We start from the raw sequence: 57,671 nt of genomic DNA on the forward strand, positions 1-57,671 counted from the left end.
TCCAGTGAATAGGGTCGTGACATCGATGCTGGCCTCCACCCCAGTCAGCATCTTGAATCACAAATCACCCCAGCTGGGAATCCCACCAGATTCACACTTCGGGAAACGTGCTCTAGTTGAGAGTTGGGGCACGTCACTTGGGGAACTTCCGAACATGCCGATCATCATGGGCGGCGTCGTCATCTTGTTGCAGCTGACGGTCATCTTCCATGCGTTGAAGACCGGACGGCCGTACTGGTGGATCTTCATTATCATGGGCTTCCCGGTCATGGGATGCGTGATCTACTTCATTATTGAAGTCCTGCCGGGCAGCCGCTCCGAGCGCAACCTCAAGAAGATCGGCAACGACATCATCAAGGCGGTCAATCCCGACCGCGAGATGAAGCGCAAGGCGGAGGAGCTGGCGATCTGCGGCAGCGTCGAGAACAAGCTGCAGCTGGCCGAGGAGTTGGTCGAGCGCGGCATGTTCGACGAGGCGATCCAGCTCTATCAGAGCGCGCGCGAGGGGCAGTACCTGTACGCGCCCGATCTGCTCTATGGCTTCGCCCGCGCCCGCTTCTTCAACGCCGAGTATCTCGAGGCGCGCAAGCTGCTGGGCGAGCTGCAGGAGCACGCGCCGCGCTACTACGTGCAGGAGGTCGCGCTGATGAAGGCGCGCGCCGCCGCCAAGTTCGGCGACCGCTCGACCGCGCGCGCCGAGATCGAATCGCTGCTGGAGACCTTCGTCGGGCTGGAGGCGCGCTATCGCTATGCCGAGCTGCTCTACGAGGACGGCCAGGCCGCCCGCGCCAAGGCCGAGCTCGAGCGCGTGATCGACCACGCCAAGCGCTTCAAGGTCAGCGCCGAGGAGCGCGTGTGGGCCAAGCTGGCACGGCAGGGCCTCGCCGCGATGAGCAGCGCGGCGTAATAAAGACCCCCTTCTCCAACAAAGAATTCCCCTCTCCTCTCGTGGGAGAAGGGAATTTTCCATCACAACTTCGTCGCCCTCAGCCTTAGCGAATTGGCGATCACGCTGACCGACGAGGCCGCCATCGCCGCCGCCGCGATGATGGGCGAGAGCAGCAGGCCGAAGGCGGGATAGAGTACGCCGGCGGCGATCGGTACGCCGGCGGCGTTGTAGACGAAGGCGAAGAACAGGTTCTGCCGGATGTTGCCCATCACCGCCTTGGACAGGCGCCGCGCCTGCACGATGCCTTGCAGGTCACCGCGCAACAGCGTGATGCCGGCGCTCTCGATCGCGACGTCGGTGCCCGTACCCATGGCGATGCCGACATCCGCCGCCGCCAGCGCCGGCGCGTCATTGACGCCGTCGCCCGCCATTGCCACTGCCTTGCCGGCACGCCGCAGCTCTTCCACGACGGCACCTTTCCGCTCCGGTAGAACCTCCGCCTGCACCTCTTCGATGTTGAGCTTGCGGGCGACTGCTTCCGCCGTCTTGCGGTTGTCGCCGGTCAGCATGACGACGCGGATGCCTTGCTTATGCAGGTCCGCGATCGCCGTGGGCGTTGTCTCCTTCACCGGATCGGCAATCGCAACGATGCCGGCGGCGCGTCCTTCGATGGCGACGAAGATTGCCGTGGCGCCATCCGCGCGCAGGGCATCGGCTTCACTCTCCAGCGCCGAGACGTCCGCGCCCTGCTCCGCCAGAAACCTGGCATTGCCAAGCGCGACGGAATGGCCGTCGACCTTGCCCACCACGCCCTTGCCGGTCGGCGAATCGAAATCGCTGACGGGCGCGAGCGCAATGGAACGCTCCTTCGCTTGCTGCACGATCGCGGCCGCCAGCGGATGCTCGCTTGCAGCCTCCAGGCTCGCGGCCAGGCGCAACACTTCGCCCTCGTCGAAGTCCTGCGCCGGGCGGATCGCCGTGACCTTCGGCTTGCCCAGGGTCAGCGTGCCGGTCTTGTCCACAATGACCGTGTCGATCTTCTCCATGCGCTCGAGCGCCTCGGCATTCTTGATCAGCACGCCGCCGCGCGCGCCGCGTCCGACCCCGACCATGATCGACATCGGCGTCGCCAGCCCCAGCGCGCAGGGGCACGCGATGATGAGCACGCTGACCGCCGCCACCAGGCCGTAGCCCATCGCAGGCGCCGGCCCCCAGATCGACCAGGCCGCGAACGCAACGATCGCGACCAGGATCACCGCCGGCACAAACCAGCCGGAGACCGTGTCGGCGAGACGCTGGATCGGCGCGCGCGAGCGCTGCGCCGCCGCCACCATCTGCACGATCTGCGCCAGCACAGTATCGCGGCCGATCTTCTCCGCGCGCATGATGAAGGCGCCCTGGCCGTTGATGGTGCCGCCGATCACCTTCGCGCCGGCCTCCTTCTGCACCGGCAGCGGCTCGCCGGTGACCATGGATTCATCGACGTTGGAGCGGCCTTCGATCACCGTGCCGTCGAGCGGTACCTTGTCGCCGGGCCGGACCCGCAGCCGCTCGCCGACCTGCACCTGGTCGAGTTCGACCTCCTCCTCCGCGTCGTCATCCTTTATGCGCCGCGCCCTGGTCGGCGCCAGGCTGAGTAAAGCCTTGATAGCGCCCGACGTCTGCGCGCGTGCTTTCAGTTCCAGCACCTGGCCCAGCAGCACCAGCACCGTGATCACCGCTGCGGCTTCGAAATAGACCGCGACCGATCCGTCTGGCGCTCGGAACGCACCCGGAAAGACCTGTGGGACGACAGTAGCGACAACGCTGTAAGCCCAAGCGACGCCGATGCCCATGGCGATCAGCGTGAACATGTTGAGCGCGCGGCCGGTCAAGGATCGCCAGCCCCGGACAAAGAACGGCCAGCCCGCCCACAACACCACCGGCGTCGCGAGCCCGAGCTGGATCCAGTTCGACGTCTGTTGTTCCACGAGATGCTGGAGACCGACCAGATGGCTGCCCATCTCCAGCACCGCCACCGGCAAGGTGAGGATCGCGCCGATCCAGAAGCGGCGGCGCATGTCGATCAGCTCTGCGCTCGGCCCCTCCTCCAGGCTCGCGCGCTCCGGCTCCAGCGCCATGCCGCAGATCGGGCAAGACCCGGGCCCTGCCTGCCGGATCTCCGGATGCATCGGGCAGGTATAGATCGTGCCTTCTGGCATCTGCTCCGCTGGCTTCTGCTTGGCGAGATATTGCGCCGGATCGGCGACGAACTTCTCCCGACACTTGGCCGAGCAGAAGTAGTAGGTCCGGCCTTGATGCGACGCGCGATGCTGCGTCTTGTGCGGATCGACCGTCATGCCGCAGACCGGATCAGTCGCGGTCATTTGTGCGGCCGCGTGGTGCTCATGCCGATGGGAAGCGTGATGATCGTGGGTCGCACGTTCGCTTGGCATGGCTGCCTCCCGGTCGATCGGTCCAGTCCTCGCTTCAAACTTGATGCTTCCCATAATGGGAAGGTCAACACCCCGTCGGGCGGACACGCTCCTGACGCGACAAACAACCGCCGCCGCTTGGGAGTTTCAGGCGCGCATCACGGCCTTGGCGCCGCGCACACGCGCGTTTCGAGTTTGAGGTTGCGCGCACGCTTGAACCACTGGGGGTTCCGAGTGACCACATAGGCCATGTCGCCGATTCCTGTGATCTGATCCTGGCTCGTCACCGCCACCACGAAGCAATCCGGCATCTCGTGCCCGAAGACCTCTTCGACGTCCCGCCCAAAGTGGCGGTAGTGGTTGTGCAGGTCGGGTTTCGGATATCCCCAGTCCTGCGTGTGCTCGACCCTGTAGGGGTCGGGGAACGACAGGAACAGAAACCCGCGGCGGCTCAGCACGCGCGCGAGCTCGCGCAGCGCGGCGCGATAATCCGCAACATGCTCCAGGACGTGATTGCAGATGATCGCGTCATAGCTGCCGTCCGGTCGGTCGATCTGCTGCAGATCGAGACTGTTCCTTTTGCCGAACACGGTCAGCTCAAATCGCTCGAACCATCGCTTGTCGACCGTCGGGTCCTTGCTGAACTGAAGGCACCGCAGAGGGCGGAATCGCCGCGGACCGAGGTCGACAAGGATCGAGCGGAAGGCACGATGGCGCTCCAAGGAATGGCAACGCGCGCAGCGCGGCGGCTTGCCCCTTGCGCTCAGTCGACCCTTGGGCCCGGGCGTGAATTCCCGCCCACCGCAGATGTTGCAGCGCGGCTGCTTGATGCGTTCGATAAGAGTCCTGAGCAGGCTCATTGGATATTCATGCGACGAATCGTCTTCAGCATCCAAGCATCCATTGGAAGCTCAAGGCAATCGAACCAAAAGGGGGGAAGGGCCGCAGAACCAGACCGGCACTCGCCTCTTGGCAAGAGCCCAGAACCCGGCTAAACCAGCGCCGTCTCTGGGGAGTAGCCGCCCTCTTTGAAGAGGGGAATGCGTCAACAGACTTGGCCTCGGGCCTCTCGGCCCAGCCATGGCGCATTCGGCCAGTCTTGAGCGACTGATTGGCGAGACCTTTGACTTGCTTGCGCTTCACCCGCGGGATCGGGCGGCGCGAGAAGTCAATGGGTCATGCGCCCGGTCCCGCCAGACGGCCTCATGGAACCTCTGCTCGTTTCGACCGGTATCGTCGCGATCGCCGAGATCGGCGACAAGACGCAGCTGCTGGCGCTCATCCTCGCTGCGCGCTACCGCAAGCCGCTGCCGATCGGTTTCGGGATCCTGCTCGCGACTCTCGTCAACCACGGCCTTGCCGCCTGGCTTGGCGCGCTGGCGGCAAGCTGGCTTGGCCCGGACGCGCTGCGCTGGATCCTGGGGCTCGGCTTCATCGCGATGGCAGGCTGGTGCCTAGTCGCCGACCGCGTGGAGGATGGACCGAAGGCGACCGCCAAGGCCGGCGCCTTTCTCGCCACCCTGGTCGCCTTCTTCCTGGTCGAGATCGGCGACAAGACCCAGATCGCCACCGTCGCCCTGGCCGCCCGCTTCGATAGTCTCCTGCTGGTTACTGCTGGCACCACGCTCGGCATGATGCTGGTCAACGTGCCCGCCGTGCTGTGCGGCGACGGCATCGCGCGGCTGGCTCCGCTCGAGCTGATCCGCATCCTGGCGGCAGCCTTGTTCGCGCTGCTCGGCACGATGACGTTGCTCCGGCTCGATTTCGGATTGCTTGGGGCTTGACGGGCCGTGCCCTTCCACATCAAAGTCGCAGCCCTCAATCGCCTTCGGGGGCCGGACTTTGCCAACGCGTTGACCGATCTCAGTTGAGTTCGCCACTGGCGTGCGCCGATCGTGCTGATCGGCGCGCCCGCGTCGTCATTGGGCGCAGAGCGGCAGGCTGAGATCGGTTCGGCATCTCTCCGCCGCTTCGGTTGCCTGCAACGCGTCTCATCCGCCGACCGGCAGCCCGCCTACCCCAGTCTGACCGACCGCATCTCATCCCCTTCGCTGTGCAGCCCTTCCTCGAAGGAAGGCTGTCACCTTGCAACAGATCCTCCGCGTCACCTGGCAGGTGGCGCCGCTGCAATGTCCGCTCATCCGGCGCCATTGCAGTCGCTGCAGAACCGCGATGCCGTTCGCCTGCAGCATGAAATTCCGCACCAACGCACAGAAGAAGCGCATCGACGTCTGGCTGATCTACCGCTGCACCGCGTGCGACGAGACCTGGAACCTGCCGGTTCATGAGCGCGTGGCGGTCGGCGACATCCCCGACGCGGAGTTCCACGCGATCGCCTGCAATGACCTCGCGCTTGCGATGCGCCATGCGTTCGACCACGCGCGCCTCGCGCGTCACGGAATCTTGGAGCACGCCGCCGGCGTCGCCGTCCGCAAGTCGCCGCGGGACGGCAGCCCGCGCGATGCGAGCGCCATCGAGATCGCCCTCGCGGTGTCATCGCCGTGCAAGATCAGGCTCGACCGCCTGCTCGCGAGCGAACTCCGCCTCACCCGCAGCCAACTCCGCGCGTTGTACGACAGCGGCGCGCTCCGGCTCTCTCAGGCTATGAAGCCCTTGCGAACGCCGGTCGCTGACGGTCAGTCCATCTCGATAGACCTCAGCGATGGTGTAGTGGGACTCGGCCTGGCGGCGATGATCCGCCGGAATGCATCGGAGTGATTCGACCATCACATCCAATACTTCGTCATTCTCGTGCTTGGCACGAAGATCCACGAGTCTGTTCGCTGTGGCGCAGTCTTGCACAGCAAACGCGTGGATGGTCGTGCCGAGCACGACCATGACGACATGGTGGCGTTCAATGTGAGCGTGGCGCCTAGCTCGCCGGCTCCAGCCGCAGGATGCGGCCGTCATCCTCGTCGGTCAGCAGGTAGAGATAGCCGTCCGGCCCCTGCCGCACGTCGCGGATGCGGTCGCCCATGTCTTCGAGCAGGCGTTCCTCGCGCACGATGCGGTTGCCATCGACCTCCAGCCGCGCGAGCAAGTGGAACTTGAGCGCGCCGACGAACAGGTCGCCCTTCCAGGCTGGGAACTTGTCGCCGGTGTAGAAGGTCATGCCCGATGGTGCAATCGACGGATCCCAGTAATAGACCGGCTGCTCGAGGCCCGGCTTGGATGTGCCCTCGCCGATCTTGCCGCCGGTATATTCGCGGCCGTACGAAATCACCGGCCAGCCGTAGTTCTTGCCCGGCTCGGGGATGTTGATCTCGTCTCCGCCGCGCGCGCCGTGCTCCACGGTCCAGAGCTGACCGGTCTCCGGATGCAGCGTCGCGCCCTGCACGTTGCGATGGCCGAGCGAGTAGATGTCGGGCGAATAAGCACCGTCGCCGACGAACGGATTGTCTTGCGGGATCGAGCCATCGCGATTGATGCGTACCAGCTTGCCGATCTGCGCCTTCATGTCGGGGATGTAGCTGCGCGTATTGCGGTCGCCAAGCGTGACGATCATGGTGCCGTCGGGGAGGAATACCAGGCGCGAGCCGAAATGCTGCCCGGTGCCGAGCTTCGGCTGCTGCCGCCAGATGACCTCCAGCCCATCCAGCCGGTCTTCCGCGAGCTTGCCGCGCGCCACCGCTGTGCCGGCCCCGCCATCGCCGGGTTCGGAATAAGAGAGATAAACCAGCCGGTTGGAGGCGAAGTCTGGATCCAGTGCCACATCGAGCAGGCCGCCCTGCCCGCCGTCATACACCTCGGGCACGCCACCGAGCGGCTCCGACAGCCGACCGTCCGGCGCGACGATGCGCAGCCGCCCTTCCTTTTCGGTCACCAGCATCCGGCCGTCGGGCAGGAAGGCAAGACCCCAGGGCTCCTCCAGGCCGTCGGTCACCGTGACTACGGAGATCGTTCCCGATCTCGATTGATAGCTCTCCGCCGCGAAGCTGCCGGAGGCAGCCATCACTACTGTCAGCGGCATGAAAGCGCCGGCAAGCCAACGCACGACCATCACGACCTCCGCTCTGTCTGATCCTGGACAGATTGGAATCACGGCCATCCTTGGCAAGTCCTGGCGGACCGCACATTCACATGAGATGTGCAGAAGGTTCGCCTGCTCCGGCTCTCACAAGCGGCGGTATAGCTGCCGGCGAATCACACATGACTCGCCCGCGCTCCGTTCATATTCATCCGACGTTCAGGACGATCCTGATTGGATAAGTGCGCTGGAACCCCGCGTCGTGCTGTCTTGGAGGGAAAGACCGCAATGGCCGACTACCGCTGCTATTTTGTGAATAATCTCGACCAAATCCAGGCTGCCAGGATGCTGGAATGCGCGGAGGACGCCGAGGCTATGCTGCAAGCCGGCGAGCTGGCCGAATCACAATCCTTGACCGTTGAGATCTGGAACGGCGCCCGGCTGGTCGGGCGCGTGCCGCAGGCGACGAGCTAGCTGTCGCTCCGCAGCAAGGTCTGCAGCGTCTCCATGAGGGAGCGGATGCGGTCCGCCTCCTCGCGCGTGGTGTCGGCGAGCGACTTCATTTCCTGCGCCACCACCGCGAATCCCGCGCCGTGCTCCGCCGCGCGTGCGGCCTCGATGCGCGCGTTCAGGGCGAGCAGCTTCAACGTGCGCAGTTCGCCCAGGATGTGCTGCACGGCGTCGACGATGTCGTTGCTGGTGCCCGAGATGCGGCTGACCAGCTGCTCCAGCTTGCCTTCCTGTTCCTTCTGCGGCGAGATGTCGATGCACACGCCCTCCAGATACAGCAGCTCCCCCTTGTCGTCGAAGACGCCGGCGCCGCTTTCGTGGATCCAGTTCGGCGTGCCGTCGCGCTTGATCAGGCGGTAGTCGATCTCCCAGTTGGTGCGCTTCTGGATCCCCGCGGCGACCGCCTCGTCGACCAAGGGGACGTCCTTAGGCTCGACGATGGAGGTGAAGGTGCGAGCCCGATTGTTGATGAATTCGGAGACGGCATAGCCGGTCATGGTCTCGATGCCCTCAGTCATGAAGAGCATCGTGTAGCCGGCATCGTTCTGGCAGCGGTAGAAGAAGCCGTTGAGGCGGCTTGCGACGCTTTCAATGACACTCGCCTGCACTGAGTCGTACATACCGGCCACCAATCCCTACGGCCCCCGAATGGTGCGGCATATTCGCCCAAAGACGGTTAACAACCTGCAAATGGATCAGGAACATTTACGCATGGATTTGGTGCACTGATCCGCTCAGCGGTGCTTACGGTGTAGACCGCCCGGTCTTACCGGGTGATGCAAATTCCCGGTCATGGCCGAGGGCCGGGATGCGGGCACGGGCCTTCGCGACCTCGGCGGGATCGCACGCCGAGCCGATGATCCCCTCGCTTTCGCCGCCATCGGCCAGGACACGGCCCCAGGGGTCAATGATCAGGGAATGGCCGAAGCAGTCGGCCCCGCCCGGCAGCGTGCCAAATTGGCACGGCGCGACCACGTAGCAGCCATTCTCGACCGCGCGGGCCCTGTTCAGCACGTGCCAGTGCGCCTCGCCCGTCACCTTGGTGAAGGCGGCCGGCACGCCCAGCACGTCGGCGCCCGCCTGCGCCAGCCGCCGATAGAGCTGCGGGAAGCGCAGATCGTAGCAGATCGACAGCCCCATCCTGCAGAAGCCGGTATCCGCCATCACCGCGCAGTCACCCGGCGCGATGGTGGCCGACTCGCGCAACGGCGCGCCCTGCGTCAGCTCCACATCGAACAGGTGGATCTTGTCATAGCGCGCGGCGACCGAACCGGTCGGATCGAGGAGATAGCCGCGATTGAAGGTGCGCCCATCACCGGCCAGCACACCCAGCGAGCCCAGCAGCAGCCAAGTCCTGCGTTCGCGCGCCAGGTCGCTGAACGCCTGCAGCACCGGATGGCGATTCTCTTCGAAGGCCGCCGGATGCAGCAACCCGCCCTTCAATTCCACGCCGGAGAAATATTCCGGCAGGCAGACGATTTCAGCACCACGCTCGATCGCCGCGCGCGTCAGGCGGCTGACGATCGCGATGTTGCGATCCACCTCCGCCACCGCGGAATTCTGCACGCAGGCAATCGTGTAAGGTCGGGTCATGGCCTGATTCTACGGCAGCGCCACCGGCAACGCTACTGCCCGACCATGCCCAGCGTCAGGTCCGCACCGAGGCTGTAGATTGCCGGCTCCTGGATGTCATCACCATAAGCCCGCTGGAAGGCGCGGGGATTCTTCTGGCGCTGACTCCGAAACACCTGCGGCAGCGTGTCGTAGGCGTAGCGCGCAACTTCCTGCGAGGTCACCACGCCATCCTTCGGGAACAGATCGGCGCCGCCCTTAAGACCTTGCAGCAGCACGTAGGTGAGAAACCCATAGCCGAGTTCGACGCTCTCAGGAGCCAGCTGGTCGCGGCGCGTGGCGGTCAGCACCTGCACGCCGGCACCGCGCAATCCGTTCTCCAGAAAACGGGTCTGGAAGCTGACGACCGCGTTGAACTTGTCGACCGTGACGCCGGAATAGCAGGAATCGACCACCACAAAGATGCGCTGCGCGCCCGCCTGCTCCAAGGCCGCGCGGATCTCCGTCGCCTTCAGCCAGGATTTCGGATCTTCGAAGCTGGCGTCGCTCGGCATGAAAAACCAGTCCTGCTCGTTGCCGAAGCCGTGGCCGGAGAGGAACAACAGAACGGCGTCCTCCGCCTTGGACTCCTTGAGGCTGCCGAGCGCCCGCAGGATCGATGCACCGCCGGCGGCGCCATCGAGCATCTTGTGCACCTCGATCTTGCCGAACGTCGACTTCCCCTGGGTCGCCACGTTGTCGACGACGGCTGCGGCATCGCTGGCGGCGACGCGCAGCTGATCCTGAGGCCCCATGCGCGGGTACTTCGAAACACCGGCGGCGATGATGTGCAAAGTGCCGCGGCCCGGCTGGCCGCTGAAGGTCTCGCGCAGCTCGACCGGCTGGCCTTCATTGTCGTAGACGCCGGTCCCGACCGCCTGGAAGGTGTTCACCCCTGCCACCGGCCAGACATTGTAGCCGACGACGCGGATGTGCCGTCCCTTGGATTCGGCGTCCTTCTGCTCCAGCACGGCGCCGACGCTGACGATCTTGCCGTTGTGATAGAGCCGCACGTCCTTGATGCCGCCGCCCTGGTCCTCGGCAATGACGATCAGCTGATAGGGCTTGCCGGCCGCCTTCTCGCCCGGCACCACCTCGATCTCCACCGTGGGCGGGATCGGGAAGGCGTCCTGCAGATCCTTCGGCACCTCGCGCGGCGCACGTGCGGATTTTTTCAACGCCGCCGCCAACAGGCCCGGATCGAGGAAGGCCTGCCGCATGCTGGAGACGGGGAAGTTCAGCTTCTTCACATCCCAGCTCAAGCCCTTGAGCCCGTCAGCCGTGCCATCGAAGCGCCCCTGCCGATCGACCATCGCCCAGCCGGTCGGCGCGATGAAGATGGAGAGAATCTGCTTGCGGCTCGACACCTCCCACACCAGCAGCTTGCCGTCCGCGGTCGCGGCCATCACGCTGCCGGCGGCGTCATCGACATGCAGGCCGATGATGACTCCTTCGTCCACTTTCAGCTCAGCGATGGTCTTTCCGTTCGCCAGATCGACGACGTCGATCTCGCTCTTGCCGTCCATCGTCGCGGCCATGCGCAGCGATTGGCCAAGAGCGAAGAGTCCGTTGTTCCCGAGATCGACGTCCTCGGCCGTGCTTCCGCCCAGGGAGACAAACGCCACGTGCCCCTTTTGCGTTACTACCGCCGCCTGCTTGCCCTCGGCTGCAACCCGAATGTCGCTCACGGCAGCATCGAGCTTGTCGATCGACTGCGCCGCTCCGCTCCCCAACTGCACGATAGCAACCGTGCCGTCCCGGCCCCCGACCAATACCTTGGCGCCAAACGCGATCGCGGTGATCGGTGCATTCGTGACCTTGCCACTCGCCACCTGCTTGCGCCCGGCAATGTCCCAGATCTCGATCTCACCGTCTCTGGTGCCGGCAACCAGCAGCAGCGAATCCGCGCTGGTGGCGAGCTGCGTGATCGCGCCATCGCCGGTCAGCACCGCGACCGCCGCGCCGGTGCGTGCGTCACGCAGCTCGATCCTGCCCGCGTTGTCGCCGATCGCCAGCAACGTGCCGTCGGCGCTCGGCGCGAACACCACGTCCCTGCCTGCGGGAATCGGCCGGCCCTGGCTGCCGCGCAGCAGGTTCCAGACGCGGATCGTGCCGTCCTCGGCCAGCAGCGCCAGATGATCGCCGCCGGTCGCAACCGTCATGCGCTTGAGACGCACCAGCTTGGTCGAGACCTTCAGCTTGGCCTGGGCATAGATCACGTTCTCGAACAGGGCGGAGCTGATGGCATCGCCCACGCTTTGCGCCCGCGCAGTGGCAATGGACGACACCGCAACAGCCAGAACCAGCAGCAGGGCAATGGCAAATGTCGGCCGAAACGCATGCTGCAATCGCCTCCCCCGAAACGGGGGAGGGGGATTCGCCCCATGCTCTCGCAAGTGCGATCGCTCTACGATCAGCAGGACCCAAGACATGGTTGCGCGTAAGCTCATGGCAGCCTTCGTAACCCGACTCCATCACTCCGGACGGAAGAAGGGCGCAAGATCCAGCCGGACCTCGCGCCCTTTCTATCCTCGTCTCAGAAGCGGAGGCGGAACTCGGCCGCGCCGCCGATCTGATTGGTCTCGTCGTTCAGCAGCTCCGTGCGGACCGAGGCGCCGAGCTGCATGCTGTCGGCGATCCGGCCGCGCACGCCCAGCGTCAGGAACACATAGTCGGTGTCGCCCTGGTCGAGCTCGTCGCCGTCATCGTCGAAGAACTTCTCCGGCCAGACATGCTCGTACTGCACGCCAAGATATGGCACGATCGGGTCCAGGTCGTAGCCGACCTCCGCACTGGCGACCAGCGCGTGGCTGTGCACGTCGTCATCGCCCGGCGCTTCGAAATCCAGCAGTTCGGTGTAGTTGAAACGCCAGCCGACCTTGCCCTTGAGCAGGAAGTCTTCCGCGACGGTCGCGACGGAATTCATCGCCAGCTCGGTCGAGAAGGTCTGGCTGTCACTGTCGGTCTCGCCGCTGAAATCATCCTCGCTCTGGCTGTCCGAGTAAGTGTAGCTGAACAGGCCGCTCGCGAAGAAATTCGGATGGAACACATAGGCGCCGTAGGGCGAGACCGTGAAGGAATCGCTTTCCAGGTCGGTTTCGAAATCGAAATCCGTCAGCTCGAACTTGGTATCGGCCGCGGCATAGGCGCCGGACAGGCCGACGAACACCGATTCGCCGAAGCGATGATCGACGCCGAAGGTCACGTTGACCAGGTCGGTCTGGAACTTGCCGCCGAACTCCTCAACCAGCGAACTATCATCGCTGGTGATGCTGGAATAACTGGTGGTGATCCAGGCGCTGTTGGCCAGCGGCGATTCGGTCGCCGGCACGTCGCCGGTCACCAGCTGCTCGCCGATGCGGTTGGAGACCGCGTCGCTGACGCGGCGGCTCACCTCTTCGCGGATTTTCTTTTCGACTTCATCGCTGCTTTGAGCGAAGGCGGTGCCGAATTGGCACACGATGACTGCCATGGCCCCAACCAAGGCCAAGCGAGACAAGAACGAACGCATTGCGCAGACCCCTCAATAGAACGCGATTTTGGAATGTCCCCGGTTGCCGCCCTATTTCCCTCGGGCGGGCCGCGGCAAACTAGCGACCTTGGCCATCCGGTCAAGAGTCCTGGTGACGATTCCTCGGACCCTGTGTCAATTTTCCCCTTCAGACTCTTTTAACCATGAATCCGCCTCGCGGGCCCCATGGTGTGGCCGGTTGGTAGCAAAGCGCCGCGCGCCGCATCAGTGACAGGAGTCACATTTCGCCTTATTGCCTGCGCCGTGGGGGCCGCTAGAGTGTCGCCGGGAATCAAACGGGGAACCAAGACCATCATGGCATCCAAGCTGGCGCCAGTGATCGCGCTGATCTGTGCCGGTGTGCTGCTGCCGGCTCACGCATCGGCGCAAGCACCGGCAGCCGCGATCCTGGAAGAGATCGAAGGCGCCACCGCCAAGCACGAGGCATTCGACGAGCTCCGCGCCGGCGACCGCATCGCGCTCGGCGCCGCCGGCCGCGCCGTCATCGGCTATCTCGGCAGCTGCGCCCGCGAGACCATCGAAGGCGGCGCGGTGGTGATCGGCAAGGACCAGTCGCAGGTCCAAGGCGGCAAGGTCACGCGCGAAACCATCCCCTGTGAAGCGACGCAGTTGGTCCTGACCGAGCAGGAAGCCGGCACCAGCGCGACGGTGGTGTTCCGTGGTCCGCCCTGGGAGAAATGGGTGCGCCAGGTGGTCCCCTCGCCCAGCCCCATCGTGTTCGGTCCGGGCAAGTCGCTGACGATCAAGCGTCTCGACGAAGACGAGAAAGCACTGACGCTGACGCTTAAGGACGGCAGGATCGATCTGTCCGCCGCCAACGTCGCGCTGACCCCCGGCGGCTATTACGAGCTCACCGCCGGCAATAAGCAGATGGTGATCAAGATCGACCCCACCGCCGAAGCTGGCCCCATGCCGGCCATGAGCCGCCTCGTGCGGCTGTGAGTTTCATCAGCCTGATGCGCCTCCTCCCTACTTCCTTCCAGACCGAGGAAAGTCCCCTCTCCCCTCGCGGGACAGGGCAATCGCGTGTGCGGGGGAAGGGGTGCTTTGCTATGGCCCGTCCTCATGTGCGATTGCCTTGTTGCCTAGCGCAGCGGCAGTCGGAGTGACGTGAAGAGCAGCCGTGCATACTTGGTCGCGGCACTGATCGCCGGCGCAGTTGCGCTGGCGGGTCAGTTCCTGTTGCGCGATCGCGCGAATGGGCTCTCGATCGACGTGCTCTATCGGCTCGCCCACTGGTCGGGTGTGGAGCATGCGGCGCCACTGGAGGATCGCACCATCATCATCGCGATCGACGAGGAGACCTATCGCCGGCCGCCATTCTACGATCCGACCACCAAGCGCAGCACGCCCCAGGCATTGTGGACGCCGCAGGTTGCGACCGTTCTAGATGCGGTGCTGGAGGGCGGCGCCAGGGTGATCGGCCTCGACACCATCTTCAGCACGTCCGCCTCCGCGGTCATTCCCAACTACGACAGAGCGCTCTATCAGGCCCTGCGCCGCGGCGGCCGCGAAGACCGCATCGTGCTGGCAAAGGCGCAACATCAGGCCGAACCGATCGAGCCGGACCGCGGATTGGTGATCGCGGTCGGCGATGAAACCGACGTCCGTGCTGCGAACGCCATCGAGGATCACGATGGTGTGGTGCGCCGCATGCCACTTGCCCTGCCAGGGGAGAACGGGCTCGAACTCACCTTCTCGACTGAGCTGTTCCGCCGCAGCACCGGCCGCGACCTTCAGCTGACCGATACCGGCGTCACCATCGACCGTCACACGCCGCCGGGCGTTGTCGATCGCGCCCTCCTGCTTGACTTCATGCCGACCACGCAGGCTCCGACGCTCTATTCCTTCGCCGACCTCCTGGCCTGCGCGGAGGCCGGCAACAGCGATTATTTCGCGACGCACTTCACGGATCGCACCGTGCTGATCGGCGCCGTCCTCGATGTCGAGGATCGCAGGCTCACCTCGCGCCGCCTTGTGAAGAGCGCGGATGGCGCAAACTATGCGCAGCGCTGCGTCCATCCGGTCATGGCGGAAATCCTCGGCCAGCACCGACGCCAACTGATTCCCGGCGTCTATCTCCACGCCGCGGCGATCGACAATCTGAAAGCGCTCGGCGGCCTCATCGAGATACCCACACCGCTGCGCTTTCTCTGCTTGCTCACCCTCGGGCTGATTGCCGCCATCTGCGCCTTGTGCCTCAAGCTCCCGCACACCGCGGCTGCATTGGTCGCTCTGCTCGGCGCCTGGATCGCGATCGCCACCGCCGCTTTCGCGAACCTCACCGTCTTGCCGCTGGTCGGAGGCACCGGCGTCGTCCTGGCGAGCGCGCCCCTCACCCTCGCCTACCGCATCGGCCTGGTCGATCGCGGTCGCCGGCGTCTTCGCAAGGCTTTCGCGCTTTATCTGCCGGAGGCGGAGCTGGACCGGCTGACGGCGCGCGATGAGTTGCCGGCCCTCGGCGGCGAAGTGCGTGCGGTCACCATCCTGTTCTCCGACATCGCCGGCTATTCGGGCCTGTCGGAGAGCCTCACGCCCGCCGCTCTGGTCGCGGATCTCAACCGCTATTTCGCGCGCATGACGGAGATCGTGCAGCGCCACGGCGGCTTCGTCGACAAGTTCATCGGCGACGGCATCCTCGCCGTGTTCGGCGCGCCGCTGGCCGAAAGCCGTCATGCGGAGGCCGCCGTGCAGGCCGGGCTCGAGATGATGGCCGCCCTCGCCGGCGGTCCCGCGCTGACCCTGAACGGCAAGCCCATCCGCATCCGCATCGGCCTGCATACGGACCGGGTCATCGTCGGTAACATCGGCGCGCCCAACCGTTTCAACTACACCGTGGTCGGCGATGGCGTGAACCTTGCCTCGCGCCTCGAGGGCGTCGGCAAGGCCTATCACGTCGCGATCATCGCCAGCGAGGACACGCGCCGCGCCGTCGGCGAGGCGCATCGCTTCCGCGAGCTCGACCGGGTGCGCGTAGTCGGTCGCGACCAGCCGGTCACCTTGTTCGAGCCGCTGGCCCCCGATTCCAAGCTCGATCTAGGGCGCTTTGCCGATGCGCTCGCGCTCTGGCGGCGCGGCAGCTTCACCGAAGCGGCCGCTCTCTTCCGCCAGTTGCCCGACGATCCCGCCGCTCAGGTCTTCGCCACGCGGGCCGAAGCCTGGGCGCAGCAACCGCCCGCCGGCTGGGACGGCATCGTGAACCTGCAGCAGAAATAGCGGAGCTGGCTTACTCGAAGCCGAGGAAGCCGAGTAGCGCCAGCTTTGCGCTGTCGGCGAAATGCTGCGCGTTCCGGCAGACCTCACTCGCGCCCTGCTTCGCGCAATCGACGATGCGGCCGGACCTCTGCTCGATCGCGAGCAGCCCCTGCTGCAGCGGCCGCGCCGCGATTGGCCGCTGGTGATCGCACTGGCCGTTGCGGCAATAGGCGCCGTTGGTCAGCAGGTCGGCAACGATGCCGGGAATCGCATAGCCTGGAACCCGGCCCCTGAGGTCGATCGCGCCGCGCTCTCCATCCAGGATGATCAACGGCACGTCGTAGCGCGCCTCGATCGGCAGCGGATAGACGACGCCTTTCGGCACGCCGGGCAAGCCCGGCGGATGATCGCCCAGGATGACGATGATGCCGTCCGGATCGATGCGTTTGAGTTCGTCGACATAGGACTGGACCGCGTGCGACGTGTAGTAGGCGCAATTGACGTAGGCGGCGAGGATCTTCGCGTTCGGCTGGACGCCGATCCGATATGGCCGCTTGTTGGTGTCGAGCAGGAACGGGAAATGGCCGGCCGTCACGAACACGTGGTTGAACAGCGGCTGTCCGGAACGGAGGCCCTGTTTCACGTGCTCGAGGTTCTGCCGCAGGATCGATTCCGCCGAAAGGGTCTCGCCGTCGCGATCCGACATGTCGACGTCATGATCAAACATGCGGGTCTCGAATCCGATCCGCGCATAGGCCTGGTCGTAGGTGAACTCCTCGGGCGGCACCGGGACCCAGCTTTCCGTCCGCCAACCGAGCGCCGCCAGCTTGCGTGGCAGGCAGTCGATGGTCGGCAAGGTCATGTGCGAGAATATGATGGCGCTTTCGTCCAAGGTCGCCGGCAGTCCGCACAGTATCTCGAACAATCCGTCCGGCGAACGTCCGGCATAGACCGGCTGCACCGCCGCCAGGCCGCCATTGCGGCGCCATTCCTGGAACAAGGGCGCCAGCGGCTCCGGCGCGACCGTCACGCCGGGGATGCTCAACGGATCGATGAAGCTCTCGAGCGCGATGACGTGCACGTTGCGCGGCGCGACCTGCGTCAGCGTCGAGCCGATGAAGCCGGCCTCCGGCTTGACCGAGGCCTTAAGGCTGAGATAGCGCTCGCGCCGCTCGGCAAAGGCCAGGCCGCTCTCGAAGAAATAGCCCCAATGGCCGCGCACCACGGCAAGCGGATACCATGTATAGTTGGACCGCACATTGAGTGGGCCGGCCGCCATTGCCGCTGGCGCGAACATCTTCAAGGAGAAGACGAGCGCGTAGATCAGGAGCGGCACGAACAGCATCGCCTCCCGCGTCGAGGGTCGGCGTAGATTCAGGACAAAGGCGAGCAAAAATGCTGCGGTCGCCACGAGCACGGCGACCAGCGGCCATCCGCCGACGGCGGCATAGTGGATATAGAGATCATCGAGCAGCAGCAGGTCGGAGAACGAAGCCGCCGCTTGCATGACCTCGAACTTCGCCAGCGACGCCGCGTAGAGACCAAGCACGATCGTCACGCTCATGACGGTCCCGAGGATCAGCCTGCGCTGCATCAGCATGAGCAGCAGGCAGACATATCCGCCGACGGCGAAGTCCATGACCATGCCGGCGGGATGCGAATGGCCGATGGCATGGAGTGACCAGTAGTGATTGGCTGCGCCCAGCACGATGCCGACCACAGCGGCCGTGATCAAGGCTATGCGCTCGCGCCGGCTCGTCGATGCGCTGGGTCGCTGAGCTGATTGCTCCTTCGCCGACATTCGATCGCCGCCCTTCCATTGATCGCCGCGTGGCGCCGCAACCCCCGCCCCGAATCCCGGTCACCCGGCTGCGCCGCTGATCGTGCGGCTTCCCTCACCTGCGATCATTCCGGTGGCTGGTAAAGATTTGTCTAACGGCGGGGCGTGGCCGCCAGTCGCTCAAGGCGCCTTTACCATAGTGGCGCCTTGTCCCTTGAGCGCCGGGCCTCCCTGGGCGCAGGATGGCCGAAAAATCAGGGAGGACGCCATGGGTGAGACCTACGCCCAGATCTATCGCCGCTCGATCGAAGAGCCGGAAGGCTTCTGGGCCGAGGCCGCGACCGGGATCGACTGGACCAGGCGCTGGAGCCGCGTGCTGGACGACAGCCGCAAACCCTTCTATCGCTGGTTTCCCGATGCCGAGCTCAATACCTGCCACAACGCGCTGGATCGCCATGCCGATGGCGGGCGCGGCGACCAGCCTGCCCTGATCTACGACAGCCCCCTGACCAGCACGGTCCGCACCTACACCTTCCGGCAGCTGCGTGACGAGATTGCGCGCTTCGCCGGCGCGCTCACGCGGCTCGGCGTCGCCAAGGGCGACCGCGTCATCATCTACATGCCGATGGTGCCGGAGGCGGTGATCGCGATGCTCGCCACTGCCCGCATCGGCGCCATCCATTCGGTGGTGTTCGGCGGCTTCGCAGCCAAGGAGTTGGCTACCCGGATCAACGATGCCACGCCCAAAGTCATCGTCAGCGCCTCTTGCGGCATCGAGCCCGGTCGGATCATCGCCTACAAGCCGCTGCTGGACGCCGCGATCGAGATGGCGGACCACAAGCCCGACCACTGCATCATCTATCAACGCACGCAATGCCTGGCGGCCCTGACGCGGCCGCGCGACATCGACTGGTACGAGGCGCAGATCGACGCCACGCCGCAGCCCTGCGTGCCGGTCGCCGCCACCGATCCGCTCTACATCCTCTACACCTCCGGCACGACCGGCCAGCCCAAGGGCGTGGTACGCGACAATGGCGGTCATGCCGTCGCGCTCAAATGGACCATGTCGAACGTCTATGGCGTGAAGCCGGGCGAAGTCTATTGGGCCGCGTCCGATGTCGGCTGGGTGGTTGGCCATTCCTACATCGTCTATGCGCCGCTGCTGCATGGCTGCACCACCGTGCTCTACGAAGGCAAGCCGGTCGGCACACCCGATGCGGGCGCCTTCTGGCGCGTGATCGCGCAGCACAAGGTCTCGGTGTTGTTCACCGCGCCCACCGCCTTCCGCGCCATCAAACGTGACGATCCGGACGGCAAGCTGATCGGCAAATACGATCTCTCCTGCTTCCGCACCTTGTTCCTGGCCGGCGAGCGCTCGGACCCCGCGACGCTGGAATGGGCAGAGCGGCACCTGAAAGTGCCGGTGATCGATCACTGGTGGCAGACCGAGACCGGCTGGGCGATCGCCGCCAATTGCATCGGCATCGAGCAACTGCCGGTGAAGCACGGATCGCCCACCAAGGCGGTGCCGGGCTGGGATGTTCGCGTGCTGAACAACGAAGACAAAGAAGTGAAACCCGGCGATATCGGCAACATCGTCTGCAAGCTACCCATGCCGCCCGGCGTCCTGCCGACCCTGTGGCGGGCGGAGGAGCGCTTCTTCAAAAGCTATCTGGAGCGCTACCCGGGTTTCTATCTGACTGCGGATGCCGGCTATCGCGACGAGGACGACTACCTCTACATCATGGCCCGCATCGACGACATCATCAACACAGCCGGCCATCGCCTGTCGACCGGTGCCATGGAAGAGGTGCTGGCAAGCCATCCCGATGTCGCTGAATGCGCGGTGATCGGCGTCGCCGACGATCTGAAAGGCCAGGTGCCGATCGGCTTCCTGGTGCTCAAGGCGGGATGCGAGAACCCGCAACACATGATCGTGTCGGAGGTCGTCACGCTGGTGCGCGAGCGAATCGGCCCGGTCGCCTCCTTCAAGAGCGCCGTGGTCGTCAAGCGCCTGCCCAAGACGCGCTCAGGCAAAATCCTGCGCGGCACCATGCAGAAGATCGCCGACAAGCAGGAATGGAACATGCCCGCCACGATCGACGACCCGGCAATCCTCGACGAAATCGCAGAAGCTTTGCGCACTATCGGCTACGCGCGGTGAGCGGGCTACCACATATGAGAACAGCCCTCCCCAAGAGGAGTCCCCTCTCCCCGCTGGGGAGGAAGAAGCGAGGCGTGCGGACGGCCATGGGTGAGCTGAGCGCAGGGTGGTTCCAACAGCCCCTAGCGATGACACAAGCTAGCGACTAACGATGACGAGGATGCACGGGAGAAATCCGATGCCAGCCATGGAAGACCGCGATGTCGAGGAAATCCGCGCGCATGGCCAGCTGCCCAACGCGGACATCGACATTATCTATCGCCGCCGCCAAGACGAGTCCGAGTTCATCGGGATCAGCATCCAGACGATGCCGTTCTCGTTCGATCGCCTGCTCGCGATAAGCGATCCGTTCCGCTTCTGGGGCCAAGTGATGGAAGCCGCGTGGTGGCCATGGCTGCAGGGCCTGCGCGCTATGGACCGCCTTTCACATAGCCCTGCGCCTCCACGATCAAACCGTCCTCGACGCGCATCAGATTGACGCCGCGCACGGACTGTTTCTCGCCCCAGTGATAGCGCCAGCGGATGATGCCGCGATCGCCCAGCACTGTCACGTCCTCGAGCTCGAACCAGGTGCCGGGCGTGGTCGCGATCTGGCTCCACAGCGCGATGCAGGCTTCGCGTCCCTCGTGGCGCGAGCCATCGGGCGCCGGCACGGTGTTCTCGATCGCGCAGTGATCGGCGACCAGCTCGTTCAGCACCGTCGGATCGTGCGACAGGAACACCTCGTTGAACCGCCGCAGCACCGCTTCGGTCGCGGCGCCGGTCATGAGCGCGCCGCCTGGCGTTCTGCCGTGACCATCGCGGGCGGCGCATAGAACGTGTGCTCATCGCCAAACGGCGCGAGGCCCTCGGCCGCAAGCGCGTTCTGAACAGCGGGCCGCGCGCCGACGCGATCCATGAACGCCTTCAGCGTCGGCCATCGGCCAAGGTCGATCTCCAGCCACGGCGACCAGTTGAGGATGACGAAGAAGTAGGCATCCGCGACCGTGAACGTGTCGCCCGTCAGATAAGGCCCGACCATCTCGCTCGCCACCCAGCCGAGCCGCTTCTCGACTAGTTCCAACAGCGTGCTCCTCACCGGCGCATAAGGCGGCCGGAACAGCAGCACCATCGGCTTGTGCAACTCAGAGGTCATGAAGTTGAGCCACGATTGGACGCGCGCCCGCTCGACCGTGCCCGCTTTGGGCGCCAGGCCTGCTTCCGGCTTCAGATCTGCGAGAAACTGCACGATCGCCGGCCCCTCGGTCAGCGTTGCCCCGTCCTCCAGCTCCAGCACTGGTACATAGCCGTTGCGGTTGATGCGGTGGAAGTCCTCGCCGCTGCTGGTCCGGTGCGTGTTGCGGTCGATGGCGATGAGCTCGACCGGTAGGGCCAGTTCCTTGGCGATGATGTGCGGCGACAGCGAGCAGGCGCCGGGATGCATGTAGAGCTTCATGGGTGGTTCCTCCTCATCTTGCTATTTTTATACTATTCCGCATAATAGATCCGCGAGTCAAGACTTTTATTCGGAACAGTACAAAATGACCGAAACCCCCAGGAAGCGCGGCCGCCCGCCCGCCTATGACCCGGACAAGGCCCTGGCCAGCGCACGCGACGTGTTCTGGTCCGCCGGCTACGAAGCGAGCTCCTTGGACGAGCTGAGCGCCGCGATGGCAATGAACCGCCCCAGCGTCTATGGCGCGTTCGGCGACAAGGAAGCGCTCTATCTGAAGACGCTGGCGCGCTATCGCGACGAGAGCGTGCACGCGATGCGCGCCACGCTCGACCCCGCGAAGTCCCTGCGGGAGGGCCTCGCCACAATCTATCGCAAATCGATAGACACCTATCTCGCCGGCGGCGCCGCGCGCGGCTGCCTCCTGATCGGCACCGCGACCACGGAGGCGGTCAGCCGCGCCGCTGTGCGCGATCTCCTGCGCGGCAGCCTGCAGGCCTTTGACGCCGTCATCGAGGATCGCCTCAAGCTGGCCGGGAAACGCGGTGAGCTCGCGCCCAAAGCCGACCCGAAGGCGCTCGCCCTTATCGCCTCCGCGATCATGCACTCGCTCGCGGTTCGCGCCCGCGCTGGCGAGCCGCGCAAAGAGCTCGAAAAACTGGCGCGCGCTGGCGTCGCACTGATCTGCGGCTGAGACGCTCTCGGGGTCCGCCGATGGACGCATCACGGCGCTTGCCACTGGTGCTTGACATGTGGAGTGTCGAGGGGACACTTGGCCTTGGATAGGACCGTCCCTTCGTTGCTAGGAGGTCCAATGAAGATTCTGACGGGGCTCCTCGTATTGGTGGTCTGCTGGATGTGGAGCGCTGAGAGCGCACACGCGTGTTCATGCGGCCCCATCTCCCCCGAAGCCGGCTTCGACCGCGCCCAATATGTGTTTACCGGCAAGATCGTCCAGGCACAGCATCACTTATGGCTCGTTGACGTCGAGCGCGTGTGGAAAGGCCATGAAAAGCTCACCCGCACCGTCGAGCTGATGGATGTTTACGCGCGAATGGACTGCGAGTTCTTTTTTCAGCTTGGGCAGCGCTATCTTTTCTTCGCAGTATTGGCCAAGGGCGGTCGACACGTCTTTTTTCACCCGCAAGCGTGCAACTGGACGAGACCCTTGCAGTCGACACGCGTTCCCGTCGATGGGAAAGAGTCGCTATGGATCGAGGATTTGATCGCCCGGGAGCATGGCCCGGGAGAACCGCCCCGCGACGAGCGCCCTTGAAAGCGCATATCGCCGAAGCATGGCGCCAGACCTGTCCGTGAAAGGCAATACAGGGACCGTTATTGTATTTGACCTGCTATCCTCGGAAGATGAGCTCAACGCGTTTGCAAGGGAGGCACTCGATATGCATCATTCACGCTTCTGCGCCGTGCTGATAGACTGCAAGACCTCCGATGTGGACGAGGCCGCCCGCTACTGGGGTGAGGCGCTCGGGCGTTCCGTGGACCACAATCATCCTGGCAGCCGCGGCAACTACCGCATGCTGGAGACTCCGCCGGACGAGGTCATCGTACAGATCCAGCGTGTAGACCACGAGAGCCGGGTCCACATCGACATCGAGACAGACGACATCCCTGCTGAAGTGGCGCGCCTGGAGAAGCTCGGCGCCAAAGTGGTCGACCGTCTGGAGCGTTGGGTGGTGATGCAGGCGCCCACAGGCCAGCGTTTCTGCGTTGTACGGGTACAGCGTCCCGGTTTCCCGAAGAACGCAAACCGCTGGGATTGAGGCCTCAGGAAGCGAAGCAGGCCTGCCGAGTGGCGGCGGCTCGATGAGCGAGCCGAACGGCCGTCGAATGATATCGCGCTTTTGGCTCGCAAGGATGCCCGCTGCGAACGGCTGATGGGCGGCTCCAGGTGATGCAGCCTTGAACTATGAACGAAGCCGTGACTCGTGCCGGTCACCAGCCCTACTCTTCAGCGGATTGGATCCGAACGGAGGGACTCATGAACGAGGATGTTTTCAACATGAGCGTGCGGGGATTTCTCAAGAAAGTCGGAATCACCGCGCAGCGCGAGATGGAAAACACGGTGCGGGAGGCGCTTTCGAAAGGCAGCCTGACGGGCAAGGAGAAGCTGCCGGCCAAGGTCACGTTGACCTTGGGCCAGACCAGCCTGACTTTGGTCATCGATGGCGAGATCGAGCTCGAATAGTTTCCATTGCGGAAGGCATCAGGCCGAGGCCGCGCCGTTCGGTATGCGATAAGTCGGGCGGGCCTCCGACAGCTGACCCTCCTTACTCGCGTCAGCTCGGCAGAAATGTGCCAGGGGCGGCCTTGGCGCCAAAGCAACTCAAGGCTGAAAGGTGCCAGGACGCGTTTCGGAGGCACGGATCGGAACATCAATGGTCATGGGACTCCGGCCTTGCGCAGTCCCTCCATATAGATTTCGATTTGGTCGGGCCGCTTGACGTAGAATAGATGCTCCTTTGCGAAACCGATCGAGAACTCCGGCTTCACCTGGATGAGTTCCTTGAGTGCAGTCTCCGCTTGCCGCTCATCGCCGAGATGCCCCAGCGCCGAGACCAGGTGGGCGCGGGCCCAGTATTGCGCATTGGGGGTCCGGACCGCCCGGCGCCCCCATGACGCGGCATCCTCGAACTCACTGCGGAAGATATGAGCGAGTGATCGGTAGGAGTAGAAGGCCCATCGGAAAGGATCGTGAGGGCTCAACCGGATGGCAATCTCGAACTGCTTGATTGCCTCATCGAGCCGTCCCTCATAAGCGAGCGAGTCCCCCAGTCCGCAATAGGTGACCGCAAGGCAAGGATTGAGCTCCTGGGCGTATTGCAGCGCCTCGATCGCCTGATCGTACTCGCGGCGCGCGAGGTGCACGCGGCCGATCGTGAAGTAGCTATTTGCGTCCTGATCGTCGAGTTCGATGGCGCGCTCCGCTGCAGCCAAAGCCTCGTCCATCCGGGCCTGGTCCGGAGCTATGTCGAAATAGACCATGCTGAGGACGATCGCATAAGCCAGCCGCGAGTGCGCGCTGGCGAAGCTCGGGTCGAGCTCGATCGCTCGGCGCAGCAGCTCCTGGGATCTCAGATTGCTGTCGCGTGTGAACTTGTAGAACTCCGCCGTACCCAGCTGGTAGAGATCCCACGCGCCCAGGTTCTTGCGCGGTCGGCGCTCGGCCTTTCTCTGTTCCGTGAGGCCGAGCTCCGCCTCGAGACGCGCCGCAACCGTCTCGGAGATCTCATCCTGAAGCTCGAAAATGTCGATCGCATCGCGATCGAAGCGTTCAGACCAGACGCTCTGCTCGTTTCCGGAATCAACCAGCTGCACCGTGATGCGGAAGCGCGTGCCGGCCTTGCGAACACTCCCGGTCACAAGATAATCGGCATTCAGCTTGTCCCCGATGACTCTGATGCCCTCCTTCGAGCCACGAAAGGCGAATGCCGGGTTGCGGGCGATCACCGTGAGCCATCGGTTCTTGGACAGGGCCGTGGTGATATCCTCCGTGATACCGTCGGCGAAATGGTCCTCGGCGGGATCGCGATTGAGATTTGCGAACGGCAAGACTGCGACGGAGGGTTTCTTGGCAAGCGCTTGCTGCATTGCCACTGCGTGTTGCTTGGCGCCTTCTACGACGGCAGTCGTCGACTGAGCGTTCTCGATTGGCGCGACGAAACGGAAGCCGCGGCCATGCACCGTTGCGATCGTATGCTGCGCGATGCCGTCGTCTCCGACCGCCTTGCGTGCGGCCTTGACCTGGCTGCTGAGCGCCGCGTCGGACACGATCCTGTTGCCCCAGATTGCGGTAAAGATTTCGTCCTTTGTTACTGTTCGATCGCTGTTTCGCACCAGGAATACCAGCAGATCGAATACCTGGGGCTCGACAGGCACGCGTTCACCCGCCTGCCGGAGCTCGAACCGCGCGGTGTCCAGCTCGAATTCCCTGAAGCGGATGACCTCGGGGAGCGTAGCGGCCGACGTGACTTCGACGCTGTATGCCTGGATGGGTCGGCTGATGTTTTTGACGGACTGCTCGCCCAAAGCAACGAACCGAACGGGCACCCTGGTGCCGATATGGTCGTAGACTTGCTTCGAGAGCACGATTCCACCTGGCTCCGCGATGCTTTGAAGCCGCGCCGCCACGTTCACTCCATCTCCATAGATGTCACTGTCATCAACGATAACATCGCCGAGATGGAGCCCGATGCGCAGCTGCAGCCGATGCTTCTCACCGACAGAGCTGTTGCGGGCGGCGAGTTCGCGCTGGATGTCTACCGCGCACTGCAGAGCGTCGACCACACTGGAGAACTCTACCAGCGTACCATCGCCCATCAGCTTGACGGTGCGGCCGGAGTACCGGGTGATGGCGGGATCGGCGATACTGGAACGGGTGACCTTCAGCACATCGAGCGTCCCCGCTTCGTCGATCTCCATGAGACGGCTGTAACCAACCACGTCCATGGCGAGTATGGTCGTCAGCTTGCGCCCCATCTGCCCTCTCCCGCTGCCCGATACCGGCTTTCCGTCGACCTTGGCGAATATGATTATACCATGTCGGCTCAAGGATCGTTGAACGAGGGATGCGGGCCTCAGGCATCGCCGTAGCCATCGAACAGAACCGTGGACAGATAGCGCTCCGCACAATCTGGCAAAACAGTCACAACGGTTCGTCCCTTCATATCTTCCCGCTTGGCGATCCGCAGGGCGCAGGCGAGGGCGGCGCCCGACGAGATGCCTGCAGGAATGCCATCGAGCAGAGCCAGCCTGCGGGCCGTATCGATTGCCTCTTCATTGCTGACCAGCAGGACTTCGTCGATGAGTGTCGTGTCGAGAACGTCCGGCACGAACCCCGCGCCGATACCCTGAATCATATGGGGGGAATGGGTGCCGCCAGAAAGCACCGGACTTTTTTCCGGTTCGACCGCGATGATCCGAACCTCAGGCCTGCGCGCCTTCAGCACCTCGCCGACGCCCGTAAGCGTCCCGCCCGTGCCAACGCCGAGAACCACCGCATCGATAACGCCATTGGTGTCGCGCCAGATCTCCTCGGCTGTGGTGCGTCGATGAATTTCCGGATTCGCGGGATGCCCGAATTGCCAGGGCATCACCGCCTTCTCGGTCTGAGCGATGATTTCCTTTGCCTTCTCAATCGCGCCGCCGATCCCTCTCTCGCGCGGTGTAAGGACCAGCTCGGCGCCGAGAAACCTGATCAGTTTCCGGCGCTCGATCGAGAAGCTGTCCGGCATGGTCAGAATGCACCGATAGCCCTTGGCGGCGCATGCAAAGGCAAGGCCGATCCCGGTGTTTCCCGAGGTGGGCTCGACAATGACGCTGCCGGATCCGATGGTGCCATCAGCTTCCATGGCCTCCAGCATGGAAACGGCGATCCGATCTTTGACGCTGGCGATTGGATTGAAGAATTCGAGCTTGGCGAGTACCTCGGCCTGGCATCCGGCTTCCTGCGCCATCCGGCCTATGCGCACTAGCGGTGTGTTCCCGATCGTCTCCAGGATGGTGTCGTACACCCGGCCCCTTCCCGGTCTGTCCAGGACCAGCTTCGCGCTGAGTTGATCATTCATTGGGTATCTCCTTGCAGGTCGAGTTGAATAGCGCTGATCACCCACGACGAACTGTCCATGACAATTCCATCAGCGCCGATTTTTTGGCGGTTGATCGCTTCGGCGAGCGCGGCCTCGATCTGTGCGCGTTTCTGCTCCGCGAGTGGACCTGCTTCCCGGAACACCTCTCCAGCCGGACCGATCGCGAGTTGAAAGGCGATGGCGTCCTCGACGTCCCGGCCGATCAGGACCGGCGCGTCGACCCGGCGGAACTCGATTTGCCCGTATCCGGCCGCCGTCATCATGGCCCGCACCGTCGCTTCGTCCGACATCGAGAACGGACCTGGGCCGCAGGTCTGCGCATCCGGACCAGGTGGCGGCAGGAACCGAAGCACGATGTCCTTAGCCATCGAGAGCCAGGGATTGTCCGCACGATCGCGCCAGACGATGTGGACCATTCGTCCGCCTGGCCGCAGCGCCTTACGCATGTTGCGCAGACCCGCGACAGGGTTGGCAAAGAACATCGTACCGAAGCGCGCGAAAACGAGATCGAACTGTTCCGTCGGCAGCGCAACTTCGGCATCGCCGCGCACGAAACGCAGATTGCCGATCCCTTGGGCCTGTGCGTCCCTGCGCGCATAGTCGAGGAACGCATCGCAGCAATCGATCCCAACCACCTCGCCTGTCGGACCAACACGCCGTGCAAGCTTGATGGCGGTATCGCCGAAGCCGCAACCTACGTCGAGAACCCGATCCCCTTCGCGAACCGGGAGTGTTGGAAAGATCGCGTCGCTATGGTGGGTCAGTCCGTCGACCAGAATGTGCTTAAAGCGGATGAATTTGTGCGCGAGCACCTCGTTCCAGAACTGGACAAAGGGCGAGTCTTCCACCGGCGCTTCGGTGGGGTTTGCAAAGCTGCTCATCGTGCGGGCACCTCATCGTCGTCTCTCGCTAATCGAGAACGGCTGAAAGGTATCGGTCCTCACCGTCCCTCGCTTGGCAATTTCCTGAGGAAATCCTGGATTTCTCATGAGGAGGCGGCGGAATTCAGGTTGCGCCCATTTCCACCTACGGCTGCGGCTGCCGAGGTGGCTTTCACGGCCGCCCCGCATGCCCCACGGGTATGAAGGAAACCTACGACGACCTGGTCGAGCCGAGCAGCTAAACTACTGATAAGCTTACGCTATCCATCCTTATGGCCTGGCCTCAACACTCATAATGTGTTGGCTTTTCTTGCCTCGGGGCAGGCAGGTGCCATAAACGGAAGTGCCGGTGTCACATCGGGGATCGTTCGGGATTCCAACCACCTGAACGCCGCCGAGTCGTCGTTAGACCAATGCACGCCCGTCCCCGGCAACGCCACGGACGCATCCTGTGGGCTTGAAAACATGCAGTCGGATTACCGTTTCGATCGGTATACCTCGCCTCAGCGTCAGCAATCGCGCGCCGCGGCGGCGCGCCTCGGCTAAGCCGTAAGCCAGCGGCGTGCTGTTGGGCTCAAGCCCGATCAGCCGCGTGCATCCACCCCATGGGGGCTCGGAGGTACCAGCGATCTCGAGCCAAAGCCAAGCCGTTGGAAATAGCTCGACATCCCATGACAAAGCGACCGCAACAGCATTGTCTAGCCGCCGGATTGACATCCACGCCGCGGCGAAGTCCTCCAGATACGCGAGACAGGCCAGTCGGCCCTCGGCAACAGCCGTAAGTGGCCGTCGAAGATCGATGATGCCGTTTTTGCCCCGGATGCTTGGCCAGCGCCCGACGGCTCCGGCTCGCAGCGGATTGGCGGGCGGATCATATCCCTCGTCCGATCTTACGCGCCGGGCACCACTGTCGAGCTCGAACTCGCCTGTCAACAGATCGGAGCCAAAAGTCGGGTGATGGCCCCACATGACTGTCACGGGCTCGTTGCCTTCTGATTCTGCTGTCTCCCGGATCGTGACCAGATCTCCCTCGACCAGGATTTCCCGCTGCATGCGGACCGGCACGCTCGTGAACTGACGGCTGAGACGCATCCTTGAGACGCCTGGTTCCATTTCCCAGGGCGAGATCGATGCTTCGCCATGAAAGCCATGAAACACACCGTTGAAGGTGCAGGCATCGCCGCCATTCGGAAACAGGAGCGGCCAGCCCCCAGTGTAGCGGGTCAGCCAGGTGTGCTCGTCGGGTGCCGCTCCTGAGTCGAGCGGTTCATTCATCGGCTCCCACGGGACAGTACCCAGCACGGACAAGCCGAGCTGCTTGTGCTCGATTGCGGTAATGGTGGCACCGACTTGCGGCCTGACGGTGACGCGAAGAAATTCACTTTCCAGGAGGACATCGCCGCTCATTTAACGGAACCCGCCATCAGGCCCTGGATGTAGTGCTTCTGGAACGCGAGATAGAGAATGATCATAGGCGCGCTGGCGAACACCATGCCGGCCATGGTGAGAGGGATCTGGTCATTGTAGCGGCCCTGAAACACGCTGATACCGGCCATGAGCGTCCGCTTGGCGTCGTCCTGCAGGAAGATGATGGCGATCAGCAGGTCGTTCCAGACATAGAGCGCGTTCACCACCACCAGCGTGAGCAGGGCCGGCAAGGACAGCGGGATCACGATCTTGATCAGGATCAGCAGGTCGCCGGCACCATCGATGCGTGCTGCCTCGAACAATTCGCGCGGCAGTGTCCGGAAGAAGCTGGTGAGCAGATAGACGGAGAATGGCGTGATCAAGCCTGCATAGATCAGGATCGCGCCTTCATAGGTGCTGATCAGGGACAATTGAGTATAGAGCACGAACAAGGGGACGATCATCACCACCGGTGGGATGGCCATGAGCGAGGTGCTGATCGAGAACAGCAAGCCGCGACCGCGGAACTGCATACGGGCGATCGCATAGGCTCCCAGGCAGGACACGACCGTGCTCAGCGCTACAGCGCCGGCCGCGAGAATCACGCTGTTGGCCATCCAGGCGACGAAATCGCTCTCGAAGAGAACGCTGCGGAAGTGGTCGAGGACCAGCTCCTGGGGAAACCCGACCTTGTTGAAGATGTATTCCTGCTGACTCTTGAGGGAGGTCAGGATCATGAACAAAGTCGGCGTGAGCGCGATCAGGGTGGCGACGATGAGGATGCCGTGCTTGAGCACCTGGTCGGGCTTGACCCGCACCCCATGTTGCCGTTTGACCGCCATCCCGCCCCTCATGCCGTCTCTTCCTCGTTGGCGCGCCGCCGGGCCGCGAACAGCGGCACGATCAAAAGGAGCGAGACCAGGAAGAGCATGACGGAAACCGCCGACGCGATTCCCGGCAGGCTGGTCCTGATCAGCGCGTTGAAGATGTAGAGCTCGACCACCATGGTCGACGTGCCCGGGCCACCACGACCGCCACCGATCATGTACACGTACGCGAATACGGCGGAGAGAATCGTAATGATGCTGGTCACGATGTAGAACTCCATGACCACTTTCATCTGCGGCAAGATGACGTGCCACACGCGCTGCCACCAATTGGCGCCTTCGAGCCGCGCCGCCTCCATCAGCGATTCATCCAGGCTCAGCATGCGCGCGAGAAACAGGATGATGCCGAGCGCGGATTCGCGCCAGATGATCAGCATCATGACCGTCCACAGCGCGACATCCGACGACCCGATCCAGTCCAGAGCCAGGAAATCGAGTCCGATCCAGCGCAGCACCTCATTCACCGGGCCATTGAACTGGAATAGCTTCTTCATAATCACGGCGATGATCGGGATCGCCAGGATGTAGGGCAGGAACAGCACCACGCGATAGAGCTTCCAGCCCTTCAGCCGCTCGTACAGCACCACGGCGATCAACAGCGACCAGACCACCATGAAAGGAACGGCTAACAGCAGCAGTAAATTGTGCTGGACCGACTCCCAGAACAGCGGCTGATTGAGCACAAGCTCGTAGTTGCGCAAGCCGATCCATGGCCCATCGATCCCGCGGACCATCTTGAAGCTGAACTCGAATATGCGGATCAGCGGATAGCCGAACACGAACAGCAGAAGCGCAACCAGCGGAGCGACGTAAAGATAGGGCGCAAACCTGGATGTCTGGTTCACCGCCGGAGCCCCGCCTTCATTCGCACGTCATGGCAAGAGATTGCCGATGAAGCGGGAGGCCGGCCAAACACGGCCGGACCCCCCTCCCCCGCAACTCGCGTCAGCCGCCGAGATCGACGGCCCACTTCTGGTAGTTCTCGACGATGTCGGGGTTGAAGTCGCGCCATTCCTTGGCGACGTTGTAGGCAAGCTCGCCAGCCTGCTCTCCCGTGATCTTGCCTTCGACCACCTGCTGAGCGGTCGGCAGCAATGCCTGTTCGTAGAACTGCCCGGGCACCAGGTTGGAAAGATACGGAATGTTTGGCGACAGGCCCCACCGCTGCCACATGTCGCGCACCGTCGGATCCGTGAGCACCGAAACGTCGAAGTTCTTGTTGGCGGGGATCCAGCCGGTCAGCTCGTGCAGCGCCTTCAGGCGATCCGGCGACTGCAGATACTCAAGGAACGCCGCGGCCGCCTTTGGATCTTTCGCTTTCGCCGGGATGCCGAGCCCCTGTGAATCGAAGATCGGCTGGCCCGCGAGCTTGCCCTTGCCATAGACGGGCATCACCATCGTTCCGATCCGACCGTTGGTCGCCTTGCTGTCCGCCGGCACACGTGAGCCGACCGAGAGCCCCATTCCCACCTTGCCCGCGACGATCAGGTCGATGCCGGGATAGAGCTCGGTCGACGATATTTCCGGATTGAAGAAGCCGGCCTTCCTGAGCTCTTCGAGCTTCACCCAATGCTCATGGTATTTTGGTTCGCGGAAGTCGCGCTCACCGGTGAACAGGCCGATTGTCTCGCCAGCGGAGTCAACATTCTGCGCTAGGGCATGGCCGAAATACCACTCGCCCCAGTAGCCGTCCTGGATGCCGCCGCCGACAGGGGCGATGCTTGCGGATTTCAGCTTCTCGCAGGCCGCCAGGAACTCATCCCAGGTCTGCGGCGCCTTGTCGGCGTCCAGCCCCGCCTTGTCGAAGGCATCCTTGTTGTAGATCCAGATCATCGGCAGTGGATACCAGCCAACGCGATAGGTGTTGCCGCCGAAATTGCTGAGCAGCGTCGGGTTCGAGGCCTGGATCACCTCGTCACTCACAAGGCCGTTCAGCGGCTGAAGGTAGCCGAGCCACACGCTCTCCATATGGTAGATGCCGTTCCACAGGAACTGGATATCCGGCGCCTCGCCGGACGCGGCCGCCGTCTGGAACTGCGAGATCACCACGGCGGTGTCTTGCAGCATCGGCTTCACCGTTGCCGCCGTGTATTTCTTCACCGAATCATCGACGAAGGCCTGCAGGCCCGGCAGTTCCTGCTCGCCCCACCACCACATGTTCAGCTCAGTCGCCGCACGCGCGCGCCACGCCGGCAGCATCCCCCCAAGCGCCACGCCGGCACCGGCGGCCGCGGATGTCCTCAAGAGCTCTCGCCGTGAGAAACTTTGCCTCCATTTCCCTGTCATTGCGCTTCCCTAGCCTCCTTATGTGCTTCCGGCGCGCAAGCGTCCGGTAATTTCAGAACGTGCTCATGAGGCCGCCGTCGACGACCAGCAGCTGGCCCGTCATGTAACGGCAGTAGTTCGACGCCAGAAAGATCACGGTACCCGAGACGTCTTCCGGATAGCCGGTCCGGCGCAGCGGGATCTTGCCCTTCTTCACGTACCATTCGAGGAACTCGGGCGTCTCCGTCTCGTTGACGCCGTTGATGATCGACATCGGCGTCGACATGAAACCGGGCGCCACCGCGTTCACCAGGATGTTGTAGGGCCCAAGCTCCACCGCCATCGACTTGGTCAGCGTGATGATGCCCCCCTTGGCCGCGTTGTAGGCGCCGACCTCGCCGCTCGAGGCGAAGCCCTGGATCGAGGCGATGTGAATGATGCGGCCGGATTTCCGCTCGACCATATGCGGCGCGACGAGCTTGGAGCCCATGTAGACGGATTCGAGATTGATGGCGATGGTGCGCCGCCAGTCTTCCAGCGTGTCCTGCAGGATCGTCCTGGCCGGCGGATTAATGGCTGCGTTGTTCACCAGCACGTCGATCCGGCCGAACTCCCTGACGATGCTGTCGACCACCGATCCGTACGCACCGTAATCCGTGACATCCAGGTCGAAAGATCTGGAGATGCCGCCGGCAGCCGAGACCTCAGCTTCGACGGTGTGGAGCGTTGCCGGATTCCGCTCGAGCAGCATGACCTTGGCGCCTTCGGCGGCCATCTCGAGCGAGACGGAACGGCCGAGCCCCTGTCCGGCACCCGTGACAATGCATACCTGGCCCGCGAGCAAGCCCATCGACACGTCCCCACGCCGTGGCAGCGGCATCCGGTAGAACATTTCCAGCATTCTGGAATATGTTCTACCATCCCGGATGACTCTAGGCGGTTGCTCGAAGCCCCGTCAAGGGAGGGTCGCCGCGGGATCAGTCGAGCGCGGGCGTGCGGTAGAGATATTTGCCGCCCACCTTGATCTCGGCATCGACCAGGTACCGCTTCATCGCGGCGAGGTCGAGCTCGATGCCGAGACCCGGCCGATCCGGCAGCTGTATCTCGCCGTTCCGGTCCGGCGCGATGTGCGTCTTGCACATCTCCCACGCCATCGGCTGGGGTTTCACCGGATACTCGCAGATGCGATGCGCCTCCAACCCAGCATAGGGCTGGATCGAGGCGCACAGAGCGAGATGCGAGGTGAAGGTGTGGTTCACATAGGTGACGCCTTTCGCTTTCGCGTAGTCCGCCACCTGCTTCGCGGGCCCGATGCCGCCGATGCGGCCGCAATCGATCTGGATGAAGCCGACCTTGCCGATGTCGATCGTGTGCCTCGCCATGAAAATATTGTGCGCCGCCTCGCCGCCCGCGAGCTTCATGGAGCTGGGACGATCGGCAAGCGCGCCATAGGCCTCGTAGGCGCTGCCGTTGAACGGCTCTTCGAGCCAGGTCGCTTTCACGCCTTCCAGCAGCGGCAGGCGGGCGGCGGCTGCGTCGACATCCTGGTTCCAGATCTGGCCGGCATCGACCAGCAGGATGCCGTCGGGCCCAATGCCTTCACGCGCCGCCGCAAGCTGATCGGCATCGTCCTGCAGCGTGCCGCGCCCGAACGGGCCCCAGCCGCATTTCACCGCACGGAACCCGGCCTCGCGCGCGGCCCGGCAGGATTCCAGCGTCTGTTGCGGCGTGTCGCCGAAGAGTTGCGAGGCATAGGGCGTCTTCGGATAGGCGCGCTCATAGCCGAGCAGCTTGTACACCGGATCGCCATGCTTCTTGCCCAGCAAGTCCCAGAGCGCGATCTCCACACCCGACCAGGTGTGTGCAGCCTGCAGCAGGTCCATGCTGTTCCACTGGATGGTCGCGGCGATGCGCGCAATGTCGGCGGGCGAGGAGACATCCGCCCCTAGAACGGAGGTGCCGACCGGGCGGCAGGCGCCGTGCGACATGGGACAGACGAAGGATGCGATCGAGGTGAGCGGCGATGCTTCGCATTCGCCCCAGGCCTCTATCCCACCGGCACGCACGCGGACCACCAGCGCATCCTGGCTGCCGTCGCCGGCATCGGTCACCACCGGCATCGAGAGATAGAAGAAGTCAACGGACTCGATTTTCATGTTGCTGCCTACTGCACGCGATAAGCTGTCAAAGCTTCCTCGTTGATGGTGACGCCGAGCCCCGGCGCGGTCGGCAGCGGGATGCGGCCGTCCACCACCGGAAGCTCGACGCTGCACAGGTCTTTGCGCAAGCGGGAGTCCGCCAGTTCCCGCGGCAGGAACTCGATATAGGTGCACGTGGGCGAGACAGCGGCCAGGTGCGCCGAAGCCGCGATACCGATGGCGGACTTCCAGCAATGCGGCACCACTGCAAGCCCCTTGTCGCGCGCAGCCATGGCGACGCGGCGTGCCTCGGTCAAGCCGCCGACGCGGCCGACATCCGGCTGCACCACGTCCAGCGCGTCCCGGTCCATCAGTTCGCGGAACTCGAACCGCGAGTTCAGCCATTCTCCGGCAGCGACCCGCACGGGCGATGCCTTCACCAGCTTGGCGTAGCCCTCGATGTCGTCGGAGGGCAGCGGAGTTTCGATGAAATAGATGTCCTCGTCGGTGAACATTTCGATGGCGCGGAGGGCTTCCTTCCAGTCGCGCCAGGCATAGGCGACATCGACCATGATGGTCGTCTCCGGTCCGATCGCCTTGCGGCAGGCACGCACGATCTTCGCGATCTCGCGGTCATCCTCGATCTGCAGCGAGTTGTGGGAGTACGGGCCCTTGGTGCAGACCTCTAGCTTTACCGCGCGAAAGCCGAGTTCCTTCGCCTTGACTGCGCGCTCCACCAGGATGCGCGTGTAGGTCTCGAGGTCGTCGCCCTCCGGCAGCAGCGAGGCGTATGGCGTGATAGTGTTGTTGAGCGCGCCGCCCAGCAATTGCCAGCAGGGCTTGCCCTCCGCCTTGCCGCGCAGGTCCCACAGGGCCATATCGAGCGCGCCCATGGCACAGATGCCGAGGCCGCGCCGCCCCGTCATCGCGGAGCCGCTGTACATCCTCTCCCACAGGCCCTCGACATCAGTAGGATCCTTGCCGATCAGCATCTCGGTGAGGCCGAGGCCCATGATGTGCGTGCCAGGCGCTTCGATCATCGCGCGCGCAACCCAGGGATTGGTGTCGGTCTCCCCGATCCCGACCAGTCCCTCGTCGGTGTGGATCTTCACCACCAGATCGTCCTGCGCGGACGAGCAGGCGTCGGCGCGATAGTCCGGCACCAGCAGAACGAAGCATTCGATCTTGGTGATCTTCATACCGCGATCTCCTTGTCCTGTGCTGCCGTCCAGCCCGCGCGCGCACTGAGTTCTTCCAACGTGAGGTGGCACCGCAGCCGAATGCCGCCGGGCGCCTCACGCCACGGCGGCCGCTCCGTCTCGCAGACTCCCTCGATTTGCCAAGGGCAGCGACCGGCATAGACGCAGCCCACCCCGCCGCGCTTCGGCTCGACAAGCCCACGCGATTTCGCGGGCTTGTCAGGCCGGCGCAAGGGCACCGGAACTGCGTGCAGCAGACTGTACGTGTAGGGATGGTAGGGCGGCGCAAAGACAGCCTCGCGCGCGCCGATCTCCATCACCTCGCCGCCATAGAGAACACAGACGCGATCGGCCAGCATGCGCACCACGGCGAGGTCGTGCGAGATGAACAGCATGGCGATGCCATGCTCGGACTTGAGCTGTTGCAGCAGAGCCAGGATGCTGGCTTGCACGGACACGTCCAGCGCCGACAGGATCTCGTCGCACAACAGCAGCGCGGGCTTTGCGACCAGGGCTCGTGCGATCGCCACGCGCTGCCGCTCACCGCCGGAAAGCTGGTCGGGATAGCGATCCTGATAGGACGCGTCGAGCCGCACGTCATGCAGAGCGTCTGCGAGCGCCGCCTTGGCACGCGCCGCATCCATTCCGAAGAAATGGGCCAGCGGGCGCGCAATGGTTTCACCGATACGGGCCCGCGGATTCAGCGAGGCGTCAGGGTTCTGGAAGATGTACTGGATCAGGCGTCGCTCGTCACGACTGCGGCCCCCGACGCTCGCTGCCATTTGGTCGCCACGCAACCTGATCGTGCCATCTGCTGGCGCGACAAGTCCACTGATCACGCGCGCCAGCGTGGACTTTCCGCTGCCGGATTCGCCGACCAGAGCGAAGACCTCACCTTCCTTGATGTCGAACGACACGTCGCCGACCGCGCGAAAACCGCGTCCTCTGGGTCCGTAGAGGACGCTGACTCCATCGACGGAGAGGGCGGGCACAGGCCCGCTCTGACGACCGCCTGTCGATGCTACGGACGTTTCGGCGGGAATCGGCGCGATCTCGCGCCATCGCCAGCATGCAACCGCGCGGCCATTATCGATGGCCTCGAGCTCCTGCCGTTCGGAGGCGCAACGGTCGCGCGCGTGGTCGCAACGCGGCGTGAAGGGGCAGCCCGCCGGCAGTTCGCGCCGGCGCAGCAGGCCGCGCAGCGGCCTGGACCGGCGCGCAGATTGCTCCTCGATAAGAGGGATGGATGCGATCAGACCCTGCGTGTAGGGATGCCGCGGGCGCAGGAAAATCTCGTGCGTCGGCGCAATCTCCACCATGCGTCCGGCATACATCACGCCGATGCGATCGGCGATCTGCGATAGCAGCGCCAGATCGTGCGTGACATAAAGCATCGCCACACCGATGCGGCGGCGCAGGTCGCTGAGCAAGTTGACGATCTGCTCCTGGGTCGTGACGTCGAGCCCGGTCGTCGGCTCGTCCAGCACCAGCAGGTCGGGATCGCACGCCAGCGCCATCGCGATGCAGACGCGCTGTTGCTGGCCGCCCGATAGCTGGTGTGGGTAGCGGCGCTGGAAGCCGGGATCGGCGGGCAGTCCGACCAGCTTCAGCACCTCGGCGATAGCGGCGCCCTTCACCTGTTCCGCACGACCATGAGCGACCATCGTCTCCACGAGCTGGTCGCCAATGCGAATGCCGGGATTGAGTGCTGTCGTCGGGTTCTGCGGAACGAAGGCGATGCGGTCGCCGCGCAGCCTGTCGAGCTCCGGACGCGACATGGTAACCAGGCTTCGTCCTTTGAAAAGGACATCGCCCTGCTCTACTTTCGTGGACGGATGCCGATAGCCGAGCAGCTGCAGCGAAACCGTCGACTTGCCGCAACCGGATTCCCCGACCAGCCCGAACACCTCGCCCGGTTGTACCGAAAAGCTGACTTGGTCCACGGCGCGGGCCCAGCCGCCGCCTTGGCGGTACGCCACAGTGAGGTTGCGCACCACGAGCAATTGCACGGTGTCGGTCATTGCGCACCGAGCCGGACGGTCCGGCCAAGGATGCGCGCCAAACCCTCGGTGAACAGGTTCAATCCGACGACCAACGACGCGAGCGCGAGGCCCGGCCCAAGGACGGTGATCGGCGTTATGATGATAAGGGCGCGGTTCTCGCTGATCATCAGTCCCCATTCGGGAGTGGGCGGCCGGAGGCCGAATCCCAGGAAGCCCAGCGAGCCCACCAGCACCGGCGCATAGCCGGCCCGAAGGGCGAACTCCACCAGCAGCACGCCGGTCGCGTTCGGCAGCAGCTCGCGGCGCATCACCGACCACGCGCTCTCGCCACGCAGGCGCGCGACCGTGACGTAATCGCGCGTGGCGATGTCCATCGCCGCGGCACGCGCCATGCGCGCGATGCGGGGCGCATAGACCAGCGCGACCACCAGGACCACCAGAATGGGATTTCCCGACAGCTCCGGCCCGGCCGACGCGATCGCGATCAGCGCCAGCACCAGGAACGGAATGCTGATCAACGCTTCGAGCAGACGCTGCAGCAGATTGTCGAACCAGCCGCCGAGATAACCGGACAGCAGCCCCAATACGGCGCCGACCACAAGACCAAGCGCCGTGCCGGACAATGACAGCAGGATGACGATGTGCGATCCATGCACCACGCGGCTGAACACGTCCCGACCGAGCTGGTCGACGCCGAACGGATGCTCCCAGCTCGCGCCGGAAAGCGGAATGCCCGTCCCCATCTGCGAGTAGCCATAGGGTGCCCAGAGCGGGCCCGTCGCCGCGACGATCAGATGCACCAGCAAAATGACCAGCCCGATGCGGAAGCTCTGCGGCGTCTGGCCCCACAGCAGGCGATAGCGGCTGAGCGCCGATTGGCGAGTTGGCGCCGCTGCGTGATCCATGCTCATCACGCGGTCCTCAGTCTCGGATTGAGCAGCACGGCGGCGACGTCGGCGATCAGGTTGGCGCCGACATAGACCAGCGCGGCGATCATGACAGTGGCTTCGATGACCGGCAGATCGCGCAGTTGCAGGGAATCCACCAGAAGGCTGCCGAAGCCGGGATAGGAGAACACCTTCTCGACCACCACGACTCCACCCACGAGATAAGCGAGATTGAGGGCCGTGACATTCAGCGTCGGCACCAGGGCATTGGGCAAGGCATGGCGCAGGAGCACGCGCCTGGCACTGAGCCCCTTCAGCTCGGCCATGCGGACATAGTCGGAATCAAGCACCTCGATCAGATTGTCGCGCAGCATGCGCACGGCATAGACCGCCATCACGATCGCGAGGGTCAGGGCCGGCAAGGTCATGGCGCGCAGATAGTCCATCGCGTCGGACGAATGGTCGACCAGCGATATCGCCGGCAGAACGGGCACCAGCACCACGAACGTGAAGAGGAGCATCGTCGCCAGCAGGAAGTCCGGCATCGACAACAGTACAAGCGTGACGATGGAAAGGCCATGATCCACCGGCCGGTCGCGCCGGATCGCCTGGATCAGCGCGGGCACGATGGTCAGCGGCAGATACAGCAGGAAGGCATAGGCCGAGAGCAGGACCGTGTTGTAGATGCGCGGCGCCAGAATATCCGTCACCGGCCGGCTCGAGACCAGCGATTGTCCGAAATCGCCGGACAACAGGCCGCCCAGCCAGTGCAGATAGCGCAGGGGCGCCGGATCATTGAGCCCGAGCTTCGCCCGCAAGAGCTCGAGTGCCTCCGGCGTCGCATCCCGTCCGAGAATGCGCGTGGCCACGTCCCCTGGAAGCACTTCGAGCACGCCGAATATGATCAATGAGACGATCAGCAGCGTCACGATTGACAGCAGGATGCGGCCGGCGACAAGCCTTAGAATCGGCAAAGCAATCCCCCGCTACGCTGCGACACCATGAAGACAACGCGGGCGCGGTCGGAGAACCGGCGCCCGCGTTCCAGCAAGCCTATTTGCTGCAGCCCAGATCCTCAAAGTTCAAGTTGAAGTTCTGCGCGCGCGGCACGTATCCTTCGCAGCCCTTGCGCAAGGCCAGCACCTGATGGACGAACATCGGCAGCACCAGGCCTCCTTCCTTCGCCAGCAGCTCGCCGACGTTTTGGAACAGTTTTAGCCGCTCCTCCGTATCGACAGTCGTGTTCGCCTTCAGCAGCAGGGCGTCATAGTCCGGCCGCTCCCAGTGCGTTTCTTTCCACTTCGCATTCTGCGTATAGGCGACCGCCAGCCCCTCTCCCGGCGGGCGCATCGACCAGGCCGAGGTCACGGCCGGTTGCTTCAGCCACACGTCGTCCCAATAGCTTTCGGCCGGCGTGACGATCACATTGATGTCGATGCCCGCAGGCTTCGCCATCTCCGCATAGACCTGCGCCATGCGGACCATGCCGGGCACGCCCTCCGCCGTGTAGAGGTCGAACTTCAGCCCTTTCTCGTGTCCCGCCTCAGCAAGCAGCTTCTTCGCAAGCTCATAATCCTGCTTCGGCGCTTCCTTGGTGTACGACGCGGGATTGCCGATCGGCACGGGATTGTCCGCGCCTGGCTCCCCGAACCCGAGCAGCACGGTGTCGACCATCGCCTGCCGATCCACCACCGCCTTCAGGGCCTCGCGCACCTTCACGTCGTCGAACGGCTTGGTGTCCACCCAGAAGGAGATCGTCATCGAGTTGGAGGCGCCGGTTTCCAGCAGTGCAACCGAGGGGTCGTTCTTCAACGCGGGAATGACCGACGGATCGACGTTCAGCATCAGGTCCACTTCGCCCGACTTCATCGCGGAAACGGCGGCAACCGCTTCCTGCGCGACGGTGATCTTCAGGCATTCCGCCTTCGGCTTGCCGGCGTCCCAGTAGTTCGGGTTCTTGCGCAGGATGCGTACCGGCGCATTCGGCGTGAACGCCTCCTGCATGAAGGGACCGGTACCGTCGCCATGCAGGCGCAGATCCTCCTGCTTGGCGCCGTCCGGCACGATGTTGGTGAATTTGTTGCTGATGAGCACCGGCAGTTCGACCACCGGCTTCTTGGTGGTGAAGGTCACGGTCCGCGCATCCGGCGCCTTGATGCCATCCGGATCAAGGAATTCGAGCACCGCGCGGGCGCCGGAGCCCGTCTTCTCATCCAGCAGGCGTTTGAAGGTATAGACCACGTCAGCGGAGGAGAAATCCTTGCCACTGTGAAACTTCACGCCATCGCGCAGCTTGAACGTCCAGGTGAGGCCGTCGTCCGACACTTCCCATTCCGTCGCCAGCTCCGGCAGGACGTTGAAATTGTCGTCGATGTCGACCAGGCGGTTATAGACCGCGAACGTGTGATACGCATCATCGCCGGAATGCATGTCGGCGGGGTCCATCGACTGCTTCTCCCCGCTCCACTCGTAGCCCAGTACTTTCACGCACTCGTCGCCTGCCGCGGCCAGCGCCGCATTCGACAGTCCTGCCACGGCGAGCGCGCCGATCGCCGCGCCGCCCATCAATCGCGCCAATGTCATCGCTACCTCCCTGTTTTATTTCCCGCTGCGGTTCCCTCGAGCAGCGAGCCGCGCCTAGATTCCAGAATGCTGGACTGTTGTACGCATTTATAGAATGGTAGGTTACCGCGAATCGCCACTGAGTCAACGGGGAGTGCAGCAGATGGCCGCTCTACGCTTGCGCGGAATGACCTGGGACCATCGCCGCGCCGTCGATCCGCTGCTGGCGACGCAGGCAATGTTCGCGGCGCAGCATCCAGGCATCGAGATCGAATGGTCCTCGCGCCCGCTGCATGGGTTTGAATTCACGCCCGTCGCGGAGCTCGCGCGGTCCTATGACCTCATCATCCTTGACCACCCGTTCTGCGGCGACATCGCAGCGAGCAAATGCCTGCTTCCGTTGGATGATATCGTGGCCGGCGACCTGCGCTCGGCGTTCGTCGGGCCTTCTCTGGAGAGTTATTCCTACGCTGGTCACATCTGGGCGCTGCCGATCGATGCCGCGTGCCAGGTGGCCGCGTCGCGGCCCGACCTGATGGCGCGGCTGGATGCAGCGCCGCCGCGGGACTGGTCAGGCTTGATGACGCTTGGTCGACATGCATCGCGGCATGGCATGAAGCTCGCGATCGGCCTGCGCGGGGTACACAGCCTGATGACCTTCTTCACGCTTTGCGCCAACCTGGGCACTCCCTGCGCGACTGCTCCAGGCGAACCGTTCGCCGACTTGCACACGGCGCACGCCGCCCTCGCGCATATGCGTGAGCTGCTGTCCCTCTGCCCCGTCGAGGCATTGGACTGGAATAGCATTGCGCTTCACGACGCCATGGTCGCACGCGACGATCTGATCCTCTGTCCCGCCGTCTATTGCTACGCAACCTATGCCGAGGCGGATCAGCGGCACCCGTTGCGCTTCCACGATTTCCCGGGCCCTGAGGGCGCACGCGGCTCCACGATCGGCGGGACGGGTCTCGGCATTTCCGCCCATTGCCCGCATCCGGACGCGGCACTGACCTATGCACGTTTCGCGGCCACGGCAGCCGCCCAATCCGCCTTCGCACTGCACCACGGGCAGCCCGCCAGGCTCGACGCCTGGCGGGATGCGAACATCGATGCGCGTTTCGGCGGCTGCTACAGCAGCACGCTCCGTACCATGGAGGCATGCTGGATCCGCCCACGCTTCGCGGGCTATCTCGGCTTCCAGGCCAAGGCCGGCGATCTGATCGAGCGTCACCTGCGCAGCGAGGTCGCCGAGGCAACCCTGCTCGATCGTCTCCAGCACCTGTTCGAGGCAGCGCCGGCCTAGTGGGCGCCGAGGCGGCTGGAGAGGTTGGCCGCCGCCTCCATTACTTTCTTGATGAGCTCTTCCCGGTTCGGTTTGCCGAGCCGATGCTCGGGCGCCACGATGCTGATCGCCGCGATGCAGCGACCGCTCCCATCCGTCACGGGCGCTGCTACGCAGCCGGCATGCTCGTTGGTCTCGTTCAGCTCTGTCGCATATCCCTGCTTGCGGAACTTGCGGATCTGCTGGATCAGCTTCGGCACTTCGGTGATAGAGCGGCCGGTCGGCGATTGGCGAACCGAACGCTTCAGCAATGCGCCGAGCGTGGCGTCGTCAAGATCCGACACCAGCAAGCGGCCGGCCGCAGCCCAGTTCACGGGCACACGGGACCCGACCCGGCTGATGATGCGGATCGAGTGGGAACCCTCCTCCTTCAGCAGCACCAGCATCATGTCGTTCTCGAGGACGGACAGCTGCACCGTCTCGCCGGTGGCGTCGCGCAGTTCCTCGACGATCTGGCTGCCGTCCCGCAGCAGGTCGACTTGGCTGCGATAGGCCATGCCAAGCTCGAACAGTTTACGTCCCAGATAGAGCCCGGCGCCGCGACGCGCCGGCTCCAAATAGCCGGCCTCGCTCAAGGTGCGGACCAGTTCATAGGCGGTGGACTTCGGAATCTGCAGCGCCGTGACGATCCCGGCCACAGTCGCCGGCTCGCCCCGCTGCAGCAGAAACTCGAGGATCTCCAACGCCCGGCGGACGCTACGCGAACCGCCTTGTTCCTCATCGGGCAACACCGGGGATTGCGCATTGGCGCGCATCGATGCCTTTACCGCTTGCGTCATGCTTCACATTCCAACATTCTGGACCAGTATCCAATATTTCAGACGACTGCGCAAACCTGTGCGGGAGGGGACGCTGTCATGAAGATCACGGACATCGAGGCAATCGAACTTCGGGTACCGGGCTGGACCGGCGCAACTTTCGATGGGTCATACGACAATTGCGTGATCCTCGTCCACACGGATGCGGGAATCACGGGAATTGCGGAGGTGGATAGTGTTCCGTCTGTAATCAAGGCGATCATAAATGCCCCACGGTCTCACACCCACGCCATGGGCTTGAAGGAAGTGCTGATCGGACAGGATCCCCTGCAGGTCGGTGCCTTGTGGGACCGGATGTACGACTGGACCAGCTATTACGGGCGGCGCGGCGTCGTCATCCATGCCATGAGCGGCGTCGACATCGCGCTGTGGGACATCCGGGGCAAGGTCGAGGGCAAGCCGGTGGCCGATCTGCTCGGAGCGCGCAAGCGGAACCAGCTGCTGGCCTACGGCACCGTCTACCCGCTCGGCGAAACGCCGGACGAGGTACGGCGCAACATCGATCGCGGACTGAAGCTGGGCCTGAAAGCGATCAAGATCGTCGCCGACCCGCATTGGCGGCAGGACGTGCGGAAGGCGGAGACCATCATCCGGACCGCGCGCGAGCATGTCGGCCCGGACATCCGGCTGATGGTGGATGCAGCCACCGCCTGGGAGAAGGCCGAGGATGGCCTGCCGCTCATGCCGATCTTCCGCGACAACAACTTTCTCTGGGTCGAGGCGCCGCTGCCGATCGATGATCTCGATGGGCATGCCCGCTTCCAGGGATTCGGTGTGCCGATCGGCGGCGGCGATCTCGGCCTCACCACACGCTACGAATATGAACACGCGTTCGAGGTCGGAAAGATCGACATCGCCCAGCCGGACGTTACGATGGCCGGCGGATTGACCGAGCTGATGCGCATCGCGGCCGTCGCCAGGAAGCACGGAAAGCGCGTGGTGACCCACGGCTACAAGTCGAACATCACGATTGCCGCGAACCTTGCGTTCCTGTCGCAGCATTGGGACGACGAACCGGCGGAATATTCGACCAGCGAGTCGCCCATCCGCTGGAACCTGACGCGCGAGAAGTTCGACATCGGCGCCGACGGACGCATCCAAGTGCCGGAGAAGCCGGGCTTGGGCGTGAGCCTCGACCTGGCCACAGTGGAGAAGTTCCGGATCAACTAGCGTCAGACTTCGTCAGACCATCCACGAGTTTCATTGGGCAAGATCGAACCGTCGCATGCAAACTCATGGATGGTTGTGCCAAGGTCGTCGGCGACCCGTGACGATGAAGGCAGATTCATCGCTTATCGGCGCGCAAACGGTCGACCAGCTCTTCATTGAGATCGATGCCGAGACCAGGGCGATCTGGCAGCGCCATGTAGCCGTCGACGACGTTGGGCTCGGGCGAGACCAGCTCGCGCCGCAATAGGCTGTCGAACACTTTCGGGGACACGTATTCGAACACGGGCGCTGGCCCGCAGGCCGCCTGGAAATGCCTCCCGACCGCGGATGTGATGCCGGTCTTCCAGCCGTGCGGCACCACTTCGGCGCCGTGCAGTTCGCACAGATCGGCGATCCGGCGGATCTCGGTCAAGCCGCCGCCGCGGCCGATATTCGGCTGCACGATGCCGACCCTGCCGCGGGTCAGCCATTCCTGAATCTCCCAGCGGGTCGCTGCGGCCTCCGCACCACCGATGCGGATCGGACTGCGCTCGGCGAGCCTTGCGTGCCCTTCGAGATCGTCATGCTGCAGGGTCGCTTCCGCGAAGAAGATGTCGCACTCCTCGATCCGATCCAGCACGTAAAGCGCATCATGCCAGTTCTGCCAACGATAGCCGAAATCGACGGCCATCAGGATGCCGGCGCCCAGCATCTTGCGGCCGCGCTTGATCAGGTCGACCAGCTCCCGATCGGTCACCAGATCGTAAAACAGCACTTCCATCTTCACAGCTCGGAAGCCGCTCTCCAGGGCGGCGTCGAACTGGCGACCGATCTCGGTCATCAGCGCCTCGATGGAGCGGCCATGCGCCAGGCCGGGGAAGATCGTGCAATAAGGCCGCAACTTATCCCGCCTTGCTCCGCCCATCAGCTTATAGGCGGGCACGCCGTGCTGCTTGCCGGCCAGGTCGTAGAGTGCGATGTCGATCGCCGAGATGGCATGGATGCCAAGCCCGCGCCGCCCGGGCCAGAAGGTTCCCTCGTAGAGCTTCTGCCAGAGCCCGCTCGCTTCCAATGGATCCGCGCCGATCACGATCTCCGCGGCGTTCCGGCTCCAGAGGTGGGCTGTCGGCATCTCGAGAAACGCTTTCACCACGTGCGGCGGGGCATCCGTCTCGCCGATGCCCGTGCGACCGGCCTCATCGGTGAGCCGCACGATGACGGTATCCGTGGTGCCGTCGAGATCATCGGCCGCCGGCGTCGGACCGATGATCGGGATGACTTCGATGGCGGCGATCTTGCTCAATCCAACCTCCCATCCGTTAGTAGGTGGCGCGCCCGCCGCTGAGATCGAATGTGAAACCCGTGGTGAAGCTGCAGGCGGGCGAGACGATCCAGGCGATCATGTGCGCCGCCTCCTGGAGTTCGCCGCAGCGGCGCATTGGGATTTTCGCCGTCATGTAGTCGACCGTCGCCTGGGGCAGCGCATCAACCATCGGCGTGCGGATGACCGCCGGCGCCAGGGCGTTGATCGTGATACCCTGCTCCACGTAGTCCTTGGCCATGCTCTTCACCATGCCGATCAAGCCGGCCTTGGTCGCCGAATAGGCCGTCATGCCAGCGTTGCCTTCCTTGCCGGCGATGGAAGACACGTGCAGGATCCGCCCATAGCGCCGCTTCAGCATGTGTGGCAGCACTGCCTGGGACAGAAGCAACGCCCCGCGCAGATTGACGTGGTAGACGAAATCGAAGTCCTCCAGGTCCACCTCGTGCGCCGGAATGTTAGTGCGGCCGGTGATGCCCGCGCAGTTCACCAGCGCATCGATGCGGCCGAACTCCGCCGCCGTCTTCTCGACCGCCGGCCCAATCGTCCCTTGCTGGGTTACGTCGAGACGCCCTCCGACCGCCTTGCCGCCGCCCGCCTTGATTTCCTCGGCCGCTTTCTGCGCGGTTTCGGCGTCTGAGTCGAAGCAAGCGACCGCAATCCCCTGGGCGGCCAGTTCCAGTGCTGCGGCACGGCCGATTCCCCGTCCGGCTCCCACGACGAGCACGGCGTAGTTCGCATTATCGAAATAGTTCACAACGGCCTCTTTTCCTGCGAGCTAGTCTGCAACCAAGCAAACGCCCGGTGTTCCTTGACCGGTTTTTTCAGCCCATGTTAGCCTATTCCTGCATCTTGTATATGCGTCCAGGATTTCGGAATAGCCGAAAACTGGCGCGAGTAAAATGAAGGGCATCAAACGCCCTCGCTTAACGTCCGATGGGTCCGGATTCCGGATCTCAACGAGACAGGCTGGGAGGCCACTTATGAGCAATCGCAAGCAGGGTTTGGGCGCGCTGGCTGAATTGTCGGCGCGCTCCGCGTTGTCGCGCCGCCATGTGCTCGCCGGCGCCGCGGCTGTGGGCACGATGGCAGCATTTGGTGCTAGGCCCGCATTCGCCAAGACCACCATGACCTGGATGGGCTGGCAGGGCTACGAGACGCCGATCCTCAGCGGCTCGTTCCTCGCCGACAACGACATCGATTTCCAGCCCACCTTCATCTCCTCCAACGAGGAGATCATCACCAAGCTGCAGGCGGGCGGCATCGGCAAGACCGACCTCATCACCATGTATTTCGGCTATCTGCCGCTGATGGCCGAGGGCGAACTGTTGGAGCCGATCGACACCGCGAAGATCGAACTGTTGCCCAAGCTGATCCCGCAGTTCGTCGCACAGGATACCATCAAGTACCAGGGCAACCTGATGGGCGTGCCCTGGAACTGGGGCTCGCTGCCCTTGATGTACGATCCGGCCGTCGTCACCACGCCGCCCGAGAGCTGGCTTGACATCCTGAAGCCGGAGCACAAGGGCAAAGTAGCGATGGTGGACGACCCGCTCGGCAACCTGCTGATCTGGGGAACCGTCGTGACAGGCAAGCCGATGGGCACCATCCTGACCAAGGAAGAGATGGTACAGGTCATCGACAAGCTGATCGAGATCAAAACCAAGCACGCGCGCGCCTTCTTCCCGAGCTATGGCGACATGTCCGACGCCTTTGCGCGCAACGAGATCACGGTCTCGGCCATCGGATGGGAAGCCGTTGCGGTGTGGACCCAGGCTAAGGGCAAGACCATCAAATACACGATCCCGAAGGAAGGCACCGGCATGTTCATGGATTGCCTGTGCATTCCCAAGGACGCTCCGCACATGGATCTCAGCTACAAGATGATCAACCACATCATCTCGCCCGAGCCGCAGAAGCAGTTCGCGACGGAGCAGAGCGCCGGCATCACCAATCTCGATACCGTGCCGATGCTGCCCAAGGAGCTTGCGGAATCCTACAATTACGCGGACATCGACGGATTCATGCAGAAGGCTAGGCTGCAGCCCGTTCCGCCGACGGAATCCGACGGGTCCGTCGCCACCTATGACGACTTCCTGAACGAATATCAGCGGCTGTCCAAGGCATAGAGGGAGCCTGGCAGTGCTGAAGCGGCCGGCATGGGATCGCCAGAACTGGCTCCTGCTGCCGGCCGCTTTGATTTTCATCGGCGCCTTTGCGGCGCCCCTCCTCTACTTTCTCGTCATCAGTTTCTGGTCGGTGCGGGCGCGCATCATGCGTCCCGATCTCACCTTCAAGAACTACATTGCCACCTGGACCGACTACTACGATGCCATGGCCAGCACGCTGCTGATTGCGTTCGCGATCGGCGCCCTGACCACGATCCTCGCGCTCGCCTTTGCCTACGCTCTTCGATTCAAGTGCGGCCGCTTCGAGATGCCACTGCTCTTTCTCGCCCTCATCACCCTGTTTGGCGGATATCTGGTCAAGATCTACGCCTGGAAGAGTATTCTGGGGCGGGAGGGTATTCTTAATAAGTTCCTGCTCTGGGCCGGGATCATCGATGAGCCGCTCGGCGCGCTGCTCTACAGCGTCAATGGCGTGGTCATCACCTTGACCTACTTTCTCCTGCCATTCGCCATTCTGCCGATCTACGGCAATATGCGCGCCATCCGGCCCGCCACCATCGAATCGGCGCGTGATCTTGGCGCCGGCCGATGGGCCGTCCTGCGCGATGTCGTGATCCCGCAGTGCGAGAAGGGCATCGTCATTGCCTTCACCTTCGCGTTCCTGATCAGCGCGGGGGATTATGTGACGCCGCGCTTCGTAGGCGGCGGCGCGGCCATGATGGGGCATTTCATCGAGCTGCAATTCTCCCTCGGGTTCAACTGGCCGATGGGCAGCGCCATGGCGTTCACGGTGATGGCCGTATCCCTGGCGCTGGTGCTGGTCTTTCGCGGGCTGTTGCGGCGGACCCTGCAGCCATGAATCGAGCGCTCGGCTTTCTCGAGGAACTTGGGTGGCGGGCACTCGCCCTGCTGCTCGCGGCCTTCATGGGCGGGCCCTTGGTCCTGGTCGTGCTGTTCAGCTTCAATCAATCGGCCCTGACCAGCCTGCCGCTGACGGGGTTCACGCTGGACTGGTATCGCAAGCTGTTTTCCCTTGGCGCCTTCTGGCCGGCTTTGTGGAACAGCCTCATCGTGGCCGGTTTGGTGGCGGTCCTCTCGGTTGCGATCGGCACGATGGCGGCCCTGCTCCTGGCGCGCATGGCGCCACGGCGCGCGGAGGGGCTGATCGCGATCATCAGCGTGCCGATGATGCTGCCGGCACTGATCATCGGCGTCGCCATGATGAGCTACTTCGTGCGGCTGATCGACCTGCCGCTTGGCCTTCCGACCGTCATTCTGGGCCATCTGGTGATCGCCCAGCCCTTCGTCATCCTGATCGTCTTCTCCCGTCTCGCGACCTTCGACTGGGCTGTCGTGGACAGCGCGCGCGATCTCGGCGCCTCACCGCTCCGCGCCTTCCTGACCGTGACCCTGCCGATTATCCGTCCGACCATTGTCGGCGCGGCGCTGATCGCCCTCTCCATCTCGCTCGACGACTTCGTCATCACCTTCTTCACGATCGGTGCCGGCAATACCTTGCCGACTCTGGTCTGGGGCATGGTTCGCACCTCGCTTGATCCCACCATCAATGCGATCGCCACGCTGCTGATCCTGCTCAGCGTCGGCTCGACGTTCCTGGCCTTGCGCGTGAGCCGCTACCGTGGCTGAGGTGACGTTCGACTATGGTGGGCGCGTCGCGCTGGTAACAGGCGCGGGTCGCGGACTGGGCTTCGCCACCGCCAAGACACTGCACCAGGCTGGCGCCACGGTGGCGGTGAACGATCGCACAGCGGAGTCCTGTCAGGCGGTGATCGCGCGGCTGGGCGGCGGTCCCCGGCTAATCGCAGCGCCGGCCGATCTGGCAACCACCGACGGGCCCGTGCAGGCGGTGGCTCAAGCGACGGCCAACGGCCGGCTCGATTTCCTCATCAATAACGCCGCCGTGAATGTCGAGCGGCCGATCGCGGCCACCGACGATGCGCACTGGGACCAGCATCTCAGCGTAATCCTGCGGGCGAGCTTCCTCACCGTGCAGGCCGCCCTTCCCTTCCTGCGCAGCAGCCGCGGCTGCATCGTGAATATCGCGTCGGAACTTGGGCTTCACGCCATCGCAAACAACGTTGCCTACGTCTCGGCAAAGCACGGATTGATCGCAATGACCAAGGCAATGGCGATCGAGCTAGCCCCCAGCGGCATTCGGGCAAATGCGATCTGCCCGGGAACGATGGACACCGAGCTGATGCAGGAATGCGCACGGGACAGCGGCGATCCCGAGTCCTATTACGCCGCCTTCAATCGCTATCACCCGATCGGACGCCTTGCGACGCCCGATGAGGTCGCGGCCTTTGTCCTGTGCCTCCTGTCGCCGGCCGCTGCCTATATGACCGGTGCGGCAGTCGCGATCGACGGCGGCAGCACTGCGGGACGGCTGTGATGACGGAATTCGCGGGCAAGACGATCCTGGTCACCGGCTCCACCCGAGGCATCGGAGCGGCCGCGGCGCGTTTGTTCCTGGAGCGCGGCGGGTCGGTCATCCTGCATGGCCGGCGCCAGGCGGATGTCGATGCGGCGGTCGCGCGACTCTCGACAACCTATTCGGGCCGCGTGCGGGGCTTGTCCGCGGATCTCTCCGATCGAACGGCATGCCGCGCACTGGCCGCAAGCATCGAGACGCTCGACGTCCTGGTGAATTGCGGCGGCATCTTCCATGAAGCCGCGATTGCGGAGACCAGCCCCACATTGTGGGATGAGACTGTCGCGGTCAACCTGACAGCGCCGTGGGTGCTGGCGCAGTCATTGCTGCCGAAGCTGCGCGCGAGCCGGGGCGCAATCGTCAACGTCGCATCGGATGCAGCTCTTCTGGGCTATGCCGGCTGCGTCGCCTATTGCGCCTCCAAAGGAGCCTTGGTCGGTTTGACGCGCGCGCTGGCGACGGAGCTGACGCCCGATGTGCGCGTGCTCTGCGTCTGCCCCGGGCCGACCGAGACCGACATGATGCGCGCGAGCATCTCCGTCGCACCCGACCGGGACAAGGCGCGCCAGCAATGGGCGTCCTATACCTTGCTGAACCGGGTCGCGTCTCCGGTCGAGATCGGCGAAGCGATCCTGCTGGCCGCCTCGCCGCGCGCAAGCTATCTCACGGGGAGCCTCATCATGGCCGATGGCGGCGCGACGGCGGGCAAGCGGGTCTGATAGGCTATGGCTCAGCCGGCTATGATGCGTTGAGCCGACCGACTCCAGCCCACCCCCATCATATCGCCGATTGCGGCGCGTGGTTTCCCGACCGGATCCTGGACCCGTAGCTTCTCACCGCTCGACAGCGAGAGGACATATCTGACGTGTGCGCCGAGGAACACGATCTCGTCCACCTTCCCGGTCGTCTCGATCTCCGCACGCTCCGAATGCCCAAGCCGTCGCACGCTTTCCGGGCGCACGACGAGCGCGATCTCTCCGTCCGGTCCACCCTCCTCGAAAGCGCCGCAGGTAGTCTCGATCACGCCGCCCCTCCGCCGGCCCTTGAGGAGATTCGCTTCGCCAATGAAGCTCGCGACGAAATGGGTCTGGGGCCTGAGATAGATGTCCTCCGGCGTGCCAAGCTGCTCGATACGCCCGTCCTTCATGACGGCGATGCGGTTGGCGAGGCCGAGCGCTTCGCCCTGATCGTGCGTGACGAAGACGAACGTGCCGCCGATCTCGCGGTGGATCCGGCGCAGCTCCTCCTGCATCGCCTGCCTCAGCTTGAGGTCCAGGGCGGCGAGCGGCTCGTCGAGCAGCAGCACCTGCGGCTTCATCACCAGTGCCCGCGCCAGCGCTACGCGCTGCTGTTGTCCGCCTGAAAGCTGCGCCGGCATGTGGTCCTCATAGCCTTCAAGGCGCACCAGAGCCATCGCCTCGCTCACGCGCTTCGCGATGATCGCGCGGTCCAATTTCTTCAAGCGCAGCCCATAGCCGACATTCTGGCGCGCATTCATGTGCGGGAAGAGGCCGTAGCCCTGGAACACCATGTTGATCGGCCTGTGCTCCGGCCCGAGATGCGTGATGTCGGCGCCGTTGACCTCGATGTGGCCAGCGTTGGGTTCGACGAACCCGCCCATCATGCGCAGTAAGGTCGTCTTGCCGCAGCCCGACGGGCCGAGGATGGCGAGGAAGTCGCCGCGCGGAATGTCCAGGTCGATCGGGTGCACGGCGGTCACTGTGCCGAAGCTGCGACTGAGGCCGCGCAATTGAACCGCGATATCAGACGCCACCATCCCCATCGCTCCCCATTGTTCCGGTATTCCGGAACGAAGTCTGGTATTGTGATCTTCTTTGCCCGACTCTACAGTTTGGCTTCCGAAACTCAAACCCTCGTTCCCCATGGCGCGCACACCGGACTGGCGAGTTCCGACCGATCATCGCGACAAGCTCGGCGAGAGCCCGCAATGGAACAGCGCCACTGGAGAGCTGTTCTGGATCGATTTCTACGGCCCGACCATCCATCGCATCTCTCCCGACGGCAAGCGCTCGGATTGGACGCTCTCGAAGTTCACCAGCATCGGCTCGGTCGTGCCGTGCGCGGACGGCCGGTTGGTGATCGGCATGGACAACGGGCTCTATTTCTTCGATCCGCGCAATGGCGCAGTTGCTCCGTTCGCCGACCCGAATCAGGCTCGGCCCGATCTGCCTTACAACGACGCAAAAGTCGATCGTCACGGCAATTACTGGATCGGCAATTTCGATGCGACGGAATCCGCGCCGCGCGGAATCCTCTACGTGCTGAACCGACGCGGAGAGTGGCGCATCGGCGACAGCGGCTTCATCGTCTGCAACGGCCCGACCTTCTCGCCGCAGGGCGATGTGCTCTATTTCAGCGATTCGCTCGGGCGGCAGAGCCTGGCTTACGATCTCGATCCCGGGAGCGGAAGGCTGACGCGGCGCCGCGTCTTCCAGAAGTATTCCGAGGCGGACGGGGTACCCGACGGCTGCTGCGTCGATACGGAGGGATGCATCTGGATCGCCATGTATGACGGCGGCAAGGTGATCCGCTTATCGCCGGAAGGGGAGCGCCTCGACACGCTGCTGCTGCCGGCGCGCAACATCACCTCGTGCTGCCTGGGCGGACCGGATCTGCGCACGTTGTTCGTGACCTCCGGCCGCGCGGCGGATGACGGCGAAGCAGAAGGCGGAGCGTTGTTTGCGACCGAGGTCGACGTTCCAGGTCTGCCGGAACTTTTGTTCCGGCCGGTCTGACCTCGATCTTCAGCCGGTTGAAGCGACCTCAGCTCCGCGCAGCCTGTCCCTTGGAGCGCGGCTGCTTGCGGCGGCGCAGCCGCAGAATGTGATGCTCGATCTCCGCGTCCAGTCCGGCGACGTCGTTGGAGGCGAGCATGTCGCGCAATTTCCGATGCTGCGGGATGATCGACTTGGCATCGCGTTCGTCGCGGATCTCCTTACCGAAGATGATGAGGACGTGGCGCGCCAGCGCCTCCCACAAGATCTGCACGATCGTATTGCCTGAGGCCGCGCAGATCTCGCGATGGAAATTCAGATCCGCCTTGCTGATCTCCAGCCAGTCCATGTGGCTCGCCGCGCGCTCCATGGTGGCGAGAATCCGATCGAGGCGCACCAAAGCCTGCGGATTGCTCTGGTAAGCAGCCGCAGCGCCGCGCAGCGCAATCCGTTCAAGCGCGATCCGCGCTTCGCAGATCTCATCGATCCGCGCATTCTCGAAGCTCGCGATATGTGTGCCTCGGTGCGGCGTGCTTTCCAGGATGCCCTGGGCCTCTAGGATCTTCAGGGCTTCTCGCAGGGGAACGCGGCTCATCTTCAGAAGCTGCGCCAGCTCCGCCTCGACCAGCCGCTGACCTGGCTGCAACGCTCCGGACGCGACACCGAGCACGATCGCCTCGGCCGCGCGCTCCGCCAGTCCCGACGCACGCGGCATGTCCAAGAAAGGCCGGAAGTCTTCTCTGCCTGGATCCTCCGCCAATTGATCCAATGATCTAACGCTTGGTCGTGCCATCGGCCCTCGCAGTATTTTTGTATACAATTATTATGTCGACAAGTCAGGGAGAGAGTGCCACACTCGATCCAACAAAGCCAGCCGGCGGGCGGCGAGCGAATGCTGTCGGCGGGAAAAAGGCTGGTGCAGCAGGGAGTGGAGCGTTGAGCGGCAGGCTCCAGGGCAAGAAGGCGCTGATCTATGGCGGCGGAACGGGCATCGGCCTCGCCTGCGCCGAGGCCATGGCCCGGGAAGGCGCCGCCGTTTACATTTCCGGCCGCCGGGAGTCGGTTCTGCGCGAGGCCATGCAGGATCTGAAGGCGCATGGCAAGGCGGGGTACACCGCCGGCGATGCAACTATCGCCGCCGACGTGCAGCGTGTCACCGCCACTGCCGCAGACTTCATGGGCGGGATCGACACCATCCTGGTAAGCGCGGGCGCAGGCGGCCGCACGCCGATCTTCGATACACCCGTCGAGGAATTCCAGCGCATCATCGATCATTCGCTCCTGCCGGCATTCCTTGCCATGCGATTCGGGGCGGAGCATCTGCTCGCTTCCGGCGCCGCTTCGGTCATCGTCATCTCCTCGATGTACGGGTTGGTCGGGCAGAAGGAGCGTGCCGGCTATTGCGCCGGCAAGCACGGCGTCATCGGGCTGGTCAAGTCCGCGGCGCTCGATTTTGCCGAGAAGGGCGTGCGCGTGAACGCGATCTGCCCCGGCTTCATCGAGACCCCGCTTGCGATCGCGGTTGCGAACCAGGAGCCGGACCCGGAGGCGACGTTGCGGGCCAAGCGCCTGATGCACGCGATCCCGCGCCCCGGAAAGCTCGAGGAAGTGGGCGAGCTTGCCGTCTATCTGGCCAGCGATCTCTCCGCCTTCATGACGGGACAGGCCGTCGCGATCGACGGCGGCTACTCGACGCGTTGACACAAGAGAGGAATTGAGCGGCATGAGCGGACTTCTGGCAGGAAAGCGCGCCTATGTCACCGGCGGCTCCAGCGGGATCGGCGCGAGCATCGTTCAAACATTCGCTGCGGAGGGCGCGCGCGTCGCCATCGGTGCCTCCCGCCATGCCGAACAGGCGCGGGCAATGGCGAAGAGCCTACCTGGCGGGAGCCATGTCGTGGTGCAGGCCGATCTCTATGACAAGCAGCAGACCGAGCGCGCCGCCGACGACGTGATCGCCGGCCTCGGCGGCCTCGACATCTTCGTGCATAGCGCCGGAATCGACGTGACCCAGACCGCGCCGACGCACGAGACGACGGACGAGACCTGGGACCGGATGATGAACCTTCATCTGAATGCCGCCTTCCGCCTGTCGAAGCGGCTGATTCCGGCCCTGCTCAAAGGCAAGAATCCCGCCATCGTCTTCATCGGTTCGGTCTGCGGCCTGGTCGCGTGGGAGGGCGATGTCGCCTACAACGTCGCAAAAGCCGGATTGCAGCACCTCGCACGTTGCATCGCATCGGACTACGCCAAGGCCGGCCTGCGCGCGAACGTGATTGCGCCTGGGGTGATCGACACGCCGCTCACCCGCGCTTATGCCGGCGGCATGCCGGGCGGCGAGGCGGAGGGGTTGAAAGCGCTCGCCGCCATGCATCCGATCGGACGCTATGCGAAGCCGCACGAGATTGCCGACGCGGCCGCCTTCCTTGCTTCCGACAAGGCCTCCTTCATCACGGGCGTGGTGCTGCCGATCGACGGCGGCCTGGTCAACGTCTGAACTGATGGAGGTCCATCAATGGCAAAGCTAACAATGATGGCTGCCGTCTGCGACGCGCCGAGCGACGACGATGCGCTCGGTCTGCGGCAGGTCGTTGTCGATGACCCGCACGAGATGGAAGTGCGTGTGAAGCTGCTGACCACCAGCATCTGCCGCAGCGACATCCACTATCTGCGCGGCGTGTGGGTGCATCCCAAGCCGGCGATCTTCGGCCACGAAGCGTGCGGGATCATCGAATCCGTCGGGCCTGGCGTTTCCAAATCGCGCATCGGCGAGAAGGTGATCCTCACCTTCACGCCCTCCTGCGGGCAGTGCAAGTTCTGCGTCACCGGCCGCTCCGTGCTGTGCGAGGAAGTGGCCCGCGCGGCCGCTGCCGGCACGATGTGGGACAACACGACACGCTTTTTCGAAATGGACGGGAAGCCGATCCATCACCTGAGTCTCGTCTCGTCTTTCTGCGATTACACGGTCGTGCCGCACAACGGCGCGATCACCGTCGACCCGGCAACATCCGCGGAGGAAGCCTGCCTGCTTGGGTGCGGCGCCATGGCCGGCATCGGCGCCGCCATCAACACCGCGCAGATCCGGCCCGGCGACAGCGTGGCCGTGTTCGGCTGTGGCGGCGTGGGACTGAGCGTGGTTCAGGGCGCGAAACTGTGCAACGCGCTGCCGATCGTGGCGGTGGATCTGCGTAGGGAGAAGGAAAGCGAAGCGCGGCGATTCGGCGCCACCCATTTCGTGAATGCCTGCGAGGGCGACCCGGTCGCCAAGGTGCGCGAGATCATCAAGGGTGGCGCCGATTTCACTTTCGAGGCCACGGGCCAGGTGGAAACCGCGGAGCTTGCCTATAAGGCGACATGCCGCGCCGGCACCACCGTCCTGATCGGCCAGCCGACGGAGAACGCCATGGCCGGCTTCCCGCCCTACTGGATTGCCCAGGATGAGAACAAGGTGATCGGCTCCAGCTACGGCTCGACCCGGCCGATGATCGATTTCCCCAAGGTGCTGCGGCTGGTGAAGCACGGGCTGCTGAACCTGGAATCCCTTATCTCCGAGGTCTGGCCGCTATCGCGCATCAACGAGGCGATCGCGCTGGTGGAGACCGGCAAGGTCAATCGCATCGTCCTGCGTCTGGCGGACGGCAACTGAAAAACACCGCAAGAAACTCGCACAATGCGTCTTGAACAGGGAGAGACTGACATGACCAAGAAGATCCGGTTGGATCGCCGCGATTTCCTGATCGGTTCCACTGCGGCCGGAGCGATGATCGCCGCCCCCACTATCGTGCGCGCCGCGTCCAAGGAGCTGCGCGTGCTCACCTGGGAAGGCTATGCCGAGCCCGAATGGGTCGACGCCTTCAAGAAGGACACCGGCGCCGAGGTGAAGATCGTCTATGTCGGCTCTGCCGACGAGATGTTCGCTAAGATGCAGGGGTCACAGGGCGCCGATTTCGACGTCGTGAGTTTCGACACTTCTATCTTCTCACGCTACATCGATGCCAATCTGCTGGCGCCGCTCGACCTGTCGAAGATCGCGAATGCCGGCAACATTGCGCCCGAGTTCCGCGAGGTGAAGGAGATCATGCGTGCGGACAAGCAGTTCGGCGTTCCGTTCGCCTGGGGCTCGTTGCCGATGGTCTACGACGCGGATGTCTTCCCCACCCCGCCGGAATCCTGGGAGGTGATGTGGAACCCGGAATATGCCCAGCAGCTCATCTGCATGGACGATGCGAACAATTGCATTACTTGGGGCGCGCTGGTGGCCGGCGTTGAAAATCCGTACAACCTGTCGGATGACGACTTCGCCAGGGTGAAGGCAAAGCTGATCGAGCAGAAGAAGCTGCTGCTCAGCTACTTCGCCGGCTTCGACGAAGGTGTGAACATGTTCGCGCAGAACAGC

At 63.9% G+C, this 57,671-nt stretch carries 53 protein-coding genes and 1 riboswitch (1 of these 54 running past the window's edge); of the genes, 23 read left to right on the forward strand and 30 right to left on the reverse strand.

Going from position 1 to position 57,671, the window contains the following annotated elements; genetic code table 11:
- Positions 1-154 precede the first annotated feature (154 nt).
- A complete protein-coding gene (locus tag DTX69_RS24865; protein ID WP_119304289.1) occupies positions 155-907 on the forward strand; it encodes a hypothetical protein in 753 nt (250 codons plus the stop codon).
- Positions 908-969: 62 nt separating this feature from the next.
- On the opposite strand, the gene DTX69_RS24870 is transcribed toward DTX69_RS24865, so the two are convergent.
- A complete protein-coding gene (locus tag DTX69_RS24870) occupies positions 970-3,324 on the reverse strand; it encodes a heavy metal translocating P-type ATPase (RefSeq protein ID WP_162917533.1) in 2,355 nt (784 codons plus the stop codon).
- Between the two features lie 137 nt (positions 3,325-3,461).
- Positions 3,462-4,163 (reverse strand): class I SAM-dependent methyltransferase, encoded by a 702-nt coding sequence (locus DTX69_RS24875; RefSeq protein ID WP_119304291.1) that lies wholly within the window; start codon positions 4,161-4,163, stop codon positions 3,462-3,464.
- Between the two features lie 136 nt (positions 4,164-4,299).
- Positions 4,300-4,437: riboswitch (yybP-ykoY riboswitch) on the forward strand.
- 71 nt (positions 4,438-4,508) lie between these two features.
- Between DTX69_RS24875 and DTX69_RS24880 the strand changes: the two genes are divergently transcribed.
- On the forward strand, positions 4,509-5,087 hold the full coding sequence (locus DTX69_RS24880; RefSeq protein ID WP_119304375.1) for a TMEM165/GDT1 family protein: 579 nt from the start codon (positions 4,509-4,511) through the stop codon (positions 5,085-5,087).
- A 301-nt stretch (positions 5,088-5,388) separates the two neighbouring features.
- Positions 5,389-6,021 carry a DUF1062 domain-containing protein gene (locus DTX69_RS24885; protein WP_162917534.1) on the forward strand — a complete coding sequence of 211 codons (633 nt, stop codon included), beginning with the start codon at positions 5,389-5,391 and terminating at the stop codon, positions 6,019-6,021.
- A 154-nt stretch (positions 6,022-6,175) separates the two neighbouring features.
- On the opposite strand, the gene DTX69_RS24890 is transcribed toward DTX69_RS24885, so the two are convergent.
- A complete protein-coding gene (locus DTX69_RS24890; protein ID WP_284736054.1) occupies positions 6,176-7,303 on the reverse strand; it encodes a PQQ-dependent sugar dehydrogenase in 1,128 nt (375 codons plus the stop codon).
- A gap of 255 nt (positions 7,304-7,558) precedes the next feature.
- Here DTX69_RS24890 and DTX69_RS24895 point away from each other — a divergent pair, with 255 nt between their 5' ends.
- Complete coding sequence (locus tag DTX69_RS24895; RefSeq protein ID WP_119304293.1) at positions 7,559-7,744, forward strand: hypothetical protein; 186 nt, start codon at positions 7,559-7,561, stop codon at positions 7,742-7,744.
- Here DTX69_RS24895 and DTX69_RS24900 read toward each other — a convergent pair.
- The 4 genes from DTX69_RS24900 to DTX69_RS24915 form a co-directional block, all read right to left on the reverse strand.
- Positions 7,741-8,400 carry a methyl-accepting chemotaxis protein gene (locus tag DTX69_RS24900; RefSeq protein ID WP_119304294.1) on the reverse strand — a complete coding sequence of 220 codons (660 nt, stop codon included), beginning with the start codon at positions 8,398-8,400 and terminating at the stop codon, positions 7,741-7,743. The two genes, DTX69_RS24895 and DTX69_RS24900, sit on opposite strands and share 4 nt — an antisense overlap.
- Positions 8,401-8,524: 124 nt before the next feature.
- Positions 8,525-9,373 (reverse strand): carbon-nitrogen hydrolase family protein, encoded by an 849-nt coding sequence (locus tag DTX69_RS24905; protein ID WP_119304295.1) that lies wholly within the window; start codon positions 9,371-9,373, stop codon positions 8,525-8,527.
- A 32-nt stretch (positions 9,374-9,405) separates the two neighbouring features.
- Positions 9,406-11,739: a caspase family protein gene (locus DTX69_RS24910; protein ID WP_162917535.1), complete on the reverse strand. Its 2,334-nt coding sequence runs from the start codon at positions 11,737-11,739 to the stop codon at positions 9,406-9,408.
- Between the two features lie 188 nt (positions 11,740-11,927).
- Complete coding sequence (locus DTX69_RS24915) at positions 11,928-12,863, reverse strand: autotransporter outer membrane beta-barrel domain-containing protein (RefSeq protein WP_162917536.1); 936 nt, start codon at positions 12,861-12,863, stop codon at positions 11,928-11,930.
- A gap of 354 nt (positions 12,864-13,217) precedes the next feature.
- On the opposite strand from DTX69_RS24915, the gene DTX69_RS24920 reads away from it, so the two are divergent.
- Positions 13,218-13,865, forward strand: coding sequence for a hypothetical protein (locus tag DTX69_RS24920; protein ID WP_119304298.1), 648 nt, complete (start codon positions 13,218-13,220; stop codon positions 13,863-13,865).
- Between the two features lie 168 nt (positions 13,866-14,033).
- Positions 14,034-16,139 carry an adenylate/guanylate cyclase domain-containing protein gene (locus DTX69_RS24925; protein WP_119304299.1) on the forward strand — a complete coding sequence of 702 codons (2,106 nt, stop codon included), beginning with the start codon at positions 14,034-14,036 and terminating at the stop codon, positions 16,137-16,139.
- A gap of 10 nt (positions 16,140-16,149) precedes the next feature.
- Here the strand turns inward: DTX69_RS24925 and DTX69_RS24930 are convergent, their stop codons facing one another.
- Positions 16,150-17,853: a sulfatase-like hydrolase/transferase gene (locus tag DTX69_RS24930; RefSeq protein ID WP_162917537.1), complete on the reverse strand. Its 1,704-nt coding sequence runs from the start codon at positions 17,851-17,853 to the stop codon at positions 16,150-16,152.
- 313 nt (positions 17,854-18,166) lie between these two features.
- On the opposite strand from DTX69_RS24930, the gene DTX69_RS24935 reads away from it, so the two are divergent.
- Positions 18,167-20,062 carry a propionyl-CoA synthetase gene (locus DTX69_RS24935; protein ID WP_119304301.1) on the forward strand — a complete coding sequence of 632 codons (1,896 nt, stop codon included), beginning with the start codon at positions 18,167-18,169 and terminating at the stop codon, positions 20,060-20,062.
- A gap of 145 nt (positions 20,063-20,207) precedes the next feature.
- On the opposite strand, the gene DTX69_RS24940 is transcribed toward DTX69_RS24935, so the two are convergent.
- From DTX69_RS24940 to DTX69_RS24950, 3 genes are read right to left on the reverse strand one after another with little or no spacing between them, the layout of a single operon-like run.
- Complete coding sequence (locus DTX69_RS24940; protein WP_119304302.1) at positions 20,208-20,429, reverse strand: hypothetical protein; 222 nt, start codon at positions 20,427-20,429, stop codon at positions 20,208-20,210.
- A gap of 43 nt (positions 20,430-20,472) precedes the next feature.
- The gene (locus DTX69_RS24945; RefSeq protein WP_119304303.1) at positions 20,473-20,829 is read right to left on the reverse strand and encodes a nuclear transport factor 2 family protein; all 357 of its coding nucleotides are present in this window, start codon (positions 20,827-20,829) and stop codon (positions 20,473-20,475) included.
- The gene (locus tag DTX69_RS24950) at positions 20,826-21,497 is read right to left on the reverse strand and encodes a glutathione binding-like protein (RefSeq protein ID WP_119304304.1); all 672 of its coding nucleotides are present in this window, start codon (positions 21,495-21,497) and stop codon (positions 20,826-20,828) included. Before DTX69_RS24950 ends, DTX69_RS24945 begins: the two co-directional genes overlap by 4 nt.
- Before the next feature lie 85 nt (positions 21,498-21,582).
- On the opposite strand from DTX69_RS24950, the gene DTX69_RS24955 reads away from it, so the two are divergent.
- From DTX69_RS24955 to DTX69_RS24970, 4 genes are all read left to right on the forward strand, one after another.
- On the forward strand, positions 21,583-22,188 hold the full coding sequence (locus DTX69_RS24955) for a TetR/AcrR family transcriptional regulator (protein WP_119304305.1): 606 nt from the start codon (positions 21,583-21,585) through the stop codon (positions 22,186-22,188).
- A 120-nt stretch (positions 22,189-22,308) separates the two neighbouring features.
- Complete coding sequence (locus DTX69_RS24960) at positions 22,309-22,770, forward strand: hypothetical protein (RefSeq protein ID WP_119304306.1); 462 nt, start codon at positions 22,309-22,311, stop codon at positions 22,768-22,770.
- Positions 22,771-22,894: 124 nt separating this feature from the next.
- Complete coding sequence (locus DTX69_RS24965; protein WP_119304307.1) at positions 22,895-23,275, forward strand: VOC family protein; 381 nt, start codon at positions 22,895-22,897, stop codon at positions 23,273-23,275.
- Positions 23,276-23,493: 218 nt separating this feature from the next.
- Entirely contained in the window at positions 23,494-23,700 is a 207-nt protein-coding gene (locus DTX69_RS24970) for a DUF6494 family protein (protein ID WP_119304308.1), read from the forward strand.
- Between the two features lie 194 nt (positions 23,701-23,894).
- On the opposite strand, the gene DTX69_RS24975 is transcribed toward DTX69_RS24970, so the two are convergent.
- The 14 genes from DTX69_RS24975 to DTX69_RS25040 form a co-directional block, all read right to left on the reverse strand.
- A complete protein-coding gene (locus DTX69_RS24975; RefSeq protein WP_119304309.1) occupies positions 23,895-25,991 on the reverse strand; it encodes a winged helix-turn-helix domain-containing protein in 2,097 nt (698 codons plus the stop codon).
- A 98-nt stretch (positions 25,992-26,089) separates the two neighbouring features.
- Entirely contained in the window at positions 26,090-27,079 is a 990-nt protein-coding gene (cysK, locus tag DTX69_RS24980) for a cysteine synthase A (RefSeq protein WP_119304310.1), read from the reverse strand.
- Entirely contained in the window at positions 27,076-27,981 is a 906-nt protein-coding gene (locus tag DTX69_RS24985) for a class I SAM-dependent methyltransferase (RefSeq protein WP_119304311.1), read from the reverse strand. The genes cysK and DTX69_RS24985 overlap by 4 nt, the downstream gene beginning before the upstream one ends.
- 405 nt (positions 27,982-28,386) lie before the next feature.
- On the reverse strand, positions 28,387-29,388 hold the full coding sequence (locus DTX69_RS24990; protein WP_119304312.1) for an aldose epimerase family protein: 1,002 nt from the start codon (positions 29,386-29,388) through the stop codon (positions 28,387-28,389).
- Positions 29,385-30,230, reverse strand: a complete 846-nt coding sequence (locus DTX69_RS24995; RefSeq protein ID WP_162917538.1) for a carbohydrate ABC transporter permease — start codon at positions 30,228-30,230, stop codon at positions 29,385-29,387. The genes DTX69_RS24990 and DTX69_RS24995 overlap by 4 nt, the downstream gene beginning before the upstream one ends.
- 8 nt (positions 30,231-30,238) lie before the next feature.
- Positions 30,239-31,120 carry a carbohydrate ABC transporter permease gene (locus DTX69_RS25000; protein ID WP_119304314.1) on the reverse strand — a complete coding sequence of 294 codons (882 nt, stop codon included), beginning with the start codon at positions 31,118-31,120 and terminating at the stop codon, positions 30,239-30,241.
- Positions 31,121-31,220: 100 nt separating this feature from the next.
- A complete protein-coding gene (locus tag DTX69_RS25005; RefSeq protein WP_162917539.1) occupies positions 31,221-32,519 on the reverse strand; it encodes an ABC transporter substrate-binding protein in 1,299 nt (432 codons plus the stop codon).
- 94 nt (positions 32,520-32,613) lie between these two features.
- A complete protein-coding gene (locus DTX69_RS25010; RefSeq protein WP_162917540.1) occupies positions 32,614-33,390 on the reverse strand; it encodes an SDR family NAD(P)-dependent oxidoreductase in 777 nt (258 codons plus the stop codon).
- A gap of 127 nt (positions 33,391-33,517) precedes the next feature.
- Positions 33,518-34,696, reverse strand: coding sequence for a mandelate racemase/muconate lactonizing enzyme family protein (locus DTX69_RS25015; RefSeq protein WP_119304317.1), 1,179 nt, complete (start codon positions 34,694-34,696; stop codon positions 33,518-33,520).
- 8 nt (positions 34,697-34,704) lie between these two features.
- Positions 34,705-35,877 carry a mandelate racemase/muconate lactonizing enzyme family protein gene (locus tag DTX69_RS25020; protein WP_119304318.1) on the reverse strand — a complete coding sequence of 391 codons (1,173 nt, stop codon included), beginning with the start codon at positions 35,875-35,877 and terminating at the stop codon, positions 34,705-34,707.
- Positions 35,874-37,898, reverse strand: coding sequence for a dipeptide ABC transporter ATP-binding protein (locus DTX69_RS25025; protein ID WP_119304319.1), 2,025 nt, complete (start codon positions 37,896-37,898; stop codon positions 35,874-35,876). The genes DTX69_RS25020 and DTX69_RS25025 overlap by 4 nt, the downstream gene beginning before the upstream one ends.
- Positions 37,895-38,791, reverse strand: a complete 897-nt coding sequence (locus DTX69_RS25030) for an ABC transporter permease (protein WP_284736055.1) — start codon at positions 38,789-38,791, stop codon at positions 37,895-37,897. Before DTX69_RS25030 ends, DTX69_RS25025 begins: the two co-directional genes overlap by 4 nt.
- Entirely contained in the window at positions 38,791-39,741 is a 951-nt protein-coding gene (locus tag DTX69_RS25035; RefSeq protein WP_119304320.1) for an ABC transporter permease, read from the reverse strand. Before DTX69_RS25035 ends, DTX69_RS25030 begins: the two co-directional genes overlap by 1 nt.
- A gap of 79 nt (positions 39,742-39,820) precedes the next feature.
- Positions 39,821-41,350: an ABC transporter substrate-binding protein gene (locus tag DTX69_RS25040; RefSeq protein WP_284736056.1), complete on the reverse strand. Its 1,530-nt coding sequence runs from the start codon at positions 41,348-41,350 to the stop codon at positions 39,821-39,823.
- Positions 41,351-41,492: 142 nt separating this feature from the next.
- Between DTX69_RS25040 and DTX69_RS25045 the strand changes: the two genes are divergently transcribed.
- A complete protein-coding gene (locus DTX69_RS25045) occupies positions 41,493-42,632 on the forward strand; it encodes an ABC transporter substrate-binding protein (protein ID WP_162917541.1) in 1,140 nt (379 codons plus the stop codon).
- On the opposite strand, the gene DTX69_RS25050 is transcribed toward DTX69_RS25045, so the two are convergent.
- Positions 42,629-43,450 (reverse strand): IclR family transcriptional regulator, encoded by an 822-nt coding sequence (locus tag DTX69_RS25050; protein ID WP_119304323.1) that lies wholly within the window; start codon positions 43,448-43,450, stop codon positions 42,629-42,631. The genes DTX69_RS25045 and DTX69_RS25050 overlap by 4 nt on opposite strands.
- Positions 43,451-43,528: 78 nt before the next feature.
- Between DTX69_RS25050 and DTX69_RS25055 the strand changes: the two genes are divergently transcribed.
- Positions 43,529-44,659, forward strand: coding sequence for a mandelate racemase/muconate lactonizing enzyme family protein (locus tag DTX69_RS25055; protein ID WP_119304324.1), 1,131 nt, complete (start codon positions 43,529-43,531; stop codon positions 44,657-44,659).
- A gap of 115 nt (positions 44,660-44,774) precedes the next feature.
- Here DTX69_RS25055 and DTX69_RS25060 read toward each other — a convergent pair whose 3' ends face one another.
- Both DTX69_RS25060 and DTX69_RS25065 read right to left on the reverse strand, forming a co-directional pair.
- Positions 44,775-45,941, reverse strand: coding sequence for a mandelate racemase/muconate lactonizing enzyme family protein (locus DTX69_RS25060; protein WP_119304325.1), 1,167 nt, complete (start codon positions 45,939-45,941; stop codon positions 44,775-44,777).
- Between the two features lie 16 nt (positions 45,942-45,957).
- On the reverse strand, positions 45,958-46,716 hold the full coding sequence (locus tag DTX69_RS25065; RefSeq protein ID WP_119304326.1) for an SDR family NAD(P)-dependent oxidoreductase: 759 nt from the start codon (positions 46,714-46,716) through the stop codon (positions 45,958-45,960).
- A 226-nt stretch (positions 46,717-46,942) separates the two neighbouring features.
- Between DTX69_RS25065 and DTX69_RS25070 the strand changes: the two genes are divergently transcribed.
- From DTX69_RS25070 to DTX69_RS25090, 5 genes are read left to right on the forward strand one after another with little or no spacing between them, the layout of a single operon-like run.
- Positions 46,943-48,088, forward strand: coding sequence for an ABC transporter substrate-binding protein (locus DTX69_RS25070; protein ID WP_162917542.1), 1,146 nt, complete (start codon positions 46,943-46,945; stop codon positions 48,086-48,088).
- Positions 48,089-48,101: 13 nt separating this feature from the next.
- A complete protein-coding gene (locus DTX69_RS25075) occupies positions 48,102-48,947 on the forward strand; it encodes an ABC transporter permease (protein ID WP_119304328.1) in 846 nt (281 codons plus the stop codon).
- A complete protein-coding gene (locus DTX69_RS25080; RefSeq protein ID WP_119304329.1) occupies positions 48,944-49,735 on the forward strand; it encodes an ABC transporter permease in 792 nt (263 codons plus the stop codon). The genes DTX69_RS25075 and DTX69_RS25080 overlap by 4 nt, the downstream gene beginning before the upstream one ends.
- Positions 49,728-50,501 (forward strand): SDR family NAD(P)-dependent oxidoreductase, encoded by a 774-nt coding sequence (locus DTX69_RS25085; RefSeq protein WP_119304330.1) that lies wholly within the window; start codon positions 49,728-49,730, stop codon positions 50,499-50,501. The genes DTX69_RS25080 and DTX69_RS25085 overlap by 8 nt, the downstream gene beginning before the upstream one ends.
- Positions 50,501-51,259 carry an SDR family NAD(P)-dependent oxidoreductase gene (locus DTX69_RS25090; protein WP_119304331.1) on the forward strand — a complete coding sequence of 253 codons (759 nt, stop codon included), beginning with the start codon at positions 50,501-50,503 and terminating at the stop codon, positions 51,257-51,259. The genes DTX69_RS25085 and DTX69_RS25090 overlap by 1 nt, the downstream gene beginning before the upstream one ends.
- 11 nt (positions 51,260-51,270) lie before the next feature.
- Here DTX69_RS25090 and DTX69_RS25095 read toward each other — a convergent pair whose 3' ends face one another.
- Complete coding sequence (locus DTX69_RS25095) at positions 51,271-52,317, reverse strand: ABC transporter ATP-binding protein (RefSeq protein ID WP_162917543.1); 1,047 nt, start codon at positions 52,315-52,317, stop codon at positions 51,271-51,273.
- A gap of 106 nt (positions 52,318-52,423) precedes the next feature.
- Between DTX69_RS25095 and DTX69_RS25100 the strand changes: the two genes are divergently transcribed.
- Positions 52,424-53,296, forward strand: coding sequence for an SMP-30/gluconolactonase/LRE family protein (locus DTX69_RS25100; RefSeq protein ID WP_119304333.1), 873 nt, complete (start codon positions 52,424-52,426; stop codon positions 53,294-53,296).
- A 28-nt stretch (positions 53,297-53,324) separates the two neighbouring features.
- Here DTX69_RS25100 and DTX69_RS25105 read toward each other — a convergent pair whose 3' ends face one another.
- Positions 53,325-53,990: a GntR family transcriptional regulator gene (locus DTX69_RS25105; RefSeq protein WP_162917544.1), complete on the reverse strand. Its 666-nt coding sequence runs from the start codon at positions 53,988-53,990 to the stop codon at positions 53,325-53,327.
- A gap of 221 nt (positions 53,991-54,211) precedes the next feature.
- On the opposite strand from DTX69_RS25105, the gene DTX69_RS25110 reads away from it, so the two are divergent.
- The 4 genes in view from DTX69_RS25110 to DTX69_RS25125 are tightly spaced (at most 51 nt apart) and all read left to right on the forward strand, a layout consistent with a single transcriptional unit that may run on beyond the window.
- Positions 54,212-54,976, forward strand: a complete 765-nt coding sequence (locus tag DTX69_RS25110) for an SDR family NAD(P)-dependent oxidoreductase (RefSeq protein ID WP_162917545.1) — start codon at positions 54,212-54,214, stop codon at positions 54,974-54,976.
- Positions 54,977-54,998: 22 nt separating this feature from the next.
- Positions 54,999-55,772, forward strand: coding sequence for an SDR family NAD(P)-dependent oxidoreductase (locus DTX69_RS25115; RefSeq protein ID WP_119304336.1), 774 nt, complete (start codon positions 54,999-55,001; stop codon positions 55,770-55,772).
- Positions 55,773-55,790: 18 nt separating this feature from the next.
- Complete coding sequence (locus DTX69_RS25120) at positions 55,791-56,921, forward strand: zinc-binding dehydrogenase (protein ID WP_119304337.1); 1,131 nt, start codon at positions 55,791-55,793, stop codon at positions 56,919-56,921.
- A 51-nt stretch (positions 56,922-56,972) separates the two neighbouring features.
- A protein-coding gene (locus DTX69_RS25125) for an ABC transporter substrate-binding protein (RefSeq protein WP_162917546.1) crosses the window boundary here: on the forward strand, positions 56,973-57,671 show its 5' portion. 345 nt of this gene lie beyond the right edge of the window; the window shows 699 of its 1,044 coding nt (coding positions 1-699); its start codon is at positions 56,973-56,975; its stop codon lies beyond the right edge, outside the window.

Origin of the sequence: Dongia deserti (genome assembly GCF_003574735.1) — a bacterium.
GTDB classification, from domain to species: domain Bacteria; phylum Pseudomonadota; class Alphaproteobacteria; order Dongiales; family Dongiaceae; genus Dongia_A; species Dongia_A deserti.

Coding starts and splice junctions, on each gene's coding strand:
- DTX69_RS24865 (WP_119304289.1), top strand. CDS start 155: ATGCCGATCATCATGGGCGGCGTCGTCATCTTGTTGCAGCTGACGGTC.
- DTX69_RS24870 (WP_162917533.1), bottom strand. CDS start 3,324: ATGCCAAGCGAACGTGCGACCCACGATCATCACGCTTCCCATCGGCAT.
- DTX69_RS24875 (WP_119304291.1), bottom strand. CDS start 4,163: ATGAGCCTGCTCAGGACTCTTATCGAACGCATCAAGCAGCCGCGCTGC.
- DTX69_RS24880 (WP_119304375.1), top strand. CDS start 4,509: ATGGAACCTCTGCTCGTTTCGACCGGTATCGTCGCGATCGCCGAGATC.
- DTX69_RS24890 (WP_284736054.1), bottom strand. CDS start 7,303: ATGGTCGTGCGTTGGCTTGCCGGCGCTTTCATGCCGCTGACAGTAGTG.
- DTX69_RS24895 (WP_119304293.1), top strand. CDS start 7,559: ATGGCCGACTACCGCTGCTATTTTGTGAATAATCTCGACCAAATCCAG.
- DTX69_RS24900 (WP_119304294.1), bottom strand. CDS start 8,400: ATGTACGACTCAGTGCAGGCGAGTGTCATTGAAAGCGTCGCAAGCCGC.
- DTX69_RS24905 (WP_119304295.1), bottom strand. CDS start 9,373: ATGACCCGACCTTACACGATTGCCTGCGTGCAGAATTCCGCGGTGGCG.
- DTX69_RS24915 (WP_162917536.1), bottom strand. CDS start 12,863: ATGGCAGTCATCGTGTGCCAATTCGGCACCGCCTTCGCTCAAAGCAGC.
- DTX69_RS24920 (WP_119304298.1), top strand. CDS start 13,218: ATGGCATCCAAGCTGGCGCCAGTGATCGCGCTGATCTGTGCCGGTGTG.
- DTX69_RS24935 (WP_119304301.1), top strand. CDS start 18,167: ATGGGTGAGACCTACGCCCAGATCTATCGCCGCTCGATCGAAGAGCCG.
- DTX69_RS24945 (WP_119304303.1), bottom strand. CDS start 20,829: ATGACCGGCGCCGCGACCGAAGCGGTGCTGCGGCGGTTCAACGAGGTG.
- DTX69_RS24950 (WP_119304304.1), bottom strand. CDS start 21,497: ATGAAGCTCTACATGCATCCCGGCGCCTGCTCGCTGTCGCCGCACATC.
- DTX69_RS24955 (WP_119304305.1), top strand. CDS start 21,583: ATGACCGAAACCCCCAGGAAGCGCGGCCGCCCGCCCGCCTATGACCCG.
- DTX69_RS24960 (WP_119304306.1), top strand. CDS start 22,309: ATGAAGATTCTGACGGGGCTCCTCGTATTGGTGGTCTGCTGGATGTGG.
- DTX69_RS24965 (WP_119304307.1), top strand. CDS start 22,895: ATGCATCATTCACGCTTCTGCGCCGTGCTGATAGACTGCAAGACCTCC.
- DTX69_RS24970 (WP_119304308.1), top strand. CDS start 23,494: ATGAACGAGGATGTTTTCAACATGAGCGTGCGGGGATTTCTCAAGAAA.
- DTX69_RS24975 (WP_119304309.1), bottom strand. CDS start 25,991: ATGGGGCGCAAGCTGACGACCATACTCGCCATGGACGTGGTTGGTTAC.
- cysK (WP_119304310.1), bottom strand. CDS start 27,079: ATGAATGATCAACTCAGCGCGAAGCTGGTCCTGGACAGACCGGGAAGG.
- DTX69_RS24985 (WP_119304311.1), bottom strand. CDS start 27,981: ATGAGCAGCTTTGCAAACCCCACCGAAGCGCCGGTGGAAGACTCGCCC.
- DTX69_RS24990 (WP_119304312.1), bottom strand. CDS start 29,388: ATGAGCGGCGATGTCCTCCTGGAAAGTGAATTTCTTCGCGTCACCGTC.
- DTX69_RS24995 (WP_162917538.1), bottom strand. CDS start 30,230: ATGGCGGTCAAACGGCAACATGGGGTGCGGGTCAAGCCCGACCAGGTG.
- DTX69_RS25010 (WP_162917540.1), bottom strand. CDS start 33,390: ATGGGCTTGCTCGCGGGCCAGGTATGCATTGTCACGGGTGCCGGACAG.
- DTX69_RS25015 (WP_119304317.1), bottom strand. CDS start 34,696: ATGAAAATCGAGTCCGTTGACTTCTTCTATCTCTCGATGCCGGTGGTG.
- DTX69_RS25020 (WP_119304318.1), bottom strand. CDS start 35,877: ATGAAGATCACCAAGATCGAATGCTTCGTTCTGCTGGTGCCGGACTAT.
- DTX69_RS25025 (WP_119304319.1), bottom strand. CDS start 37,898: ATGACCGACACCGTGCAATTGCTCGTGGTGCGCAACCTCACTGTGGCG.
- DTX69_RS25030 (WP_284736055.1), bottom strand. CDS start 38,791: ATGAGCATGGATCACGCAGCGGCGCCAACTCGCCAATCGGCGCTCAGC.
- DTX69_RS25040 (WP_284736056.1), bottom strand. CDS start 41,350: ATGACATTGGCGCGATTGATGGGCGGCGCGGCGATCGGCGCGCTCGCC.
- DTX69_RS25045 (WP_162917541.1), top strand. CDS start 41,493: ATGGCCGCTCTACGCTTGCGCGGAATGACCTGGGACCATCGCCGCGCC.
- DTX69_RS25050 (WP_119304323.1), bottom strand. CDS start 43,450: ATGACGCAAGCGGTAAAGGCATCGATGCGCGCCAATGCGCAATCCCCG.
- DTX69_RS25055 (WP_119304324.1), top strand. CDS start 43,529: ATGAAGATCACGGACATCGAGGCAATCGAACTTCGGGTACCGGGCTGG.
- DTX69_RS25070 (WP_162917542.1), top strand. CDS start 46,943: ATGAGCAATCGCAAGCAGGGTTTGGGCGCGCTGGCTGAATTGTCGGCG.
- DTX69_RS25080 (WP_119304329.1), top strand. CDS start 48,944: ATGAATCGAGCGCTCGGCTTTCTCGAGGAACTTGGGTGGCGGGCACTC.
- DTX69_RS25090 (WP_119304331.1), top strand. CDS start 50,501: ATGACGGAATTCGCGGGCAAGACGATCCTGGTCACCGGCTCCACCCGA.
- DTX69_RS25095 (WP_162917543.1), bottom strand. CDS start 52,317: ATGGTGGCGTCTGATATCGCGGTTCAATTGCGCGGCCTCAGTCGCAGC.
- DTX69_RS25100 (WP_119304333.1), top strand. CDS start 52,424: ATGGCGCGCACACCGGACTGGCGAGTTCCGACCGATCATCGCGACAAG.
- DTX69_RS25105 (WP_162917544.1), bottom strand. CDS start 53,990: ATGCCGCGTGCGTCGGGACTGGCGGAGCGCGCGGCCGAGGCGATCGTG.
- DTX69_RS25115 (WP_119304336.1), top strand. CDS start 54,999: ATGAGCGGACTTCTGGCAGGAAAGCGCGCCTATGTCACCGGCGGCTCC.
- DTX69_RS25120 (WP_119304337.1), top strand. CDS start 55,791: ATGGCAAAGCTAACAATGATGGCTGCCGTCTGCGACGCGCCGAGCGAC.